Genomic DNA, 57,671 nt, shown 5'->3' on the forward strand with positions numbered 1-57,671 from the left:
CTGCATTTATATAGCCGTATTCAGAATTGAATTCATGAGGCTTAACCCCAAAAGTGACTATAGAGTTAGTTTCAGAGGCTAACTTAGACGCTTTTTGAGTAGAAGCATAAAAACTATTCAAATCACCTATAAAATGGTCTGAAGGCAGAATTAACATTGTCTCGTTTTCATTGCAGAGAAGTGCAGCAATTAATATTGCCGCTGCTGTTCCAATTTTCACTGGTTCGAAAATCACTTTATATTCTTGCAGTGCATGCAATTCCTCCATCACTAATGACTCGTACTGTATATTTGTAGCAATTATGGGCGGCATATAATCGCTTTTTAGCCTCAACAAAGTGTTGTGAAACATAGTGTTCTGACTAAATATTTTCTGAAATTGCTTTGGCTTAGATAAAGGCCAAAGTCTGCTACCACTACCACCACACAATATTACAGGGCGCATTTAGTTAAGATATTAATTAAATAATTAATATCTTATACTGAGGGCAAAATACATGCAAGTTTTTGTTGTGGAATAGTTAATAAAGAAAGTAAATGTTGATTTAAAGTAATTGCTAATGAGAGTGATCATGTGTAGCGCCTTGCCCTTGCTGTGAATTTCTTCTATTTTGTAATTCCTCAACATGACCTTTTCTTTTATCACTTAATATTTCATTACCCTTATTTTGTTCTTCCTCAGGACTCTTTAGTATTTCATTACTCTTGCTAACTTCTTTATCATCCCCTTGTTTCTTTGGCCTTCTAGCGTTAAGCTCATCCCATGTGCCCACTAGTGAATCACGATTCCCATGATCCGGCTTTAGCCTTTCTTCACCTTTAATAACATTAAAGTCACTTTTTGCTTCTTCCAAACATCCTTTCAGTTGGTGTTTCCACATGGTGTAGTAAGCATCACCATATTTTTTCTCATTTGCTACAAACAATAAAATTGGAGCCTTAAGTATGGTAGCTCCCATATCCACTAAATTTTTTACTGCCGCTGCAGGAGTGAATAAAAGATAACCAAAAGACTTTGCAATTGGGTTTTGTTTGCTTATTAAATGCTCCCCTAACTTTATAGGAAGAGAAGTCAACAATTTAGTACAAACTTTAGCCAAGCTTGTAGCAAAAACGATAGGAACAGATATAAGACTTTTATCTAGCTCTAAATTACCATTCTGATCTCTAATTTCTGAAAAATGGGTGCTTAGCTTTTTATAATCACTAGTGTATAATAATTCTCCATTTCTTCCTTTTTCATCAACAACTTCCTGAACTTTACCTTCTTTATTTTTTACCTCTTTAGTTAGCACAGAAGAGTTAGTTAATTCAAACGGATATTGAGGATCTTTAGTTTTTTCAGCTTCAAAAATTGGCACGTGTTTTTTCAAATCCATTCTCGAAAAGCCTAATGGCTCAAAATATGACTTATGCAACTCATTTATCGGAATTTGCTTACCCTGATTGTCTATATAATTGATAGTAAAATAAGATCTATCATTATCTTTATCTTTGGTAACTAAAGATAATCTGAAACTTGGTTGTTCTCCATTCTCATCTTTTTGACCATACAAAAGTTTATAGGTTGGATTTTTATCTTTATCTAGTATAGCATTTCCATGCATATCCCTGTTTTCTATGATTTTAGCAGACTGTACAATTTGATCATAATTTTTTGGATACTGGCATTTCCTTCCATCATACATCATTACCTTTCTAAGGTCTTCGACGTAAACTTGAGATTCAGGTGAAGTAAGCAGACCTTTTGCTTTAAGTGTAAGATCTATTGCTCCCTTTTTTAATGCTTCAAACATATTGTCAAACCAAAATCGCTATAATGCTATAGTTCAATAATAAAACTAGTACACTAATAATATATTAACACAGCACCGGTGATTTTACAAGAAAATATGCCTGTAGAAGATAAAGATTGTAAAAGCGAGGGTTATATAAGTAATGCTTGATAAGTACTTTATGCATGTAATTGTAAAAATCCTCAAAGGTACGCTGTGTATATAATCTTCGCATACTACCTGCATTCCAAGAACTGCGTGCCAAAAAATGCAAAACAACAATACAACAAAAAATAAAAGCTCTAGAGGGTGATTAATAAATTTTTCACTAAAAGACAAAGAGCTATCAGTATAAAATGTGCAAGAAAATGAATAGATAAACCAAGGAAACAGGAACAGTAAAATTACCGCAGAAACACGCTGAACCCACCAATGATGTACTGAATTTCCAGACTGACTCATATAAACATAAATAAAAAAGCCATAGTAGAAAGAAGTAGCGTTACTGTCAGCAGTATAGCACTCCTTGAAACGCCAGTAATTTCTAAATTAAGCCCAGCATCCCACAATAAATGACGAATACCATTAAGAAAATGATATACAAAACTTATAAAACATAAGACATAAGCTAATTTAGCAACAGGAGTGAATAGTAATGCATTTAAGTACCTTACTATAAGTAACTCAGGAAAGTAAACATGTAATATGAAATACCAAGAAAGTATCATTAATAAAAGGAATAGCAAGATACCAGTCAATCTATGCATAATAGAGAAAAAACTAGTAACTTGTACTTTATATATTTGTAAATGTGGAGAAAGAGGTCTATCACTCATAAAATCCGTTATCGGGAAATTAAAATAAAGTAGAAGTAAAGACAGCAGTATAGCAGATAACAACACCATCATTAAAAATGGTAAATTATGTGCAAAGCCTAAGGAGGTAATCCAGCTGCAGATTCCCCTACTGCTACCTTGTTACGACTTCACCCCAGTCACCGATCCCACTTTAAATAACTCCCTCCTTGCGGTTAGGTCGTTAGCTTCGAGTGAAACCAATTCCCATGGCGTGACGGGCAGTGTGTACAAGACCCGAGAACGTATTCACCGTGGCGTGCTGATCCACGATTACTAGCGATTCCAACTTCATGCACTCGAGTTGCAGAGTACAATCCGAACTGAGATGGCTTTTAAGGGATTAGCTTAGCCTCGCGACTTTGCAGCCCATTGTAGCCACCATTGTAGCACGTGTGTAGCCCACTCCATAAGGGCCATGATGACTTGACATCATCCCCACCTTCCTCCACTTTATCACTGGCAGTTTCCTTAAAGTCCCCAGCATTACCTGATGGTAACTAAGGATGAGGGTTGCGCTCGTTGCGGGACTTAACCCAACATCTCACGACACGAGCTGACGACAGCCATGCAACACCTGTGTGAAACCCGGCCGAACCGACCCTATCCCTTCGAATAGGTATAATTTCCATGTCAAGGAGTGGTAAGGTTTTTCGCGTTGCATCGAATTAAACCACATGCTCCACCGCTTGTGCGGGTCCCCGTCAATTCCTTTGAGTTTTAATCTTGCGACCGTAGTCCCCAGGCGGAATGTTTAACGCGTTAGCTGTAATACAGAAAGTAAAACTTCCCATATTTAACATTCATCGTTTACAGCGTGGACTACCAGGGTATCTAATCCTGTTTGCTCCCCACGCTTTCGCGCCTCAGCGTCAGATTTGAACCAGATAGACGCCTTCGCCACTGGTGTTCCTCCTAATATTTACGAATTTCACCTCTACACTAGGAATTCCTCTATCCTCTTTCAATCTCTAGATTAGCAGTTTTAAAAGCAATTCCAAGGTTGAGCCTTGGGATTTCACTTTTAACTTACTAATCCGCCTACGCGCCCTTTACGCCCAATAATTCCGAATAACGCTAGCCCTCTCCGTATTACCGCGGCTGCTGGCACGGAGTTAGCCAGGACTTCTTCTGTGAGTACCGTCATTATCTTCCTCACTAAAAGAGCTTTACAACCCAAAGGCCTTCTTCACTCATGCGGCATGGCTGGATCAGGCTTTCGCCCATTGTCCAATATTCCCCACTGCTGCCTCCCGTAGGAGTCTGGACCGTATCTCAGTTCCAGTGTGGCTGATCATCCTCTCAGATCAGCTATAGATCATTGCCTTGGTAGGCTATTACTCCACCAACTAGCTAATCTAATATAGGCTCATCTAATAGCAATAAATTTTTCCCCCGTAGGGCGTATACGGTATTAGTTGCCGTTTCCAACAATTATTCCGTACTACTAGGTAGATTCCTATACATTACTCACCCGTCTGCCACTAAGTTATACCATAGCAAGCTACAATATAACTCCGTTCGACTTGCATGTGTTAGGCCTGCCGCCAGCGTTCATTCTGAGCCAGGATCAAACTCTCAAATTTAGACTTCAACCTATAAAAGGTTGAGGGTACATCGGATAAATCCGACAAAAAATAATTTAGCTTAATACTGCTGTCTTTATTTCTACTTTAGAAATATTTTAATCTCCAACTATTCAAACAACTTTAAGAATATTATTATGTGATATAATCACTATGTCAATATGTTTTTGCAAATCAAAAGCATTAATGTATAAATATATAACTATTTGGAATATTACCATGAAAAAATACATCTTTCTGCTTGCACTCGCGCCAATGTTAGTTGGCATCACATTATACTTATTGCGCAACATTGATAACACAAAACAATCTATAACTGCAGGTGACAAGTTTTACGAAGTATTATTCTTAAAAAAAGATAATAAGCCGCTGCTAGAAGAAATAGATTCAAATTGGGAGTATTTAGCAAATTTTGAACGCGCATTCAATCATATCTCAGATTCAATGCCAACAGACACAGCATCTATTTATAATGATTTGGCAGATGATAAAGATGCTCCTGGTGTTTTGCGTGAGTTAGCACAATATTTAGAAGTAATGAGCTTACTTCACTCCAACGGTGAAAAAATAAATAAAGACAAAATTGATAATTTAGAATCAAGCACAGTGTATCCTTATTCAAGCCAAGAAGCTATTGCTGTAGTAAAGATACACAATAACGACGTTAAGGGTGCAACTGAAATATTGCGTTCCCTATTAAATGATAGAAAATGCCCTATCCTAATCAAAGCTAATGCACAAGAATTACTCAGGATATATGGGAGTTAACTCATTGGACTTTTTGCATAGCTTTTGGCAGCGCATCGGATGAAACGAAAAAACTTACTTGACACCCTTCGCCAGCCCCCTTATCATGATAGTGAAGCTATTGTATTTGCTTTCGCCAATCTGCAGATTAAAAGGTAAGGATTACTTAATGTATCGGCGTCTTATGTTCAATTTTTTGCAGTATATAGATACTGTATGTCTTTACAAAACTTCATCTACATCTAGATTTTTATCTAAATAAGCTGAACGCGCTTATAAAGCGTTACAAGACATCAAAAAATGCCAATACTCGACAGAGATAGTAAAAGACTAGCTAACTCGGGGATTCTTTGTCTTTTTTTCTGCTTAGTAAACTTCTTAAACATTTGCAGCGTAAGTTAGTTGCAATTAAAAGCAGCTTAATCTTGCTTGTCAAGCGTTTAAAACATAAAAAACGCCAATATTTTAAAGCGGATAATAACCCCAGGGTTTCTTTTGCCTTTTTTTTCATTTGGTAAATTTTTTAAATATTTATGGCTAAAGATTGCACGAATGTTGCAATTACAAAAACGATTTCTACTAGGGTATCACGCACTGGGATGACACCATTCTTTTTCCTGGATCCAAGTAGTCAGGGCACTGGGATGACAGCTACCCTGACAATCGTCACCCCGCTGCTTGTTAGCGGATACCGCGGCGGTATGACGTAGAAGTTATACTTTTATGCTTACCAACTTAATAAAATTCCTGGATTCCAGTGTCAGCTACTTTCATGACACCAACAGTTGATATTGGTTTGTTGCTTTGCTAGCCAACTACTAGCTATGCCTCAAGTTTCCTATTCAAAATTTTCAATATCAAATCCAATTCATTTGGATTATCATACCGTATCATAACTTTACCCTTAGAATTGTTGTCATTAATTTTGATCTTTAAACCAAGTTGAGAAGATATAGCGCCTTCTATTACTGTCATATCTTGATTTCTAGTATATCTCTGCTCTTTTTGATTGTTGTTTTGATGTAGGTCCTTTATCAGTTTTTCAGTTTGTCTAACGCTTAAGCCCTGAGAAACTATTTTTTCTGCAATACTTTCCGCATTTTCAACATTAATCAACGCTCTTGCATGACCCATAGACAATTTTTTCTCATTGATCATTGTTTTCACCCTATCAGGGAGCAACAACATCCGAATCATATTGGTTATGTGGCTGCGGCTTTTGCCTATAGCTGAAGCTAATTCCTCATGTGTATAGAAAAACTCATCTATCAGTTTTCTGTAAGCTTCACCTTCCTCTATTGGATTAATATCTTGCCTTTGTATGTTTTCAATAATGGATACTTCCAAGCATTCCTTGTCGCTCAGATCTTTTATGATAACCGGTGCACTATCAAGATTTGCAATCTTGCTTGCTCGCCAACGACGTTCTCCAGCTATTATTTCATAACCATCATCATTTGAATCTTTGCGTACCACGATAGGCTGTATAATGCCACTTTTCTTTATCGAATTTGCAAGTTCTCTTAATGACTCCTCGTCAAAATGTTTCCTCGGTTGAAATTTGCTTGGGTGCAGTAATGAAATAGGCAAATGCCCTTGTCGATCTTCTTTATTATCATAATTATCGCCTATGAGGCCGGCAAGACCTCTGCCGAGGCGTCTATCATCCTTCATACTACGCCCTCGCTTACTAGTTTCTTCTCCTTACAACTGCTCGCGTGCTTTTTTAAAATTTCCCTTGCCAAACTTATATATGCTTGTGCACCAGGACACTTAAGATCATACACAATAGCGGGTTTTCCATGAGAAGGCGCTTCTGATAACCGTACGTTACGTGGAATAACAGTCTCATACAATGGGATGATAGTTTTGTATACTTTATCATTTAAATACTGGCAAATATCGTTTTTAATCTGTTCACTGAGTTTGTTGCGCCTGTCATACATTGTTAACACTATCCCTTCTATTGCCAAAAAAGGGTTTAGGTTATTTCTTTTTATCAGCTCTACAGTTTTAACTAAATGGCTTAATCCCTCCAAAGCAAAAAATTCACACTGAAGAGGGACAATAATAGAATTAGCAGCAGTCAAAGCATTTATGGTTAGAAGCCCAAGTGATGGAGGGCAATCGATGATTATATACTCATAATTATCGCGTATCTTCTCTAATGCGCTTTTTAGCACAAATTTTCCTCGCTCAAGTTGCGATAATTCAATTTCTGCAGCTGATAAATCAACTACTGACGAAATTAGTGATAAATTTGGAATTTCCTTTATATTGAAAATTGCCGATTCTATCAATTTATTTTCGCTGCTTAGTAGTATTTTGTATATATTTTTTTCTTCCCTACTACGATAAGAAATCCCGAGCCCGGTGCTAGCATTTCCTTGAGGATCAAGATCTACCAATAAAGTGCTTTTTCCCACAGCAGCAAAGGCTGTCGATAAATTTATACTAGTTGTGGTTTTGCCAACTCCACCCTTTTGATTTACTATTGCAATAATCTTGCTCACGCCTTTTATCTTATGTATAAAATAATTCTATTGTATATATGCAAGAAACTTTTGCATTAGAAAATTTTTTTGTTGTTAACCACACTAAAATTAGACTGTCTTTTTTGCTTTGTGTAACACACTTTGAACCTTGTTTCCTAATTCATTCAGAGTGAATGGTTTTGGCAAAAAGTGAAAATCTTCTATATTGATGTCATCACTCTTTAAAAAAGCATCTTCTGCATACCCAGAAATAAAAATAACGTTGATATTTGGCCTATGGATCAATGCTTCTTTAACTATTTCTGGGCCGCTCACCTCTGGCATGATTACATCAGTGATTATAAGATCTATGTGTTGACTTTTTTTACTGATTATTTCTAGCGCCTCGCTGCCTATGCTTGCTTCTATTACATCAAATCCTTTCCTTTTTAGTGCTTTAGCAATGAATTCCCTTACTGAATCTTCATCTTCAATCAATAAAATTATACCATTACCTTTAATTTCACTTACTACCGGTCTTTCTATTTCTTCACTATCTTCCTCTCTCAGATTTTCATCTGATATGTAAACCATGGGCAAAAATATGCTAAATTTAGTTCCATGATTTACTTTGCTAGCAACATAGATGTATCCTTCAGTTTGTTTAATAATGCCATATACAGTAGAGAGGCCAAGACCTGTACCAGAGGTAATATCTTTGGTAGAAAAAAATGGGTCAAATACCTTTCCAATTGTATCACTTGTCATTCCACATCCAGTATCAATTACTTCAATCACAACATAATTTCCATGTTCGATCGTTTCCTTGTCTGGAGAAAACATATCCTGAGGTGTAGAATTTAATGAGTCAATCTTTTGATTAAAGGTTCGTATAGTTAATTCTCCGCCCTTTTCCATAGCAGCACTAGCATTGACTGCTAAGTTAAGTATAACTTGCTCTAATTGCCCTTGATCAGCCCTAACAGCACCCAAGTCTCTACCATAATAAATATTAAATTTTATATTTTCACCTATTAATCTTTTTATCATTTCATAAAGATTAGCTATAGTATTATTTACATCAATAATTTTTGGCTGCAAGGTCTGTCTTCTTGAGAAAGCAAGCAATTGTCTTACTAAATTTGATCCACGCTTTGCATTTTGCTGTATCTGTATTATATCTCCAAAAGATGGGTCACCAGCTGAGTGTTGGAGTAAAAGCAAATCGCAAAATCCTATTATCCCAGTCAATATATTGTTGAAATCATGCGCAATACCACCTGCTAACTGCCCTATAGCTTGCATCTTTTGATAATGCTCAAGCTTTATCTCTAGGTTTTTGTGTTCAGTATTGTCAATAAAATAACAAAGTATGAAGATCATTTTATTATGAAGAAACTTATTGAAATATATTTTTATGTTATTACCGCCGTTGAGCTGTACATCAAAAGACGCATTATTTATTCTATTACTCGAAAAATATTCACGTATTTTCACATGATAACTATCCAATATCAACGTAAAGATTGAATTATTATCTGACCCTGCAAGCTTTATTAGTGCCGTATTTTTCTTTACAAAGTTGCCGTTTATGTCACATTGTGCAATAGCAATTGATGAATTTGCAAAACAAGGGTGTAATTGATAATCAACAATATTTGATTCGGTTGGTGTTATAAAGCCATATATATAGCTATGGTTGTATTTATCACAAAATATAGCAGTGCTCATATAAGCCTTGAATGGAATACCACTTATAGTAAAAAACAAAATTTCATTATCGGTTGTTGTATTGTTATATTTAGATTGAGATATAAAATCACTGATTGAGCTACCTTTTTCCAGTTTTTTTAGTTCAAATATGTCTAAAAATCTTTTATTTACAGATAAAATCACCCCTTTGGCATTTGCAATGTAAGTTCCTATGCTGTGTTTTTCTATTAACTCTTCATATATCTGCTCCTTGTTTATCTGTGTTGCTTTTAATACAAAATACCCATCTGGCCTTGCTATTGGCACTAATGATAAATTTAAAATCTTATTACTATTTATAGCAATTTGGGGATTATCTGGTATCGGCTCAAAGAGCAAAAGAAAGTTAGATACTCTATTCTTCTTGTTTAAGGAAATGCATACCTGTACAGAAGAGTTATTTTTTAGTGCATGATAGAGTACTTTTTTGTCTGCTTCTGAAACATCTCCTATTTCAAGAATCTTGTCTAACGTAATGTCATCATCTATATGATCTTTAAACCTTTCGTAGAACCTTGCATCAGCATAAATAATACCTTCATCTTTATGTAAAATAAGGCAAAATTCTGTATTATGATTTAGTGCATTTGCAAATATTGCATTTTGAAATTCTATAGTATTAAGTAGGTATCTGTAGCGTTTTACATTATACATCATAAAGAGAGTTGTTAGAATGCTAACTAATAAATTAATCTCTATATTAATATGCTGACTATATATATCAAAAAAGTAGAGTATCGATATTGCTACTGGAGGTAAGAGCATAATAACTGCCATCACAACAATTGACATTCCATAATTTCTTAGTATGAAGTCAACCCTGTTCTCTTTTTTGTTATCTATGTATCTTTTATTCATTATTGTTACTTGGCATTGTTGTACATACGAAAATGTTCTATTATATTGATTTAATTATTATAGATTTATTAACGTCTTTGATAGATAATTATCATCCAAATCTAATTAAGTTCCTTAAATATCAGATATAACAATGTTAATAAGCTAGCAAAAGGATATTATGGAAAAACAAAAAACACAAGCATTTAAATGGTTCTGTGCACTAAGAGATAAGATCATAGAATCTTTCTTATTAATTGAAAAACAATCATCCGCAGAGCCAAAGATCGAAAAGAGAAAGTGGGATCGCCCAGGTGGTGGAGGTGGTGAATCTACAATTATTTTTGGTAATGTTTTTGAAAAAGTTGGAGTAAACGTTTCAAAAGTACACGGAAAATTTGCAGATTCAGCCATTAATGAAATTCCTGGTGCAAGTGAAAGTAACGGAGAGTTCTGGGCAAGCGGTATATCTTTAGTGTCTCATATGCAATCGCCCCTTATCCCTGCAGCACATATGAACACAAGGCTGATATATACTTCAAAACAATGGTTTGGTGGAGGAATGGATTTTACGCCAATATATAGAAATGAAGAAGATTGCAAGTATATTCATGAATCAATCAAAATGACATGTGATAGATTTGACACCGGATATTATCCAAAATTTAAAGAGCAATGTGACAATTATTTTTTCTTACAACACAGAAAAGAGCCACGTGGCATTGGTGGTATTTTCTATGATAATCTGAGTTCTGGTAATTGGGAAAATGATTTTGAGTTCACAAAAGCAGTAGGTGAAGCCTTTTTGGAAATTTATTCGCACGTCATACGTAAACATATGCAAAAATCTTGGACAAAAGAACAACGAGAAAATCAATTAATAAAACGTGGCAGATATGTAGAATTCAATCTGTTATACGATCGTGGCACAAGGTTTGGTTTAATGACTGACGGCAATCCAGATGCAATTATGATGTCAATGCCACCACTTGTTAAGTGGTTATAGAGAGCTGCTATTAGTAGAAAATAAATCATCATAGTTTAAAATTGTACCATGGTAGTGAGCTTTTATATAGGGGGTATAATCATGGGCATAATAGATAATTTTTTAATTAAATCTGTCAAAAACAATGACATAAAAGGTGTTAAACTGACTCTAATTCTCTATGATGCATTAAATAGTTTTAGAAAATTCTTTTCAAAGACTATGTCTCTCAAGAATACAGGATCATTTGATATAAATAATAATCAAGCTTTAAATCAGGCTTTAGGACATGCTACAGATCACAAAATAATGGAATTGCTGATTAATCGTGGAGCTGATATCCACTCAATAGATGAGAATGGAAAGAATGTTATAATTCGTGTTATTGAGAGTTTAGCAGAATCAAAAAATCTAAAATTGGATAGTGAGAAAAACTTACCAGCAGAGATAATTCTTCACCCCACAGTTTCCTTTTTACTAGGAAAAGGCGCAGAGTATTATTCTACAGATGATTTGAATGTTGAAGCTATACAACAAAAACCTCCTAGAACCTCTGAATATGAGCCAATAACTATGTACGCTGAGGTGAACAACAATGTAATACCACCTCAAAAACCTTCTAGAACTTTTGAGTATAAGCCAAAGAGCACTAATTATGATGCTTTGCCTTCAAAAGAGCCAATTTACGCTGAGGTGTATGATGCTAAGGTTAGTAACTCATTAGGGGAGAATGGTTATTTGAGTGTATCAGAAGAATCTATTTATGCTGAAATATATGATTCACATAAAAAATCCACTGAAAATTTATCATTGGAAGATAGTGGTTATTTGAGTATATCAGAAGAACCTATTTATTGCACTATAGATGATCTTTCAGAACAAAAAAGCCTACTAGCCTAAAACAGAAAGAGCCAGAACAGTCGTCAGAACCTATTTATGCTAGGGTAGATTTGTCCAAGAAAAGAGCAGAAAGAAAAGCAAAAGACATAAAAGCTAATTCTGGAACTTGCCATGGGTTAGTGCAAGATAAAGTGAATGATTGGCAAGTGAAGCTAAATGAGCTAAGTGCTAATAAGTCGATAAGTCAGCAACAGACTAATGATCAAAAAATTAAGACCAAGGCTAGCTTTAGTGTAGAAGAAATAAGGCAGAAATATGAGCGTAGAGATTCTGGCTACGATTCTGGCTATGATTCCGATACAAAAGTTGAACAACAATTAGAATTAGCTCCTAAATCTGAGATAGGTTCAGTGAGTATTGAGCATGGAGTAATAGGAGGCTGTCGATATAAGATTACTGATATATCCCTCTAACTATGTGATTCAAAATAATTGAATTGACTTTATATATGTAATCGATATAACCTAGTTAGATTCAAGTTGACTCTTTCGTCTAGTGGTTAGGACACCACCCTTTCACGGTGGTAACACGGGTTCAAATCCCGTAAGAGTCACTCAAGTAGAATATAATTAAAGTTTTGAATGGGAAAAATTAGGCTCTATGTTGAAGAAGCTTTATCACAAGGCGTGAGTTTAGCACTTAATCCACAACAAAGTCACTATATTTGCAATGTAATGCGGCTTAAGAAGTATGATAATCTCTCTCTTTTTAATGGAAAAGATGGAGAATGGTTAGGAGAAGTAGTTAATATATCGCGTAAATTGACAGAAGTTACACCCAAAGAATGCACTAAACAACAGCAATATGAGGAAAATTTATACCTGTATTGTGCCATGGTAAAAAGTGCTGCTTTGAACAACATAGTAAGACAGGCAACTGAAATGGGAGTAATCTGCATTCAATTTATTTCAACGGAACGTACAGTGGTAAAAAATATTAACCTAAGTAGAGCAAAATTACAAGCAATCGAAGCAGCGGAACAATCCGGTAGGATAAGTATACCAGAGATTTTGCCTCCTATTAACTTTTGCGAATTACCTGATTCCCAGAGTAAAAATTTTGTTTTATGTGATGAAACAGGTAAAGCTGATAAAGTGCTGAAAGGTAAGAAAAATGTTGCTATTATTGTTGGCCCTGAAGGTGCTTTTTCATCTTATGAACTTGATCTTGCCGATAAGTTTTGTCAAAAATTGAGTCTAGGAAAAAGAATTTTAAGAGTCGATACCGCTGTGGTTGCTGCACTAACTTTCACCAATTGGTGTAGCTAGATTTTTAAATATGGCTAAGATAAAGAAATCTGGTTCAGTGTTGCGCGCACAAAAACTCTGTAGACTCTCTACGAAGCCATACGCGTCAAGTTAAGAGATTGTGAGCAAATTTAGAGAGGTTAAAGTGGATACTCTAGCCCTTCTACGTTTGTCTTTTAATGAAAATCGCGACCAAGTTATAGTGAGTTTTTTAAGAAATGCTTTTAAACTATTAATTTTGGTTAATACTAAAAATAACTCTCTAACCCGCCTTTTTAGCTCAATAAATGCCTTTGTTAAGCTAAGTTCTGTATTCTTTTTCACTTCTGTGCAACCAACTATGCCGTGAAATATAAGAATTGCGCACAATTTAGCATATAGTTCACATAATACTCTGCATGGCTTTCCTTTTAGCTTATCAAGCCTGATATGGCTTTTATACAATTTAAATAATAACTCAATTTGCCACCTTACTCTGTAAATCGTTAATACTTGCTCAGCACTAATTTTATTTTCTGGAACATTAGTTATAAATATTGACCAGTTCAACAATTTTTGATTTCTTTTAGAGGATGTATATCCCTGCGATCTTGCTAATCTATTAGCTTTCCTTCTTCTGGCCATAGACTGTTCTTCAGTTAGTTTCTGACATATAATTCTTACTCTAATTTTTGCTTCTTTTCCTAACAATACCTCGTTTTCTAAAAATAACTTATCCTCTAAACATTCTAATAACTCCATTTTTTGATTTGTTTCTACATCATATATGTTGGTATCGGATTTATAACGACTTATGAAATAAGCTCCTATTTCATTGATTTGTTTAAAAGAACTTGGCACAAAATAACCGAGATCAGATATTAGCAAATCATTGCTTAATATATTACTTAAATGTTTCCTATATCCCTGGTCTGATCTTACCCCCTCCGTTAAATTAAGTTGGTCTATTATCTGATTCATGTAGTCGAAAACTAATTGTAACTTTATTCCAGACTTAGTATTGCTTTCATAGCCACTGTAGCTAGTACCATAACCTTTATACATCTCTTCCATACTGTTAGGTAGAGTAATATAGCTACTGTCCAATAATTTAACACTATTAAATTGCTGTAAGATTTTGCAATCAACTTGCAAGATATTTTTAAAGAGAATCACAGATTCATTATACATCCTTTTCATAAATTCCACTGCTTCTTCAGTAAATCTAAAATCCAAACCTTGTTTTGTTATATCTATCGAGTCCTCGTTTAGTAATTGACACATTGTTTCTACGCTACAATTATCAACTCCTATATTACCCAAGACCATGGCTTTTACGAATGATGAACCTTTTAGCTTTCTCTTTCTTTTTATAAACCTTGTTGTAATTGAGATTTTCTCTGCTTTTTCATTAAAAATTTCTTTGAGCTTTTTTGATAAGCAAGTTATTTTATTCATTGGTTCTCTCACTAAAAGTATATCTGGGAGAACTTATACCTTATTATTCTATCTCTTTCATACCTTTATTTCCTTAACTTGACGCGTATGGATGAACAGACTCTCTTTGAAAGGTTTTACTAAGAAAAACAAAGCAAGAGCTAATTTCAATAATTACTCGTTCCAGTAAACATTATCCTGAGATTTTTGAAGAACTAGAGGATAAAGAATATGAGCAATTTATTCAAAGTGAACTTTCAAAATCCGAGAATTATGTATAAAACAACCGGAAAGATGGTGAGATCAGGTAATCTATGGCTAAGACGTCATACCGCCGCGGTATCTCTTAGCCGCTAACACGTAGCGGGATGACGAGATGCCACCACGAACCGTCATACCGCGCGATTCATCCGCGGTATCTCTTAGCATAGATCCCGCTAACAAGCAGCGGGATGACGGTTGTCGTTTAGCTATAAACATTAAGAAATTTACCAAACGAAAAAAAAGGCAAAAAAAGCCCCATGATTGGCTAATTACTTACATTATACTTTCAAGTATGGCGTTTTTTTATTCTAAACACTTAATAACCGCGATTCAGCTACTTTTAAACCGCAACTAATCTAAATTATAAACGTTAAGAAATTTACTAAACAGAAAAAAAGGCAAAAGAAACCCTAGGTTAGCTAGTTATTCACTATCCATTTTTTAAGTTGGCGTTTTTTTATGTTTTAAACGCTTTATAAGCGCGTTTCAGCTTATGTAGGTAGAAATTTTATAAGACATAAGGTGCACATAGTGCAAAAAATTAAACATGATACGCCAGATACGTGAGTTTTTTTGTCATTTAATCTGTACAGAGAAGATAAATAAATAGCTTCAGTGTTTATGATAAGGGGGCTGGCGGAGTTTGTCAAGTGGTTTTTAGCCACGTTTCCCTGTTATAATGTTCGTTTGCTTGACCTAAGATCCAGGAGTATTTAAACTGAACCCTATACAGTGCTAAAAATGATAGGAAATCTAAGCGGAATAGTTGATGAAGTGCGCAGTGATCACATAATCCTGAATGTGAATGATGTTGGCTATATGGTGTATCTTTCAGCCAAAACTTTAAATGCATGTTCCATCGGAAGTAGAGTTAAATTACTTATCGAAACCTATGCAAATAACAGAGAAAATGTCGCTCAGCTATATGGTTTTATAAGCAAAGAAGAACAGCAGTGCTTGAGGTTGCTTGTCAAAGTAAGCGGCGTTAGCTATAAAACTGCAATGTCAATTTTGAGTAAATTAACTCCAGAACAGCTATTTTTGGCAATTATGAATGAAGATAAAGTAGCACTCAAGATGAGTGGACTTGGCTTGAAACTCATAAATCGAATCATCACTGAATTGAGTGGCAAAGTAAGTAAACTAGAAATAAATAACAATAACTTTAATCCAATTAATGAAGATGCCCTTTCAGCATTGATCAATCTTGGATATGAAAAAATGAAAGCTTATGATACGATAAAGAAAATACAAGACGAATCGTCAAATCTGGACACTAAGGATATTATTCGCATAGCGCTTAAGGAGCTCTTAACATTATGAAATCAATATCGTGCGGTAAAGAATATACTGAAGATGTGCGCAATATCAACATCAGGCCTGAGCAACTTGATGATTTTGTCGGGCAAAAAGACTTAATACAAAATTTAAAAGTGTTTATAAACGCTGCACAGACGAGAACTGAAGCTTTAGATCACGTCTTATTGTACGGTCCTCCAGGGCTTGGCAAAACAACTTTAGCACAAATTGTTTCTAAAGAATTAAGAGTTAGCTTTCGCGCAACTTCTGGTCCTTTACTTAGTAAAGCTGGAGATTTGGCCGCAGTGCTTACCACTTTAAATGCAAAAGATGTTCTATTTATCGACGAAATCCATAGATTAAATCGCAGCATCGAAGAAGTTTTATATACTGCTATGGAAGATTTTTGCTTGGACATATTAGTAGGTGAAGGTCCATCTACTCGCACTTTAAGGATAGATCTACCACCATTTACGCTAATTGGAGCAACAACACGGCTTGGATTACTTTCTGCGCCACTCAGAGATCGTTTTGGCATTCCTTTGCATCTTGAGTTTTATTCCTTTGAGGAGCTGGTTAATATTATAAAAAGAGGCGCAAGAGTTCTTTCTGCTGAAATTGAAGAGGGTGCTGCGCGGGAAATTGCCTGCCGTGCGCGCGGCACTCCAAGAATTGCTTTGAGGTTACTCAGAAGAATAAGGGATTTTGTTGAAGTGAAAGATGATAAAAAAATTACTTATGAAGTCGCTGATTCTGTATTACTAAAATTGGGTGTAGATAAAATGGGACTCAATAAACTTGATATGAATTATCTAAGATTTTTATTCAACACTTCAGGCCCTGTTGGAATTGACACCATATCTATTGCGCTATCCGAAGATGTTGGCAATATTGAAGAAACAGTAGAACCTTATTTAATCAAAATTAGTTTTGTAAAGCGCACACCAAGAGGGCGCGTTCTAACCGATCAAGCAAAGGAGTATTTGAGCTTTCAACATTAAACATCATAATTTATATTGACTAATTGGCGTGGTATCTATATGCTAACATTTATATATTAAAAATAATGGAGGCATATATGTTAACTAATAGCACTGAAACTGTATCTTTAATTGAAACTTCTTCTAATCTAAATATCAGTCCTTCTGATAATAATTCGATTTCGGATACTAAAAATGTACCTAAATCAACACTAGATGAGAATGTACCTAAATACGTCACTCTTAATAATGCAGAACAACACTTCTACTAATACCACTAATAAAAAGAAACCAAAACCTTATATTCATAAGGATAGTAATGGTATATGTACATATACTGCTCGGGATGAGAATAAATATGGTGGTAAGAACATTATAGGCAAAATTGCTGAACAAATTAAAGAAGAGATATCTAAAAATATAGAAAATAATGATATAGAATTTATAAAACTTAAAGAAAGCAAAAATGAAGATAATATTATTGAGCCTGCCGTAAGAATTGCGATAGGTAGTAATACAAAAGAAATAAGCATGAGTGACATTCTAAATAACGATTTGTGTAAACAATATGGCGTGAAAGCAATTACATTATTGCTACCTCAAAGTAAAGCAAGGGGGCTACGTTGCCGGGTTGATGAACATGGAACAAGAATTTATGAAGTAGCTAATGGGTCATATCAAATGACTTTAAAGTGGAATGCTCAAGGAAAAGAATGTAATATTAAAATTAATATTCATGATAATGGCTCCGTAGAACTTATTGAGGGTAATGGTGTTACTATGGAGCAATTAGCTGCACATAAAGAAGTAAAAGTAGGAAGGCAATATGAAGCAAAGCCTTTACATGAAGTGTTAGCATCACAATTGCCACAAACACAATTACAACAAAGCTCTGAAGAAGTAAAATTTTTGGAGCAGCATTCAACAAATGTAGAAGACTTGAGCGGCGCATCACAAAAGCATCAAGCTCCTGCTGCTTCAAAATAGGTAAAGTAGTGAAAATTCAGTATAAGTTGCTTGCATCTGCAAGTAACTTATACTTTTATGATGAGCAACACAATACTACCAAGAAATTTCTACGAGCGGCCAACTTTGGTTGTAGCCGGGGAGTTACTAGGAAAGATGCTGAAATTTTCTAACTTTAGTGGAATAATAACCGAAGTTGAAGCCTATATAGGAATGAGTGACCCAGCTTGTCATGCAGCTAAGGGTTATACTAACCGAACCTCAGTAATGTTTGGTATGCCGGGGTTTTCATATGTGTACTTTATATATGGAATGTATTACTGTTTAAATATTGTAACAGAAGCAGAAGGGTTCCCAGCAGCAGTGTTAATACGGGGATTAAAGCTCATTGAACCGCTTGAGGCAAATTTAGGTGGGCCAGGAATATTGTGTAAAAGATTAAATATTACAAAAGAACATAACAAACAGGACCTTACTATAAGCCACGAATTTTGTGTTTATGAATCTTACCTCAAACCAGATTATATTTGCACCCCGAGAATCGGAATTAGTAAAGGCCAAGAGAAATTTTGGCGGTTTAAGATTTTCTAAACTTAAGACCTTGCGTAGACTATTTGCCAATCGGATAATCACCAGTGAAACAAGCATCACAATATTGTGGTGTAGCATTGTTACGCTTTTCTGCTTTAACAGCCTGATATAGTCCATCAATACTCAAGAAGGCTAGGCTATCTACTCCTATAACTTCCTTAATTTCCTCTACAGATTTATTTGCAGCAATTAAATCTTTGCACTCTGGCGTATCTATTCCATAAAAACAAGAATGCTTAATTGGTGGGCTTGAAATTTTGAGGTGAATCTCTTTTACTCCTGCATCCTTTAACATAACTATTATATTTGTTAACGTACTACCACGCACTATACTATCATCTATTAAAATTATGTTTTTACCTTTCAAAATGTGCTTATTAGCATTGAATTTTAATTTTATTCTAACTTTACGTACTTCAGCGGTTGGTTGTATAAAAGTTCTTCCTATGTAATGATTACGAATTATTCCCAGTTCCATAGGTAACCCTGAATGCTTTGCATATCCAATAGCTGCAGGTATTCCAGAATCAGGTATTGGTACAACCATATCCATATTGTTTTTTGGTGGGCTCTCTTCTGCAAGTATTCTTCCTATTTCTTTTCTTATATCATATATGGACCTATTCTCCATTATGCTGTCTGGTCTTGAAAAATAAACGTATTCAAAAATACAAAAACTTGATTTTTGCTGTGGGAAAGGAAATGCTGAAGCTAGATTACCATTTCGATCAATGGTGACTAACTCACCTGGTTCTATTTCTCTAACAAACTCTGCATTTACTATATCAAGAGCACAAGTTTCAGATGCAAGAACATAAGAACCGTTTAACTTCCCTAAAACAAGAGGCCTGATTCCAGACGGATCACGTACTCCAATAACTACTTCTTGATTGATTGCCACAAAAGAATAAGCACCTTGTATTTGCTTTAATGCATATATAAAACTCTCTAAGAAGCTATCTTTTTCACCGCTTGCTGTCAGATGCACTACTACTTCTGTATCAATATCTGACTGAAAAACGCACTCTTGTTTAATTAATTGTTCGCGTATTGGAGAAATATTAATTAAATTACCATTATGTGCTATGGCAAAATCCCCAAATTTGCCACTTTTGCCAAGCATGGGCTGCACTCCAAACTTATTACCACTTGTTGAGTATCGAACGTGACCTATTGCACAATCTCCAGGTAAGGATTTCTTTATTTCATCTATATCATCAAATACGCTGCTCACTTGACCTTGAAAGTGATAAGAGTGCAGCTTATCGTTGTTACTGGTTACTACGCCAAAAGACTCTTGACCTCTATGCTGCAAAGCGTGGAGAGCAAGTATAGAGTTAAAAGCAGCACTTTGGTTGCAACTTATGCCAAATACCCCACATTCCTCACGCATTTCATCTAGCATAAAAACTATTAAGTAAAGTTTAATTTTACTTTAGCATAGGTAAAATACAAGCATTTTGTTGTTCATCTGCTTTTATTGCCAGCAATAATCCTATGCATATCAAGCTTGCAGCAGTTGTACTTCCTCCATAGGAAAGAAATGGCAGTGGATCGCCTATCACAGGCAAGAGGCCTATTGACATTCCAATGTTTACAAAAAAATGAGCGCTAAAAAAGGCGAAAATGCCGATAGATACCGACTTAGAAAAATAATTTTTCGACCTATAAGCGATAGAGAAAATTACTCCAAGTAATGAGGTATAAAGCAAAATTAAAGCCATGCTACCTAAAAAGCCCCATTCCTCACTCAGCACTGCAAAAGCAAAATCTGTACGTTTCTCCGGCAAAAATCCAAGTTGAGTTTGACTTCCGTTAACAAAGCCCTTACCAAGCAAACCTCCTGAACCAATAGCTATTTGAGATTGCTGCGCATTATAACCTATTCCAAGTGGATCCACTGATGAATCCAAAAATGACAATATCCTTTGCTTGTGATAAGGACGTAAAAAAGGCCAAATAGCCGGTACTGCAAAAATGCCAAGAGTTCCACATATTACTGAATGAGATCTTTTTATTATTGTTGTGAATATAATTGATATCCCTATAAATAACATTATCATAGCTGTGCCTAAATTAGGTTGCTTTAACACCAAGAACACGGGTAAGAAAATAATTATAAGTGCCTTAAGCAATCTTTTAAATTCCATCATTTTATACATACTCTGCTTATCAAAATAGCGAGCAAGCGCAAGTATTAAGCCTACTTTTGCAAATTCTGATGGTTGCAAACTAATTGATCCAATTCTTATCCACCTTGTTGCACCCATTATGTGTGAGCCAAAAAAATTTACTGCTAATAGTGAAATCGCTGCTGCTATATAAAAAAAGTAGGCGTACTTCAAATAAAAATCTAGCTCTATGAATGACATAGCTATAGCGAGTAGGAAAAAGAAGGAAAATATGACCAGTTGGTGAATCGCAAATGGCACCCACTTTCCTCCAGCAGAAGAGTATTGAACAACAATGCCAACGCAAAACAGCGCTATCACGTTAATGACTAATAACCAATGAATCTTCTTCAGCCTACCCACAATAAAGACCTTATAACCTTAAAGTATAGTAAAATATGAAACAAAGATAAAAATCAAAAAACCAACTTCTCAACTACTAACCGAATTGGAGTGCTATATATTCCAGTTACTACTGTTAAAGCTGCCATAAACAATAGACAGAAAAGCATAGGAAATGGCACATCATTAATTTTGCCTAGTGTCATTCTAGTGCGTGACGTTGCATCATTTTCAAAATACATTTTCTCTACCATCTTCCACATGTATATTAGTGCAAGAAAAGAACCGGCAGCAAAAGCTATCAGGGAAATCCACGCGCGAGATTCGATAATTGCTTTCATTATATACCACTTGCTTACAAAGCCATTTGTTAAAGGCACACCGATTAATGCTAAACTGAGTAGAGTGAACGCAAGTGCTGTATAAGGCATTGATTTCTTGAGTCCCGATAAATTCTCTATTTTTGTTGTATCAAATTTGTAAGAAATACATCCTGCAGCCATAAATAAAGATGTTTTTATTATGCTGTGGTTTACTATGTGAAGAATTGCTGCAAATACACCTGTTTTTGAGTTAAAACTCAGTGCTAAAATTATATAACCAATTTGGCTAATACTAGAGTGAGCAAGCAGTCTTTTTATGTCTTTTGCGGTTATTGCAAATATCGACCCAAATACAATAGCGCAAAGTGCGAGGATAATTATCACATTGTCCAGTAGCGGCTTAAACAAGAAAAAATTTTGATGAAAAACAGTATAAAAGATTCTGATGAAAACATATATCATCACTTTTGTCACTGTGCCTGAAAAGAATATGCTAATGAAACTTGGCGCCTCACTATATGCATTAACCAGCCACCTGCTTAATGGAAACAGTGCCATTTTGATTGAGAGACCAACAAAAATGAACAACGTGCCAAGTTTTATGATGTTGTTATCGTATAATGGAACTATTCTTTCAGCCATGTCAGACATATTGAGCGTTCCAGTCATTGAATACAAGAGCCCGATGCCAAATAAATAAAATGTTGCACCTATTGTTCCACTAATTAGATATTCAAATGCTGCAACCAAGGCTTTTTTATCCCTTCCCATTGAAACTAATACATAAGAAGAAAGAGATGAAATTTCCAAGAAAACGTAAAGGTTAAATATGTCGTTTGTTACTAGAATCCCGAACAGTCCGCTTAAGCACAGTAGAAATAGAGAGTAAAAACCAGTGATTTTGTTTTTGCTAATTTCTTTTTCGTTAATATAAAAGCTATAAAGCACGCTAATCAGCGCTATAAAATTCACCAAAGTTAGAATCAAGGAGTTCAACACGTCGATTCTTAACTCTATGCCGTACGGGGGAGCCCAATCCCCAAGGTGATAAGTTATAATTTCGCCTTTATATGTTTTAATGAGTAGTATTGATGAAATGATAAGAGTGATTGTTGTTGCAATAAAAGAAATAAACCAAGATACCTTGTGTTTCTTGGCAAGAAAGCAAAACATTGATGCAATTATTGGGATAATAACTTGTAAAATTGGTAATTGCATTAAATTGTTGTTAATATATCGTTAAAGTATTAGTATATATAATACTTTTTGTTTTAATACCCTTATGTTATCTAAAATTTGTAACGCAATAAAACGCCTATTACGAAGAGAAGATAAATTTGTAGGAAGAGATGAAAATGGAAATTCTTACTATGAATCAAGTAAAGGAAAAAGGTGGGTTATGTATAGCAGTGTCTCTGAGCCTACAACAGTGCCTCCGGAATGGCATATATGGCTTCACTATACTGATAATGTAGTACCAGTTAATAATAAAAAAAGAAAAGTAAAACATACTCCTAATTTAACGGGTACAAAAGGTGCATACTATCCAAACCAAAAAGTGAAAAATTACTATAAAAGCTGGAGTCCTGATAACTAAAGATGCGAAGGTCAAATATACTTGAAATAACCGCTGGATTATTTGTATTAATTTTCACTATTTTTCTGATTTTCTTTGCTATTGATAAGCTATCTTACATAAAGAAAAACTATAAGGATTGCAATAAAATATATGGTCTTTTTGCTAACGCTAACGGTATAGGAGTTGGTGATAGTGTCAAGATCTCTGGTGTGGACGTTGGAAGCATAACTGGTGTATCACTTGACAAAGCTACCTACGTAGCACGAATCGACATGTGTATAAGCAGAGACATAAAATTGCCAATTGATAGTTCAGCTCTGATCACTAGCAGTGGAGTTGTTGGTAGTAAATTTGTTAATATATTACCTGGATCAGATATTAAACTAATCTTGCACGGTGGTAAAATAGAGTATACTCAAGCTGAAGCAAATATGGGTGGAATAATGGACAAAATTATTGGTATGTTTACAAAGTGAAAATGGCAGGATTCCAAGTGTACCCATTCAGATGAAGCCTCCTGTAGTTCTAAAGTATTTAAGGAGTTTGCCTTATTTCTTGCCTTTTCTACCGCTTGCTTTGGGGTTTATAGTATAGAAAGTGCCTTAACAGTTGCAGTACATGTCTATCAATGATAAAATGAAGATTAATTTATTTTGATATTATGATTGGTTTACTGTTTGCCGTACTATTGTTCCTCTGTGGTAGTGATGCACTTGCAAAACAGGAGCCACGTTCAATAGCTGGAGATAATCACATAAAGGTAATAAATTATAACCCACAGGCTATACATAAGTATACGGGTTTTTATGGTTATCAGTCCAGTATATTGTTTGAACCAGGGGAAGTAATACAAAACCTTTCAATGGGTGATTCAACTGGTTGGCAACTCCTTCCTCAAGGTAACAGATTGTTTATTAAGCCTATAGATGATATTGCCGATACTAACGCAACTATAATTACCAATAAAAGAGTTTATTACTTTGAACTTCATGCTGAAGAAGCAACTGGACTAGATGATCCAAGATTAGCATATGAAGTAAGGTTTCTTTATCCACTATTTAGCAGTGATGAGATTTACACAACAAATAACGGTGATATCCTCGAACAAGCTAGTCATACCATTATTCCTGATATAAACGATATTGAAGTTGTAAAGAAGGGTTTAAATTTTAATTATTCCATCTCGCACGTTAAAGGCAGTCAGTCAATAATACCAATCAAGGTTTTTGATGATGGAAAATTTACATATCTACAATTCAATAAAATAAACTCTGATTTCCCGGCAGTTTTTATGGTTGATTCTGCAGGATATGAGTCTTTAGTAAATTTCCGTACAGTTGACAACTATCTGATAATCGAAAGGGTAAGTTCAGTGTTTACCTTAAGGAATGGATCGAGTACAGTTTGCCTATTTAATGAAAACATGCCTTTCAAAAAAGGTAAGTGATTACTATCTAAAGGCTATAATGCCCGAGATATGGGTGCAAAGTTTTTTCTATGATGTTCTGTAATTCCATAAAGGCCAATAGCGTTAAGGTGCTCTTTTGTCCCATATCCTTTATTTTTATACCAATTATATTCAGGATGCTTATTGTGCAATTCTTGCATAAGCCGATCTCTCGTAACTTTTGCAACGATTGAAGCTGCTGCAATTGATGTACTCAAATTATCACCATTTACTATGGATTTCACTTGCCATTTCACTTCAGGTGGTTGATTACCATCAACTAGCACATAATCTAACTCTAGGTCCAAGTCTATCAACGCACGTTTCATTGAAAGTTTTGTTGCTTGCAAGATATTGTATGAATTTATTTCTTCTACGCTTGCCATTCCTATACCAAATTTTGCAACGGATGTTATTTTTTCATATAGGACTTGCCTACATTGAGGAGTCAACTTTTTCGAGTCGTTGATTCCATCAATAATTGTATTTCTATCAATAAACACTACGGCTGCGGATATTACTGGACCAGCTAGCGGACCTCTTCCAACTTCATCCACTCCTGCTATCACTCCTGATAATTTATTTTCTAATGTAAAGTCTGGGTATTTCATAGGTTTTTATAATAAGAAAGTTATAGTAAAAACTGAACAGATAATAGAAATTATCCAAAATTTCATAACGATTACATTTTCTGACCATCCCTTCTTTTCAAAGTGATGATGTATTGGTGCCATAAGAAAAACTCTTTCTCCTTTTCCATATTTAAACTTTGTATATTTAAAATATGATATCTGAATAATCACAGATAGAGTCTCTATTACAAAGATTATTCCAATAACGGCAAAAAGCATCTCTCTTTTAATTAGGACACTAGTTAACCCTAAAGCTGCGCCTACCGACAAGCTACCAACATCACCCATAAATATTTTTGCTGGATGTGTGTTAAACCACAAGAAACTTAGAATAGCTCCTATAAATGCAATGCAGAATAAAGTAATATTCATATCTGCTTGAGTTATGTATGCAATTAGCCCCAAAAAAGCAAAGGAAGTGATGACTTGAGTTGCAGCAAGGCCATCCAAACCATCTGTGAGATTCACAGCATTAGAAGAGCCGACAATTACAAACGCAGCAAACGGAACATATAGATAGCCAAAATCTATTATTACTCCTTTAAATAGGGACGTTTTTGTAAAACCTTCAGCAGAGTATAGCTTAAGTATAAACACACCAACCAGAGCAACAATAAACTGAATAAGTATTTTGGTTTTTGCACTTAAACCTCGATAGTGATTTGTCTTCAATTTTAAATAATCATCAATAAATCCAAGTAGAGCAAAAAATAGAGTTATCAATATCAGCAGCAAAATTTCTGGTGTTAACTGAGCCCAGAGTAAAATTGGTAATAAAGAAGAAATCAGTATTATTATTCCGCCCATAGGTGGTACATTCTTTTTTGTTATTAAATGACTTTCTGGTCCACATGATCTAATTGGTTGCCCATCTTTGCTTATTTTTTTTAGAAGCTTTATAAAATAGGGAAAAAGAATAAACCCAAAAACAAATGAGGTAAAAAATATTTTTGTAGCTAAGATCATCTGCTTACTTAAATTGACTAAGTGTCATACCACCTATAGCTAATAAAGTCAACTTCTGTCATCCTATAGCCTGACCCACAACTGTACGAACATTGTGATTTGGGCCCATCAGTAGGGTGTCATCCCAGTCTGGAATCCACAACTGTACGAACGTTGTAGTTTGGACCACCAGTGGGGTGTCATCCCAGTGCCCAGACACTGGTTCTATGCAACTTAATTAAAAACGTTTGTTTTAGTGTAAGACAATTACCTTTAGCTTATCAGCTCAGTTATAAGCAAAATTTCTGGATTCCAGACTGGAATGACACCATTTGCTGTGCAATTTACCTTCAAAAATGAATGTTCGTACAGTTGTGAACCTGTGGCAGGTATTACATAAGAGCATTTCCCTCTTCTAAATTAAAACGCACTTTTGCCTCCTTTGCAGTCTATACTTTAGATGTATTTAATTTACAAATACTAATTATTTATTAATAATGGTGATATGTAAATATAGTTATAAAATAATTGTTACACTTGAATTCCTTCCTGGTTTCTGTTGTTATCAGAACATTTAAAACACTTTAAGAAAGTTGCTTAGTTAAATTAACTTAGACAAGTAAATAGCAGTTTTGCAGCCTGTTTTTATGAATGATGATAAAATGTTGTAGCCAAATGCGCTTTCAGCATTGTGCTGAATTGCAATATCTTTGTGCTCTAACTCCTCGTCGCGAAATTTACTTATAGTTTCTCTTAATTCCCCATCTTCTAAATGTGAAACTTGCTCTTTGTAGTGCTCCCCGATAACTTCTTCAACTGCAGCAGTGCAAGCCATAGCAGCTTTTTTGCCCATAATGGCAGTTGCAACGCCAAGCGACACTCCTAAAACACGCCAAACAGGCAACAAAACAGTAGGACGAACTTTTTGCTCTTTGATTTTCTCATTAAAATAGTGAAAATGCTTTTTTTCCTGCTCTTCCATTTCAATTATTTCATTGATTATAGAAGATTTCTTAAGAATAAATTTTTGACCAGAATAAATGCAAATAGCTCCATATTCTCCAGCGTGATCTACTCTAATTGCCTGTTGCAAGAACTGATTGTTGCTGTACCTTAAATTATTTAGATTTCTTTCTTTCTCCACAATACACCTTACCTGATACGAACAGAGCTACTATGAGATAAATTAGATTCCATGTTGCTAAGGAAACACCTAGAACGTAATGAGGTCTGTCACAAGATGGAGAGTAATTAGGATTTAGTAGATTATTTCTGAGCTCTTCTATACTAACGTTACCACTTGCTTGCTCTGTACAACCTAAAACATCATGAAATAAGTGGAGTTCAAGACCTATATGATAAAAAGATATTACTGCACCTATGAGGTAGCTGCAAAACATTGCATAGATTAGAATTTTGTTGTCTTTAAGCATGCACGCTACTGCAAGTAATCCGGCGATATAGTAAACTATTCGCTCGTATGTACATAACTTGCATGGCAGCATGTTGAAAAAATATTCTAGCACATATGCAAAAATTAGAGCAGCGGCACTCGACAGCAGAAAGATTGCAGGAATTCTGGAATTATTACACATAACTTTAAGTAAATTATCCCTGAAAGTATAAAGCAGAGTATTCATTTTACATAGGGATTTTTATTTTTTTTCAAAAGCAATCTAACTGGCACACCGTCTGCAAAGAAATTTTTTCTGAGATCGTTAATTAAATAGCGTTTGTAACTTTCATCAACACTTTCAGGTATGTTACATATCAAAGAAAAAGCTGGAGGTTTAGTACCAATTTGAGCGATATACTTCATTTTAACTGCTTTGCCTTTTACAAGAGGGTGAGAATGTTTTCCTACAGCATCTATGAGCCACTTATTCAGTTTTGCAGTGCTGATCTTCTTGTTCAAGGATTCACTCACTTCAAGACACTTATCTATCACATCACCGCAGCGCATGCCTTTTAACGCAGAAATTGTTATAGTTGGCACTTCCAAGAATAACCTGGTTACTTCCTGTTGTTTGACAAATTTTATTAACCTGCTTCTGTCATCCTTACCTATTAAATCCCACTTATTTAAAACAACAATAATCCCTTTCCCTCCCTTAATTGCAGCTTCACCAATTGATAAATCCTGCTGCTCAATACCAACTAGGGAGTCTAGCATTAAAACTACCACATGAGAGCGCTTGATTGATTCCATGCTTTTCTCAACAAATCTTGATTCTAAGCCATCTACAACATTCGCCTTTCTGCGGATTCCGGCAGTGTCAATTAGAGTAATTAACTCTCCATCATGATCATATGTAATATCCACAGAATCACGTGTGGTACCTGGCTCTGAACTTGTTATTAGTCTGTTTTCTGCAAGTAAACCATTTAAAAAAGTTGATTTTCCAACATTCGGACGGCCGATGATCGCGATCCTCAGCCTACTCAGTTCATTGTTAGGTAACTCAGTGTTCTCGTTAAAATTTTCAATAACACCAGCTAATGCATCATAAAGATCAACCATGCCAAGATTATGCTCGGCAGAGATATACACCGGGCCAAGAAAATCAAAAAACTGCAAATAATCAACATTTTCGGATTTATGACTCTCGCATTTATTTGCTATCAGTATCACAGGTTTATTTATTTTTCTCTTCAGCCACTTTGCAAACTCTTTATTTCGCTCATTTTGCACTTTTGCGTCAACAAGAAAGAAAATTATGTTTGAACTGGATAAAGAAAACTCTATTTGCTCAATAACTTGCAGTGAAAAACTAGTTTGGTCGTTCCATCCTCCTGTATCTATAACTTTAAACTCCAAATCGCTAATTCTCCCCATTCCCTCTCGCCTATCCCTTGTCACTCCTGGAATGTTACTCACTACTGCTGCTTTTCTTCCTACTAATCTGTTGAATAGGGTCGATTTTCCAGCATTTGGTAGGCCTACTATGGCGATTTTTAGCATAATTCAAGGGCATGTTCTATATGAAGTAAATTATAACCGAAACTTTTCAATTTAACTATTGACTTCGTAGATTATATAAGCATACTACAGTTAGAATTTTTTTATTTCGTTATGTAAAATATGAGGTAGTTATGCTAGTGTCAGAGCAAATAGAGAGTGTAGATAGAGAAGAATTAAAGCAACAAAATCATATACATAAAGATACAGAGTGTTCGGAAGAGACGACAATATATGGGCATATTAATCAACATATGGAAAAAAACATCTCAAATACATTGCATGAAATATATGATGCTCTTATGTCATATAACGAATCGGAACAGTCAATGACGTCAACTTAAGAACTTTCATTAGCAAACTCTCCTAAAGACATGATGGCGTTTAGGCTTATCTACTTTATTGCGGCTGTCCCGGTCGGATTTTAACTTTAGCGCGTATACTTAAAAAGGGCTTGAAAGTTTTTTGGCGCAATAAGTACCTGATAGAGTTTCTGTCTCATTACACTAAATAAAACTGAAAAATTTAAACGATACTCAGTAATTTGATCTGGGTTCCAAGGCCCTTGTGCATCACATATATGAAGCGATAATATATTGCACATGACCAAGTTTGCCCAAAATTCTTGTAATACAGCCTCTCCAGAAAAATTCTCTAACTCTGCTCCTACTTTGAGTCGTTTATAGCACTCCTCTATGTGCCACCTTAACACATAAGCTTTGCTCCAAAGTCTCGGTCAAAAACTCTGTTTCTCAGTTGGCTAATGTCAGCACTATAACTCTTACTTTCTGTCCTTTCATTTTATTTTTTAGCTTTTCATTTTCTAATATAAAATCAAAATCTAATTCGCCAGCGTTCCCATAGCTTACTATAATTTCTTTTTTGCAAGCAAAAAATAAAATCTACTTCCAAATCATAATGCTGCTGAATGAATTTTACTGAAGACGATCATAGATAAATAATAATTTCTCTTGATTTAATAAACGCATTTGAGTGATAACTTCGGGTAATTGCTCTGCCGCCAACGTTTGTTCACCTATATTCCAAGCTGCAAGACGAGCACTGCAAATCAATGAAGTACACAAATCAACAAACAAATTGCCAATGGTGCCTGTTGTTCCATTTGGTTCAAACTCGGATACAATTTCCCCAGAGCTGGGTAATCTCATACCAGAACCATCTGCTGCAATAAGTCTATAGCCTCTCCAACTCAGGTTCATCCTGATAGGCTGTTTGGATGCTTAAATTCTTGAGCCTGTATGGCAAATCTTATACCTTGCTTTAGAAAAAGCTTGCTTTGAGGGTACATGTCAATGGCTCCATAAGTTCACATTCTATTCCCAAACTTTTTTTAACTAACTTTAAAATCATAGAAAATACTGTCGAAAAAGCTTGTTCGTGTAAAACTCAACACAATGGATTTTCTGAAAAGTTTTCGAGTATATTATATTTTTAATTTGTAGAATAAGGTTTTTTCCTTTTTGCATATTTCACCTAAAAAGGACACATTTTAGACTTCTTTGTTGAAATAAAACAGAAACAAAAGTGCTGTCCCTTGCACTCTTTGGATAATTTAATGATAAAAAATTTAGAGAGAAATTTTATACACAATCTCTGACATTTTTCCTTAAGTTGACGCCATTGCCTGAACGGATACAACTTAATTTTTAATCTGCAGGAGTCAAGTTGAGAATGTCCAATTTTCCACTTTCTTTATAGCATAACATACTTCAGCGCCTCTTGCTCCTCTTGAAGTCCAATGGGCTCACCACTTATGTGTAAATTAATCGTTAATGTTGTACACGTTCTTTTCTTTTTCTACTCTCTCTTGCTCTTCAATACAATATATAGCAAGCGGATTAGCTTTAAGTCTTTCGACTCCTATTTCTTCTCCTGTTCCATCGCAGTAACCATAAGTGCCTAATTTTATTTTTTCTAACGCCTCCTTAATTTTTTCTTTTCTATCTTTTCGACGCTTGATTAATTCCTCGTTTCCACTATCTTCATCAGAATAGTATGTATCAATACTATTATCTTCTAGTTCTTGTTTCTCTAACTCAGCGAGTATTGATTGTAACTTTAAGCTGAAGTATTCCAGTTGTTTTACGCTCATATATTCTTCATCTTCTGAAGGAGTGTAATCTTCTGGTGACTTTATTTTTGGTAACTTTTCCATAATTGCATTATCAAAAAAATAATAAAACCTATATAATTTATGAACAAAAAATTATACTACCTCAAAGTAAACACTATAATTTATAATAAACATTTAAAAGCCTAGTATGATCGACTCAGTAAAAAAATTAGTAATAGATGATAAGAACTTTACCTATATAGTATGTATTTTTATCATAATGTTAAGTTTATCTTCATTTACACTTAAAAACAACAATAAACAAGAAGTTATGTTAACATTAACATGGATATGTGCTACATTTGTTTTGCAGATTTCTACAAATAATTTGTTTACATCTGATTATCATGATGGAATATTAGAGCAAATCTTTGTACAGCCACTCTCTTCTAGGCTTATAGTTGCTTATAAAATTTTCGCTCACTGGTTATTATTTGGGTTACCGATTTCAGTAATTTCTTCCATATTCAGCTTTGCAATTCTAGGCAATAGTATTGAACACTCAATAGCAGTTGGAGTGTCTTTATTATTTAATACGCTGATAATCACTAATATTTCAGCTACTGGAAATGCATTGATGATTGGTCAAAACAACTTAGCATCAGGAGTATCGCAAATTCTTGTTTTGCCAATGATAATGCCAACCTTTGTGTATTTTAAAATGCTAACTCAATTTGAAAATTTATCCTTGAATATTTATACACTACTAATCACCATCTTAGTTTTTGTTATTTTGATTGTTAACAGCACCATAACTACTCACATGGCACTAAAATTTGCTGTGGAACAGGATTGAAAAATCTTACTGTTATTCAGTAGACTTCTTGCATAACCTAGAAAAAAGGCAAATAGTTATTATAGATTTAGGTTTATCGACAATTTGAAAAACCTTCATTCCAGCATCCTTCCCTGTCATCCAAGTAGCCCTTCGTTGTCATCCCAGTGTCAAAAACTGGGATAACAGCTAACCTGACAACCGTCATCCCGCTACTTGTTAGCGGCTAAGAGATACCGTGACGGTATGACGGTTCGCGGTGGCATGACGATAAGCCTCATCATCCCGCTACGTGTTAGCGCCGCGGCGGTATGACGATTCGCAGCGGCATGACGAGAAAGGGGCTACTTGGATGATACCTTTTTTCTACTTAGTTTGGGTTATGCAAGAAGTCTATTCCTTCATAAGGAGAAGTAGTTAAAGGAATTTACTCTATTTCTCCCTCTTTTTTTATTATTTTTAATCTATAGTTAACGTAAAAGAGATATGCAAAAACTCTATTGATCCATAGTCTGCAAATTATTAATAACACTTACTTTAAAGAACCTCACTTTACGCTGATCTTTGAGCGCTCTTCTGTGGTATTTTGTAAGAGTATAACTTGTGAAATCGTCTTCCCTATAGATTAAAGAGTTACACTGCTTTATATGTGATGCTATCCACTCTGCATAGTCCTGATGATCGGTTGCAATGAATATTTCCCCTGTTATAAGTATTTTTTTTGCTAATAAATTTAAAAATTCCGTATTAATTAATCGTCTTTTATTGTGACTTCTTTTTGGCCATGGATCTGGAAAGAGAATAAAGAATCTTTCAACACTGTTATCAGGAAAATTTGCAATCAATTCTCTTGCATCTTCTGTCCACATTAAAATATTTTTTATGTTCTGTATTTCTATGTTTGTTAGCAAGCGAGAAACCCCCTTTAAGTAGGGCTCACATCCTATAAATAATAGATCAGGTTCATTGAGCACCTGGTAAAGCATATTTTCACCGTTGCCAAAGCCTATTTCTACCCATATTCTTTTTTGTGAATTTACAATTTTCTCTATAGATTCCTTGCTGTTTTGAATAGAATATTTTTCCAATATTTCATCAACATCAGGTTTTAGCCTGGACCTTCTGGAGAACGATCTAATCCACTTGCTATTCTTAAATAGCATATTCTTGATACATATATAATTTTCTCACTATATTTTATATAGCTTAAACAATTCTCGAAATGAGTTAATGAAAAATTACTTGTCAATAATTGTTAATATTATATAATATATGAGTTCTAATAAAGTTTAAGTTAAAGGTATGAATAATAATAATCCAGTCGTAAATCTACCGGTTACTATCAGAAAGCTATCATCAAACAAATTTATAGAAGAGATATGTCAAGGCCAATTTGAGGATCAAGATAATACCTTGTTTGAAGATTCTTTTGTTAACAAAATTAAAGAAGGAGATGTGGTAGAAGGTGTAATTACAAGAATAAACCCTAACGACGTTGTGGTTGATATTGGTTTAAAATCTGACGGGAGAATTCTGATCAAGGAACTCGGTTGTAATGATGAGGTCATTATTGGCTCGAAAATCAGAGTTTATGTGGAAAGAATTGAAGATTATCATGGTAATGTTGTTCTTAGTCGTGAAAAAGCAATTAGGGACGAAAAATGGAATAAGTTGGAAGAAGATACAGTTACAAGGGCTGAAGTAAGCGGAGTTATTAAACGCTCAATTAAATGTGGCTTTATTGTTGATCTTGGTGACGGAATAAGCGCTTTTTTACCGCTGAGTCATGTGGATTTGAAGCAAGTAAAAGATGCGAAGCACCTTATTGAAACTGAACAAAAGTTCATCGTGCTTAAAATGGATAAGAAGCAGGGCAATATTGTAGTATCAAGAAAGCTGGTGTTAGAAAAATTGCACGCTGGTGAAAAAATTAAATTTTTAGAATCTTTAAATGAAGGCGATATAATAGAAGGGAAAATAAAAAGTATCACTCATTACGGTGTATTTGTCGGTATTCATGAATCAGATGTAGTGGGAGTTATAGATGGATTGTTACATATTACAGATATCTCTTGGAGTAGGGTAAGTCATCCGTCTGCAGTTTTTACTTGTGGTCAGACTATAAAAGTTAAAATTATAAAAATAGATAAGGAAAATGCTAAAATTTCCTTGGGTGTGAAGCAGCTAGAAGATAGCCCTTGGCAAGATGCAGAGTCAAAATATCCAGTTGATAGTGTGCATAAGGGTTATGTAACAAGCATAGAAGATTATGGATTATTTGTTGAGCTTAGACCTGGAATTGAAGGTTTAGTGCACTCGTCAGAAATAACTTGGGTTAAGAGTAATTTACCAGTTAGTAGTCTCGTAACAAGGGGACAAGAAGTATATGTAAAAATTCTCAGTATTGACATTGCTAAGAGTAGGATGAGTTTAAGCATGAAAAGGTGTGTAGACAACCCTTGGCAAGTATTTATCAATAAATATCCTCCTGGTTCTATTGTTTCTGGTGAAGTGAAGAATAATACCGGCTCATATGTATCTGTTGCTTTCGGTGATTCTGAAATAGATGAGAACGTAGAAGGGACAATATATGTGAAAGATTTTAGTTGGTCTAAAAATGGTTCAGATGAGATAAAGAAGTATAATGTAGGTGATAAAATAGAAGCAAAAGTAATAAGGGCTAACGTGAATCGGGCAAGAATTTATCTTGGAATAAAACAAATAGAGTATGATCCTCTTGAAGAACTGATAAAGAAAGTTAAGGTAGGTGATAAAATACAGGTTATTGTAGGTAAGAGAGAAGATAATGGACTAGTCGTTGAAGTTGAGAACGATGTAACCCTTCTAATAGATCAAGAGCATTTACCAGAGAATAAAAAATTCTCTATATCAGAAAAAATAGAAGTTGAAGTATTGGGTGTTGAAGAATATAACATAGCATTATCTGCTAAGTGATAAGGTTTACTTATTTTGGCTTCATATAAATGGCAACAAAGTCTGATATAATAGCGAGGGTAGCAAAAAGACATCCTTTTTTAGATAAGATTGTTATAGCAGCTATAGTTGATAGATTTTTTGGGATACTTTCAAGCACATTGAAACATCATAATAGAGTTGAAATTAGGGGGTTTGGTTCTTTTTCAGTTAGAAGTTATAACTTGAAAGAAACAAGCCATTTAATGTTACAGAAGTTTACAAAGAATCAATACTTTAAAACATATTTTCGTAGCAGTAAAAAATTATCTGATTTGATAAATGAATAAAAATTTATACCATAAATAAGATGAAAGTAGGGGTTTGAGTTTATACTGTACGATAGAAATTTTTAGCACCATATGCAAGTAGTAGAAATAGTTATACGTAATAACACATATAAAATATCTTGCGAAAGTGGGAAGGGGAATCATTTATTACGCCTTGCTAATAGTTTTGACAAGTTAGTTAGTTCTGTATCTCAAAAAACTGGAGGTAAGGGTTCGGATGCATTAAATTTCTTACTTGCAGCACTAATTCTTGAGGATAAAATTTTAGAATTAACAAAGCGATTAGATGAAGTAAATCAAGAGCGCGAAAAGTATAGAAACGAGAAAAGAATAGAATATACTGAGGTACTAGATAAGGTAAATAAGATTATCACTAATCTTGAGTGCATAAAGGATTAGCTTCAATAAAGCAAGCAATTAAATTGACTATCTGACTATTCAAGCCAGGAGGGAGGTTTGTCTTACGAGTTATGTAACAATATAATTCGTAATCATCAAGATCAACTATTTTTTCGTATTCGATTAGTTCGCTTAAGGAAAATTTATCAAGATATTTCAATGCGAAATGCCCTAAAAGTATATCGGTTTCTTTGCAACCCCTATGCCAGCTTCTATATATTAATTTTCTTCTGAATAGTGAGGTATCTGTCATTACAATTAAACTTTTTTTAATTTAAAAGTTAAACTAAATACTTGTCAAGCGAGGCGCGTTTTAATATACTTAACATTTTGTTAAGATCTAAATATACAGGTGGAATTAATTTCTAATCTTATCCATCAATTTAGCGATGGAATATATTATTTTTTATCATTTTCTTTAATAATTTCTGTCATAGTATTCGTGCATGAATATGGGCATTATGTTGTTGCCAAAGCATGCAAAGTTAAAGTTGAATCTTTTTCCATAGGTTTTGGTCCTGAAATTTTTGGTTTTAACGATAAGTCTGGAACTAGATGGAAATTAAGCGTTGTTCCATTGGGTGGTTATGTTAAAATGCTAGGGGACAACAATGCAGCAAGTGTCCCAGCTGATCAACAAAATTTAATCGAAGAAGAAAAGTTGTATTCATTTCATACAAAACCGCGGCATAAAAAAGCAGCAGTAGTTTTTGCAGGGCCTTTTGCAAACATGGTGTTTGCTGTTATAGCTTTTACAATATTTTTTAGCATAGCAGGTTATTATCGCACTCCACCGGTGATTAGAAATGTAATCGAAGGTAGTGCAGCTAAGCAAGCTGGTTTGTTGCCAGGTGACACTATTACACAAATCAATGAGCATAAAATAAAATACTTTGAAGATATTTCACGTGTGATAATGTCGAATCCTAAAACAAGAATGGAGATTGAGTATAGCAGAAATAATGAGAAGCACAGGACCAGTTTAACTCCATTAATAATCAAGGACAAAGACGTTTTTGGCAACACAATAGAAAGAGAAACTATAGGGATTATTTCAGTCAATACATTAAAGCAGTCGTCTTTTCTTGGGGCTGTGAGCTTATCAGTAAGTGAAACTTACCACACTATGTGCTTAACGATCAAAGCTCTCTTTCACATTATTGTTGGTAAAAGGAGTATCAATGAAATAGGTGGGCCAATAAAAATCGCAAAATATTCAGGACAATCAGCTAAAAAGGGATTTATTATGGTTCTATATTTTATGGCAATCATTTCAGCTAATTTAGCTGCAATTAACTTGCTGCCAATACCACTGCTAGATGGTGGGCATTTATTTCATTATATCATAGAAGCGGTTATACGTAGGGATTTAAGCTTGAAATGTCAAAAATATGCAGCTATTTTTGGTGCTTTAGTGTTGTTTTTGCTTATGGCAACTGGAATGTCAAATGATATTAGGGATCTTTTTTGAAATAAAATATGAAAAAGCTATTTTATATACTGGTAGTGGTTTTTATTTCTTTTCCTGCCCTGCTTGTTGCTTTAGGAACTGCGGAAAAAGTGCAGGTGAAAGATGTCAAATGTATTGGTAATGAGAGGGTAAGCAACCAGACAATAGGGTTCTATATAAAACTAAAATCTGGTGATTATATAAACGACGATGATATAGACTCAATTATAAAAGATCTATATAAAACAAAGTTATTTGCTAGTGTTAATGCTTACATAGATGATAAAAAAAATTTAGTAATAAAAATTCAAGAAAATCCACTGATTAACAAGGTAGTGTTAAAAGGCAATAAGTTATTTAACAGCAAAGAGCTGCTAAGTAATGTGATTCAATCAAAGTCGCTAACTATTTTAACTGAAACAAAATTGCAAAACGATTTAGTGAATTTAGTCACTACTTATAGAAATAACGGTAAGATTGGTGTTAAAATTGAATATGACCTGAATAAGCTTGATGGCAATAGGGTCAATCTAATTTTTAAAATAAAAGAAGGCAAAACCTCTAAAATTAAGGATATAAGATTTATAGGCAATAAAAACTTTTCTGAAAATGAGCTAGAGCAAGTTATCAAAAGACATAGTAATGACATATTTAGTAAGTTATTTAGAGCTATTTTTAAAGGCGGAAATCATTATTCACCGCAATATCTATTGATTAACACAGAATTGCTCGATCATTTTTATTCATCTAAAGGATATATTCAAAATAATATTCAACCAATTGTTGAGGTTGATAATAACAATCAAACAGAGTTAACTTTTTTGATTGACGAAGGACAGCAGTATTTATTTGGAAATAATGAGGTTAATATTGAAACTGAAATTCAGGATTTGAGCCTAAAAGAAGAAATATTGGATTTTATAACAGAGGAAAACGATAAGATATTTAATAGAGTTAAAATTAATAATACAGTAGAAAAAATAAACAAATATTTAAATGAGAAAGGATATATATTTGCAAAAGTTAATCCAGAGTATGCACAACGTGACAATGTTGTAGATGTAACCTACAGAGTGCTGCCGGGTAAAAAGATTTATATAAATCAAATTACAATTGATGGTAACGATCGCACTTTAGATAAAGTGATCAGAAGTAAGCTAAGTGTAGCAGAAGGTGATGCGTACAATATATCTGAGATTCAAAAGTCACGTAAAAAACTAATGAGTAGTGATTTTTTTGAAACAGTGAAAGTAAATAGTTATGCAGTTAATGATAATGCAGTAAATCTTGACTTAAGTGTTAAAGAAAAAAACACTACTTCGTTGTATTTGGGAGGAGGTGTGTCTCTTCCTGGTGGAGCATTGATTAAAATTGACCTCAAAGACCGTAATTTATTTGGTACTGGAAAAGAGCTCTCTTTTGCTCTTGAAAAAAGTCAATACGTATTTTCTACTGATTTAGAGTTTGTTGAAAATAATTTTAACGATTCTGATACGTCACTAGGCATGGGTGTATTTTATGAAAAACAAGATAAACCAAACACTACTTTTGATAGTTGCGATATGGGATTTTTTACAAAGTTATCATATAAAGTCACAGAGAACTTAACTAATTCCCTTCGCTATTCTTATAAGTATAATCATATACACATGGATAATAAGGGTGGACAAGACACCGATATCTCTGAAATAATACTGGACCGAAAAGGTAAACATCAGATTTCATCAGTGGGATACACGTTGGCATATAATAAACTGGATAATCTATATGCTCCAAAAGAAGGGTATTTACTGCGCTTAAGTCAGGATATTTCAGGATTGGGAGGAAACGTGAATTTCCTAAAATCTGAATTCTTATCTTTTTATACGCACCCTATATTAAGCAAAATTGACGATGATATAACGCTACGCTTTAAGATGGCGGCAGGTCATATTTTTTCTTATACTGATGAAAATCTAAACATTGGCCAGCACTTTTTTAAAGGGGGTAATGAGATTAGAGGGTTTGACCTTTCCGGTATTGGACCAAGAGCAGAAGACAAAAATAAAAGCTCATTAGGAGGCAAAACTTATTTTAATCTAACACAGCAAGTGGATTTTCCTCTACCAAAACTATATGACTATGCTGGTATCAAAGGCTCACTATTTGTTGACTATGCAACACTTTTTGGCTTAGATGATAAAAATAAGAAGTATGAAGGGAAATACTACGATAGCAAGCTTGTGAGAGTGTCACCAGGTTTTGGCTTTTCAATGCTTTCTCCTTTTGGTAGACTTAGATTGGATTTCGGGTTTCCTTTAGTAAAGGAATCTTATGATATAATACCATCACCAAATGTTAAATTTTCTATTGAAGCGGGGATTTGAATGAAATATATACAGTTATTTATATCAGTTATTGCCTTAATTATTTCCTTATTTGTGGGGTATAAGTTTGTAGGATATCAACCTCAGAACACAAAAGCTGCAATTATCGATAGTGACAAAGTCATCAATGAATCTCTTGCTCTGCAAAATATACAACAACAAATAAAGGAGCAGAATTCTAGATTACAACAAGAATTTGAAAGTGAGTTAGAAAAACTTAAGCCATCAAAAGAAGAATTTGAACTTTTGTCAGAAGAAGCAAAAAAAGAAAAGACAGAACAGTTTAATAAGCACACTGTAAATACTAGAGATAATTACGCTAAAAAAATGTTACATTTAGAAGAAAGCTATAGAGACGCAGTAGAGAGTGTTTTTAACAAGATAAAAGAAGTCGCTAAAAAAACGGCAGAAAAAAACAACATAGATTTGGTACTATTTATTTCAAAAAAGAACCAAGTTTTATACTCCATGGATGAAGTTGATTTATCAGATGTGGTATTAAACAATATAAACAAGAAAATACCTGAATTTGCTTTGAAAGGCATTGAGTAGGCTTATGCAATTTAATATCAGTGATATTATAAAAATATTACCACATTCTTGTCCGTTTCTCTTAGTAGATAGAGTTATAGAGTGTGATCCTGGTAAAAGTATAAAAGCAATCAAAAATGTGACTTTCAATGAGCCATTTTTTATTGGCCACTTCCCTGGTCATCCAATAATGCCAGGAGTCTTGATAATTGAATCTCTAGCTCAGGCATCTGCTATATGTGTTCTAGGTAAAGAAACAATAGAAAATAAAGTTGTTTACTTGAGATCCATTGAAAATGCAAAATTCAGAAAGCTAGTTACTCCAGGGGACACATTGATTCTTCAAGCTAACATTCAAAGTGTGTGTTTAGGTGTACACAAATTTAGGTGTATTGCATCTGTTAGCGAAGAAAAAGTTGCAGAAGCAACAATCTCAGCAGTATTGCAAAATAAATAAAATCTTCATCTGTAAGAAACAGCATGTACACTGTATAGTATAGCAATGAAGCTGAATTTCAACATCTCATTTTCTAATCTATATACTCGCAATGGATTAATAAAATTAGATGAGACATTTTTGAATTATATCAAATCATGTGATGAGAGCTTGTTTTGTTCATTAATTGAAGCAAGAGAAAAAGCAGCTTCTTCTTCGATGTCATCCCAGTGTCACCCCCCGTCATCCCAGTGCTTGACACTGGGATCTAGAAAACAAGAAGGACGGTCAGCTACTTGGATGACAGATAGTCAGTTAATAGTAGACCTCTCATATTTACTTGATGAATTTATTGCAAAACTTTTCAATGTTGAAAAAGAAATAGAGGAGCTAAAGAAAAAGCACAACGACTTTGCTGTAATATATAAGTGCAAAAGATTATTTGTCCAACGCTATGCATTGAAGAAATACACTAATGTGGCGAATATAGATATTACTAACAAACTAAGTCATTTTCTCACTTTGCCAACAACAGAAAAAAATTTTGCTGAGCAGGTGATGCATTGGTTTGAAGATAAAGAAAATCACAAAGAAGAAATAGAACTTGCAGCACAATATGCAGTGTGGAGAGTAAAAAATAAACAGAGTATATTATTCAGTATTCATAAAAAAATCGACCACGAAAACCTCATACCATTTTCTAAAAAAGAAGTGGACAAAGTTGAAGTGCTGTATTCAAATGAAGTAAAAAGACGATACGGTTTTGATCTAACAAGCAAAAAGGTGAGTTTGAATAAAGCACTAGATAATGCTCACTACTGCATATTTTGTCATAAGCAAAGTAAGGACAGCTGCTCAAAGGGGCTAATTAATAACGACAATACTTTCAAAAAGTCTCCACTTAGAGTTGAACTGCACGGCTGCCCACTAGAGCAGAAAATATCAGAAATGAATCTGGTGAAAAGCGAAGGGTACAGCATAGCAAGTCTTGCAATTGTGATGATAGATAACCCATTATGCGCGGCTACTGGACACAGAATATGCAATGACTGCATGAATTCGTGCATATATCAAAAACAAGAACCCGTAAATGTGCCAGCAATTGAAACAAGGATTCTGGATGATGTGCTCAGTTTACCGTACGGATTTGAAATATATTCTCTGCTCAGCCGTTGGAATCCTTTAAATTTTCAGCGTTCATTGCCAAGAGGAAACACTGGAAAAAACGTTCTAGTTGTAGGCCTTGGTCCTGCTGGTTTTAATTTAGCTCATCATTTATTGAATGATGGGCATAACGTTATCACCATTGATGGACTAAAGATTGAACCTTTGATCGATAATTTCCAGCTAATTAAAGATTTCAAACACGAAAAATTGAGTGAACGCACGGCAGGAGGGTTTGGTGGGGTGGCAGAATATGGTATTACTTCTCGGTGGGATAAGAATTACTTAAAGATTATTAGATTACTGCTGGAAAGACGTGAGCATTTTGCACTTTATGGAGGCATTCGTTTTGGTGGCACGATTAATGTTGATGACGCGTTCAACTCGGGTTTTGATCACATCGCCCTAGCACTTGGCTCTGGCAAGCCACGAATGATCAAAATAAAGAATATACTAGCTCGTGGAGTACGTATGGCATCTGACTTTCTTATGTCGTTACAACTGACTGGTGCTCTTAAATTTGATTCTATAGCAAATCTGCAAGTTCGTATGCCGATAGTTGTCATAGGTGCGGGGCTTACTGCGATTGACACTGCCACTGAAGCTTTAGCGTATTATCCAATTCAAGTAGAAAAATTTCTTCTTCGTTATGAGATATTAGTTGATAAGTATGGAAAGGACTGTGTTGAAAAAGATTGGACAGAAGAAGAACACAAAATTGCAAATGAGCTCATATCGCACGCAAAGTTGATCCAAGCAGAGCAAGAGTTAGCAAAAAAAGAGAATAGAGAAATAAAAATATTAGAGTTGATGCAGAGCCTCGGGGGAGTGAAAGTTATATATAGAAAAGAGCTAAAAGATTCACCGAGTTATCGATTAAATAGCGAAGAGGTGCAAAATGCACTGTCAGAAGGAATTTACTTTATTGAAAACTTAGAGCCAGTTGAAGTTGTGACGGATAAATATAACCATGCTGAATCAATAAAACTGATAGACACAAAATCCGGCGAAATCAAACGTATAAAAGCACGTTCTATTTTTATAGCAGCAGGTACTGAGCCAAATACGGTTATTGCAACAGAAGATGAAAAGCATTTTAAATTAAGTAATGGGTATTTTACTCAATTGAATTCATTGGGAAAAGAAATAGACCCAATATTTTCTCCTAAAATGCAAAATAAAGACAGAATATTAGTATACAAGCAAGGCAATAAAACAATTAGCTTTTTTGGTGACCTTCATCCTTCGTATAGCGGCAGCGTCGTGAAAGCTATGGCAAGTGCTAAGAACGGCTACCCTATTATTTCTCAGCTTTTGAGTGGAGTTAATAGCTTCGTTTCTGTCATTCCAGTGTGTGATGTTGTGGGCCAGAAAAAAAATGCGTGGTCAAGTGTTGAAGACCTGGCTAATAAAGAATTATTTAATAGAATCAAAGAGCAATTCACTGCAAAAGTCATAAAAGTTCAATATTTAACAGATAAAGTGATAGAAATAGTGATTAAAGCACCTCTTGCGGCAAAGAATTTTAAACCTGGACAATTTTTTAGGTTGCAAAATTTTGAAACCAATAGCAGAAAAACTAACCTTGCTATGGAAGGTATAGCTGTGACTGGCACTGAAGTAGACAAAAAAAAAGGAATTATTTCCACTATTGTGCTGGAAATCGGCGGCTCCACTAATTTATGCAGACACTTAAGAGAAGGCGAGCAAATAATTCTTATGGGCCCAACTGGCAGACCTACTGAGGTTTACTAAGTCTCAATATTAAAGTGATGCCAAATTTTATTTCAAAAAGTAAATAATTTACTAACGCTCGTGCACAAATTAAAAATAAATTATGCACGAGTGTAGCGTTATGAATTAGGAGTGCTATATTAAAGCTTACCTCACTATTAAAGCTATCGGTCAGATTAAAAACCTAATCTGACCGGTTTCTCTATAACCCTCTAAACTCTGATATAATTATATGATAATTAGTTTAATTAGTGGTTAATATGCAAATTGATTTTATTCATATATTGAGATAGCATAAACCATATTGGTTTTAATTATTGTGCAACTTTATAAATCGTCACTGTTACTTCTACTGACTGTATTAATAGTTATAGTCCTAAAATTACCTGAAAATTTGAGCATTGCAGTAAATTGGTCTCTCCCAATTCTAGATTTTGATTTATCTTTTCGTACCATACTAATATCTTTTTTATCAGTTGCATTTTTAGCTGTTCTACCAGCACAAAATTTGACTTTTTCAGAGATGCTATCTTTTGCTGCTTACACTATTAGTTCACTTTATGCAGTTTTATCTGAACATATGATATTGGTTATAATATTCTGTGAATTAATGACCATCAGTGCATTTTTTATTATCGCAGCTAGCTGTAGAGATAGTGGACCTGCAATAAGGTACGCTTGTGTACACTTTTTCGTTGGAGTTATATTAATAGCAGGATTGGCACTTCAAAGCACTAACCTGATAATTTTGGGTTTATTGATAAACTGCGCTTGTTTTCCTTTTTCATTTTGGGTTGTTGATGCATATCCTGCTGCATCGCTACATGGCACCACATATCTCTCTTTATTTACCACTAAAGTCTCTTTTTTAGTGATGCTTTTACACACTTATAACCTATGGCAAGATTGTACTGAAATATTAGCGCTTGTAGGCGCCATCACTGCAATTTACAGCATTATATTTGCTTCTCTTGAGCAAAATATTCGCAGATTTTTATGCTATAACGTTGTAGGACAAATGGGCTTGCTGATTATTGCAGGAAGTTTGCTCAGTCCTTCGGAAAAAGCAATACCAATTTTGATACTGCATATAATCTTCTCTCTTGTTTATCAATCATTATTGTTTGTGGTCAGTAATTCGATTATTTCACAAACAAAAACAATTAGTTTTAATGGAGTGGGTAAACTGATGTCAGTGGAAGGCATGTGTGCTATAATCGCAATACTTACAATGGCTGCATTTCCTGGAACCGTTGGATTTATCAGTAAATCATATATCACAGCTGAAATTGAAATGAACACTGTTGCCTTAAAAGGGTATAAAAATTTATATAAGCTTCTAAATTTGCTGCTTCATTTAAGCGTGGGGCTAAAGTTTCTTTATTACTTATTTATTGCAAAAAGTAAGTCAAAACCTTTAGCAGAGAGAGGAGGCAAAATGACTATGATTATTTTAGCATTTATATGCGTAATCGCTGGCAATCCTTACTTACCTATTTACAATAAACCTTCGATTTTCGATTTTGTGTACAACACAAAAAATATTTTGTCGCAATTTAATTTGTTACTATGTACCACTTTATTGTTTATTCCTTTACGCAAGTTATTTTACCCGAGAGTAAATTTTAAAATGGATGTTGATTGGATTTTTAGAACTTTCATATCCTATATTGTCTTGTTGTTCAATCAGTTAGTCTCTAAAACTAGAGAAATGTTTGCCAGCGTAGTGCAAAACTTGACTAATCCACTTACTGGTTTATACTTTAATAATATTACTAAACTTAAAGAAGTGCTGGGTTATAACTCAGTGAGTTTTGTTTCAGCTTCTTCTCTCTTTTTAATGAGTATTCTACTAATGCTATTATGTTTAAATCGTTAACTGAAAGTTTAAATTCTGTATTTAGTAAACTGAGAGGAAAGTCAATCATTTCTGAAGATGATTTTAATCTTGCCATGCGTGAAATACGCATAGCCTTAATTGAAGCTGACGTTTCACTTGAAGTTGCAAAAAAATTCATCAACGACATTAAAGATAAAGTGATTGGGGAAAAAGTCATAAAAAGTGTTTCTCCAGCACAAATGATAATTAAAATTGTACAGGATAATTTAGTTGCAGTTCTCGGATCAGAGAAAAGTGACTTAAATCTAGCAGTTAAACCCCCTGCTGTGATTATGATGGTGGGCTTACAAGGTGCAGGTAAAACAACTACCTCAGGAAAGCTTGCTTTAAAACTAAAAAAGCAAAAGAAAAAAGTGATGCTTGCCTCTTTAGACATTTATAGGCCTGCTGCCCAGAAACAACTTGAAGTGCTAGGTAAACAAATAGATGTGCAAACTTTACCTGTAGTAATAGATGAGAAGCCCATTACAATTACAAAAAGGGCACTGGCAGCAGCAAAGAACGATAATTATGATGTATTAATACTAGACACTGCAGGCAGGCTTCATATTGACAATAATATGATGAATGAGTTGAAAGCCGTAAAGGAAATAGCTTCACCTGCAGAAGTTATTTTAGTAGCCGACGCAATGATAGGCCAGGATGGGGTCAACATTGCCAAATCATTCAATGAGGTAATAGGTGTAACCGGCATTATTCTTACCCGTGTTGATGGTGATGCACGTGGTGGTGCTGCTCTTTCTATGAAAATGATCGCCGATTGTCCAATTAAATTTATTGCTTGTGGTGAAAAATTAAGTGACCTCGATGATTTTTATCCAGATAGAATTGCAAAAAGAATACTTAGCATGGGTGATGTTGTCTCATTGGTTGAAAAAGCTGCTGAGATTGTTGGTCAGGAAGAAATTGATAAGTTACAAAAGAAAGTGAAAAAAGGTAAATTCGACCTAAACGACCTAGTGGGAATGTTAAAAACTCTGAGTAAAATGGATGGCATTAGCAACATAATGAAATTCATTCCTAGTTCATTTACAAAAAAGCTAAGTAGCAGTGTGCCGGATGACAATAAAGTGAAAAAATATATAGCCATCATAAACTCAATGACTGAAAAAGAAAGGCAAAATCCAGATATTTTAAATGGCAAAAGAAGACTTAGAATTTCTAAGGGGTCCGGAACAACTGTAACTGACATTAATCTTCTAATTAAGCAGTATAATCAAATGAGCTCTATGGTAAATAAGTTCAGTAAAGTTGACCATAGTAAACTCAAAGAATCTGATTTGATGGATATGCTAAGCAGAAAGTAAGTCAGCAGGTAGTGGAATGAGACAAATCATCAGTAAACCTTTAGCTATATCAAAAGCGGCTTAGGTCTCGCAAAAAAATTTACAGCTTCTTGCTAGCCAAGAAATTTATTATTAATTTTAAGAAATACTATAGCTGACCCAAGCAACATGTCATACCGCGATTCATTTCATAACTGTACGAACATTGTAGTGTGGGCCACCAGTGGGGTGTCATCCGAGTAGCTTGACTACTTGGATCCAGAAAAAAGAATGGTGTCATGAAAGTAGCCTCCTTCTCCTGTCATCCCAGCGCCCAGAGGTGTCATCCTTTTTTTTGGATTCCAGACTGGAATGACAGCAGTCCTACGTCATGCCACCGCGAACCGCCATACCGCGATTCATTCGCGGTATCTCTAGATCCCGCTAACAAGCAGCGGGATGACGAATTACTTAACCATCATCTACACCGTCATACCGCGATTCATTCGCGGTATCTCTAGATCCCGCTAACAACTTACTATTACCCACAAATATAAATGTTTGTTGCATAGCTCTTAATGGCATAACTTTTGCTTGAAATAACTGTTTATATGGTGCAATTTACAGCTTTTAGTTGCTAAAATTATAACTCTTAGTTTAATAATTTTAATCTAATAAGCTTTCAGGTTAATAAAATTAAATTATTTGAGTAAATACAATACTATGTTTTTATTTGTGGGTAATAGTAAGCGCTAACAAGCAGCGGGATGACGAATTACTTAACCATCATCTACACCGTCATACCGCGATTCATTCGCGGTATCTCAAAGCATAGATCCCGCTAAAACCTTACTATTACCCACAAGTATAAAATTCATGAGCAAGTTTCCATCCTTCTGCTAAATCAAAGAGACGTTTCCATCCCTTCCACAAAGCTATAGGGCCTGGTTCTAAGTCATTTTTGCGAGCTAAAAACCCTCCTAACTTGGCCACCCACCTCACAATTTCTCTTATAGGTGGTGGTGTCTCAGGATAGTTTTTTGTCTTAAGCATTTTGGTATATAAAACCTTCCATTCGTCGTCAGTCAGTATGAAAGTGCAAGAAAGATTTGGATTTGTTCTAGCTACTAGTGTGATAAAAAATATTCTCCATGCAATTATACTCATTATTGTAAGAAAGCGGATTAATCTATCTGCTGCTTGGAGCCTACATTCTTCAACTTTAAGACCAGATTTCAAAATTTTATGAAAAACCTCTATTCTCCATCTTAAGCAATACCATTGTATTTTTTCTACTGCTTCTTCAAAATTATTAATATTTATATTTGTCAACAAAATCCAGTTCACAGGCTCTTCGCCAAATGGGGGGTATTTTTCTATAGCATAGACAGCATTTAAACTTAAATTAGGAAGTTTTTGGGTTTTACGTCTAGCGTTATTTTTTGATGCATTCATCACAAAGTTGCTAAACTTTACTTCTAAAACTGTTGTTCTTTGAGGTTTATCATTGCGAGCAGGAATATTCACTTGTATTTCTCCTTGACAAGACATGCGATTCATCAGATCCCACAACCTTTCACCACCTTTTTCAGAATAAGTCGACTTCTTATTTATTGTTCTGTTTTGATTTCCTCTTACTACAAAAAGAGATTGATTAGTGGAAGCAACTTCAAATAAATCATACATATCTGCTTCTCTGTCACAGACGGTAACTACCTTGATATCCTTTAATCCAGGATGATTAGTAGAATATTTAAGTGATTCTATCCACCGTATGCTTTCTTTCTCTTCTATGGGAACAGCAGTATTATGGCTTCTTCTTTTCAACTCTTTTAGGTCTTCAGCTAAGGAGGGTCTAGTACTAATTTTTTGATCCAATAATCCTATAGGCAGTCCTTCTGTTGTAACTGCAAACGTTGTATGCATCACTAATCCATGTGTTTTAAAATTAGTTGTTTTAGATGTTAATCTTGCTGCTATAATCCCTAATCCTTCGGTCTTTTTATGATTTTTATATGAGATATAACTCGTGTCTTGGATAGCTAAGATAGTTGAGTATTCTTTAGCTCTTTCAACAGTTTTAATTATATGACTTTCTAATATCTTTCTCTCAGAAATGGCATCGTTTTGGAAAAATCTATAAGCTGCTTTACTTTGATGCCAATCTTCACAAGCTTGATTTATTGAACGCTCAGGCGATTCAGCAAAACTATTAACTATTTTTAGAAGCCTTTTACTTAATCTTATATCACCAAAATTAACAATTCCAAATTCACTTTCTGCCCATTCGCCAGTTGAAGTATTTATAGTTCTTTTCATCATATATTCCATTTTTAGACCATAGATCCATTTATAATAGAAAGTTGAATTAGTAAAATATCAGCTTTTTTACTATTTATATACTTATGGGTAATAGTAAGCGCTAAAACGTAGCGGGATGACGAGGTCATGCCACCGCGCGAACCGTCATACCGTCACGGTATCTCTAGATCCCGCTAACACGTAGGGGAATGACGAGGTCATGCCGCCGCAAACCGTCATACCGCCGCGGTATCTCTTAGCCGCTAACACGTAGCGGGATGACGGTTGTTGTTTAGCTATAAATATTAAGAAATTTACCAAACGAAAAAAAAGGCAAAAGAAGCCCTGGGGTTATTATCCGCTTTAAAATATTGGCGTTTTTTATGTTTTAAACGCTTGACAAGCAAGATTTAGCTGCTTTTAATTGCAACTAACCTACGCTGCAAATGTTTAAGAAATTTACTAAGCAGAAAAAAAGACAAAGAATCCCCGAGTTAGCTAGTCTTTTACTATCTCTGTCGAGTATTGGCATTTTTTGATGTCTTGTAACGCTTTATAAGCGCGTTCAGCTTATTTAGATAAAAATCTAGATGTAGATGAAGTTTTGTAAAGACATACAGTATCTATATACTGCAAAAAATTGAACATAAGACGCCGATACATTAAGTAATCCTTACCTTTTAATCTGCAGATTGGCGAAAGCAAATACAATAGCTTCAGTTTCATGATATGTATAACAATGTTACAAAAAATAATATCATAGAATTCAAGAAGATAATTCCTAGAGGGTTACTCATCTATAAAAGGCCGAATTTTGTTAGCTATTTAGATGTAAAAGGTAAGCTAAATTTTTATAAGGAAAAAACAGTAATTAACTAAAAGAGAGCGCTGGACGAGGCAACTTAATTGGTTTGCTATTTCAACCACCATAACTCAATCAACAAATTTTGAAAAAAAACACCGTGTTTTAAGAACCTTATTTATCGACATATAAAATTTTTTCTTGCCTCTTTTCAAAGAATAAAACATCTTAAATTAAGAATATTGATAATTCTTTATAGGGAGTATTATGCACGTAGGAAATTCTAATAGTCAGCAGGTAAGTCAGAATTTGCTACCTTCTTCAACTCATTCCTCTGATGAGGAGTACTGTGATGCTAGTGATAAGGTTGAGAGATCTTCTATATCTTGTGAAAGTGATTCTGACCTGGAGTCTATTCCTACTGTATCACATTTTAAGCAGCATACCTGGAAAGGTAGTCAGCATAAAGAAGTTGATAATATTCATCAAAGCAATCTTGATCAAAGCAAAGAAGGAATAAGAAAAATATTTAACCAAGATAAAAAACAATACATAAAGGAAAAGTTAGAAGATGGTAAATTAGTATGCTCAGGTAAACTTTCTTACGGTAGTATAGATATCAAAATACATGGTTCAGGAAGCTTATTTACTTCTAACCAAGATAATTTTGTTGCGAGGATAAGAGTTCACAATCAAGAAAGGTTAGATTTTACTAAATCTTTCATAGATGTTAAGAGAAAACTTTCTGAAAAGCTTGTAATAACCGAGATTTTAAAAGATGAATTGTTAGATAAAAGAAATACTGCTTATGGGCAGTTTAAACAACTTTTGCATGGTAGAAGTGATAAGACTGCAGATAATCTTGAGTATGCAGAGGATCTTTTACAGCTTTCCATCACACTAGAAAAATATAAGAAACTAAAAGATTTAGATACTTCAATATTAACTGATATAGCTAACAATAACTACATCTCAACTGAACTTAAAGATGTTATTCAAGGCTTGTTAAATATAGAAAAAGCTTTGCGTGAGAGAAACAAGAATTTTCCTAGACTCGATGATTCTGCTCAGCCCAGCATAAAGAATTTATTAGGAGAATTACAAAGAATTCGTAACGAGTTAATAGAGTGTCATAGAAAGTCCTTACGTGATAAATGTTCTTCCTACAGTTCCTCACTAGCCTATTTAATGATTTCTAATATAGATGCACTGCTTGAACAACAAGCACTTCATGTAAGTAACAAAGACATAAATTTATTTTCTGACCTTGCTAATGCAATGGATGAGCAACTTTTCTCAGAATTTTTAGATAATTTGCAGGATTCTTTTTTTAGAAAGGTAAATGAAATAATGAAGTACAATTCGTTGAAGGATTTTGCGCCTTTAACTCATCCTATTTATTTTTATCTTTGTAAGAGCTTTCAGGAGTTAATTTTAGAGATTAGTAGTAAAATAGACATTCCTGTTAATGATTTGCTTAAAAAAAATGAACAAGGAAAATGGTGCTTGATAAAAACTATAAATTGGCCATCAACTTCCTCTTTAAACCACTCTCTTGAGCAGCAATATCGCTTTATCTTTACACTAATGAAACATTTTGAGCCAGGTTATTATTCTAACGAAAGGAAATTTGAGAATGATAAAACATTATGGCAATTTATCAAGAGCTTGTTTGTTAGCAGTGACGAGTTGTCAGCTATACCTGAAGAGCGCTTAGTATGGATTTATATTCTTAACAATGCTATTGCCAATCCACTTTCCAAAGAAGAATTAAAGTTATTTGAACCTCTCATACAAGGCTATACTGATTTTATTAAAAACACAGAAAGTGATCATGATGAGTCATTTCGAATAGCAACACATAATGTTATAAGGTTTATAGCACAAACAAGTCCTTATCTCTCAAAAGAAGTTTCAGAAATTGATCGAGATATTTTAACAAAACAAATAAAATCTATTAAGAAGGCGTTTTTAGATGAACAATCTAGTGATTTTAGAGACTTGGTAGATGTATATAACGAGTATTGGAAGAATAGAAAATTTATTTTAGAAAAAATTCCTGATAAGTTTCCTTATGGGGAGTTCAAGCAAAACATGGAAGCAATACGTAACACACTACTTGATATTGCAAGTACTGCACTTGATAAAAAAGCAAAATCACAAGGGTTCATTAAGTACTTTAGATCGTTTAATGAATTTTTAGAGGATTTAAATAGTATAGAATTCAGTTGGTTTATTAAAGGAACTAATAATGACTTAACTGAAGTAGAAGTAGCCAATAAAGATAAAAATTCATATAAGGTTTTAGATCCTGAAAATTTCATCAAAAAATATAAGGATAATATCCCTAATCACTACTTAATTGAAATCACTCAAGATCTATTAAATAGTGTAAGTAATTTACTTGAGCAAAAAAAATGGTCTGATGACGATAATTTGAGTGCAGCAAGTGAGTTACTGTCAGCAATTAAGAAATCTTTTCTTTATCTAAAGGAGCAACCTAACTACGTGTCTTTCGATATATTCAAAGAAGAAAGTACAAAGCCGTTTATTTCTGTAGTAGGGAATAGCATATCTTATGAGGATTTTAAAAAACGAATTGGTATCATAGGGGAATCTTTTTGGTATTTAAGAAAACAAGATGAGATTGATATAGACAAAGCTTTAGAGCTATATAGAAAAGAAAACAATAATAGCACAGTAGAAACACTAAGAGATTGCTATAACAGATACTTAAAAGAATTTAACTCCTATATACAAGAGACTTCTGACAAAAATTACCAAGATAAAATTAAATTTATTACTGAAAAGGTACGGGAGCAATCAAAACAAATTAAAATTGATGAATGGAACACAAAATTCAAGAGAGAAACTTTACCTGATCTTCTTGCTGGATTAGCTGCTGTGTGGTCTATACAAGAATCAAAGGATATTGCAAGTACAGGAAAAAGCTTAAAGCCACATTGTATTCAAATATTATGCATTTTGCGATTGTTAAGTGTTGATAAAGACTCTAAAGGTGTTGATAAGCATCTTGCGCAAGTCTTAACAGGGCAAGGGAAATCGCTTGTACTAGGTTTACTCTCTTCACTATTAGTATTGACAGGTCATAAGGTCAGAACTGTTTGTTATAGTGAATACTTAGCAGCTCGAGATCAACAAGATTTTAACGGCTTTTTTAAGGAGTTTGGTATTGGTGACAAGATAACTTATGGTACATTTGAGAAGATGGCAAATGAAGTGATAAAGCCTGAGGTAAATGGCAAGAAACAAGATTTAAGAGAATTAGTTGAAGGTCTTATTTTAAATCACAGTGCGGAGCAATCTGAACAGATAAAGCAAGAGGATATTAGTAATACTACTCTTTTAATAGATGAAGTGGATGTTTTCTTTTCTGATCAATTCTATGGGAATACTTATGGTGCATGTAACACTATAGGTATTCCAGGACTAGCTAGTATTCAAGAAGAAATATGGGAAATGGCCAGCAAAAATTATGAAAAAAGTACTATTTTGAAAGAGGTAGAAGAATTCATTAAGAAAAAGATAGGAGAAAGAAATCAAGATTTTAAAGAATTTAATAAATTTTTATTTAAACCTGGAAAATACTATCTTTTGAAAGAAAAAGATAATGTGGTTATTAAAAAAGAATATACTAATCGGTCTCTCTATCAAGAACATCTAGAGGAAATGATTGATGCTGCAATACGTGTTACAAAAGGAAGTGATAAAGACTGGTACATTAACAACTATAAAATTAACGATAAAGGAATCATAAGTTATAGAAGAGACGATGGATTTTATTCCACTTTCACTTATTGCAGCTATTACAACGTATTTAATTACTTTAGGTTAAAGAAAAAAGACTTTGATTGTAAAAATTATGGGTATTTGAATATAGACTGTGGCAAAGTGTCTTATGCAGAATTGCCTAAGGAATATCCTCTTATCTTAGGAGTAAGTGGTACCTTGACTACGCTAGATGAGCATGAAAAAAAAGCGGTAAGAAAATCTTATAACATCAGAGAAAATTCCATCATGCCATCTTTTTTTGGTGATTCTCATTTGAAATTTAATTCAAGTGAAAATTTTACATCTCAGAATTCAGAAGAAGAATGGCTCAGTAAAATTTTTAATCGTGCAAACTCTAAGGTTGGTTCAGGACAATCAGTGTTAATATTTTTTGATACAGATGTAGAAATAAGAAAGTTTAAAGAAAAATTCTTCGGTAAATTTGATCGCTTACACATATTAACAGAAAATACGGAAGAGCATACCAAAGAAAAGTATATCGATGAGGCAGGTATTGCAAAAACAGTAACGCTAGCAACAAGAGGTATGGGTCGTGGTGTTGATTTTAAGTCTAGTGTTGCTGTAGAAAATAGCGGCGGGGTGCATGTTATACAGACATTCTTTTCACTTGATATAAAAGAAGAAACACAGATTAAGGGTAGAACTGCACGTAAAGATAATAAGGGTAGTTATGAGTTGATACTCTGTAAAGAACATTTGGTAAATGCTGGGTTTCTAAAAGAAGAAGAAAAAGAAATTACTATAAATTATGAAAGCTTGAATAAATCCAGAGAACAAAAAGTAAAAGAAAAAGGCTCAAAAAATGAGAAAAGAATTAGAGAGTCAGAAAGTAATCATAAGACAACGATGGATTTTCTTGAATCTTTTTTTCAAAAAGAATGTAGCACTAATATAGATCAGCCATCTGTGGAACCAGCAGTAAGTAGACAACAAAATAGGTAGGAGTTATATATGTTTAATGTTCAAAATCAACAGATTAGTGACAGTGGAAAAAATGTAAGCTCTTTACTGAATATTGAGCAAGCTATTGAATGTTTAAATTCTTTGGGGAGTTGGGTAGGAAATGAGCCTTGGCTAGCAAACGTGTCAGAAGAATTAAATAAACGGTATAGAGAGCTAAGGAAGGACATAAGAGAAAATACTAATTCTTGGTCTTATTCGCAGTATTGTAAACGCTTAGCTTACCACTATTTTAACCTTGCGTGCTATTATAATGATGAATTATTCAATAAGTATAAGATTGATTTAGACAGTATTCAAAGATATCTAGAAAAATGTTTAGAGAAGCTTGCTGAATTTTCTAGCGAAGACTATTCAGGCGAGACAAAAGGATTAAAGAATAATGCTGAAAAATTTTTGGCAGAAGTAAATGAAATATACAAGCAGCAGAACAATCTGCTAACAAAATATGGCACTTCTAGTAAAATCGAAAAGTACACAAAATTATGTGTTGTTTTAGGTCATATCAACCATATTTCTTTGCACCAATGCTCTAATGAGAATAAGCAGCAGGTTCAAAATATTCATCTGTTAAGAGTAATTAACATGCTAGAAGATGCAATTACTGTACCTGAGTACAAAAATACTTTCATTACTGCAGAGCAGTCTGACTATTTAGGTCAAGTGTATCAATTGGCTGGCCAACTTGCACTGAGTATACGATATAAGAGAACTAGTGACAATCTCAAAAAAACTGTAAATGCAACGAAGGAACATAGTGATAAGAAACAGGAGATAAAAGATATTATTAGCAAAGAAGTTAAAGAGTATAGAAGTAATTTAGTACAAGTTAAAGATTATATAGAAGAAAGGCTTCATAGATCGCTTAGCACTATTGACAATGCTTATATTGAGAGAAAATATATAAAATATTGCGCAAGGCTTTGGCTACAAGAAACAACAAATTTACTAAAAGAACTGACTGAAAGTAAAAGCCGTGCTGTTATTCAAGAAATTTTTAATTCACTAGATGATATAAAGGGTTTAAGCCAGATTCCTAATCCTTTAAACCAACTTGAGTGTTACATCCTTTTAATGAAGCACTATGAATTGGTTAGGAAAGAGGATGAAAAAATTTTCATAAGTCGGTTTAAAAAAGAGTGCTTGGAACAAATAGTTGCCTATAGTGATTCTGCTGAAAAAGAATTAGTTTTTCTAGAAACTTTTGTTGACTTTTTAAGTTCCTCTAAAAATCTTCAATCAATTATTGCTGAACTGGAATTAGGAGACTTTTGTCGTGGTGATTTATCGTTTGATGAATTGATCAATAATATTATGAAGCTTGAAGTAGATACTTATGGTGAAAATCTTACAGTTTTGCAAGAAGCAACAGAGGGCTTGGAGGAAGAAGCTCTTTTTTTAATAGACAAGTTTAAGGAAATTATAGGTGCTTATATAAAACCAGTAGAAATACAAAAGAGAAGAATAGATAATCGATTGGTTGTTGAAGTAAAAGGGAAGAACATTGTTGTCAGTGAAACTTTACGGCAATTAGAAAATGCACTTTTAGAAAATCCAAATATAGAGGAAGTACGTTTTGTCGGCGCTGATATTATACATATTGATACAAACCTTAAGAGTAAAGTTTGGCAGGGAAGGAATGTAGTTATTTTAACCAAAGCAATAAAAGTTTATGATCAAGTAACCTGGGATGTATCTGGAAAAGATAACGATCATACCTATTCCGATAATGCAGGTACTGGAAAAGATGGTCATGGCAAACAAGGAGCAGATGGTTATCCTGGGGAAAGTGGTGGCAATGTTTTAATTTTAACGGAAAAGATAGAAGGCCAAGAAAACTTTACCATTATTTCACATGGTGGCAAGGGTAGTAAAGGTCAAGATGGTGGAAATGGAGAAAGTGGAGAGGATGGAAAGAGCATTACGGAGGCAGAATTTAAAGAAAAATTTCCTCCGGCTGCTAAATTTACCCACGTGGACAGAGCAAATAATATATTAAAAACTGTTAATAACATTAAAAAAGATTCACAAGTCATAATATCTGAGTGGTATGAAAGCAAAAGGGACGCATTCTCTTTTAAACGTGATGTGACTTTTAATGAAGAAATTATTGAAGAAGTTATAAAAGATTCTAAAGAAACAAAAGAACGTCATGGTAGAAGTTATGGAAGGGGGGGCAGAGAGAAATGCCCTTTTGAGGGAAATATTTTCATAAATGCAATGACGAATCAAGAAAACGAGATTATCTTTTCTTTTGAACGTGGAGGTAAGACTACAAATTGCCAAGCTTTTCTGCTTTACAAAGGATCATTAGGGCAACCTGGAGGACATGGTGGAGAATATGGATTAGGTGGTCAAGGTGGATATGCTGGAGAAATAACAGTAAAAAACCCAGAAAGCAGCCAGGAATTCAATACTATAAAAGAAGTTAAGCAAGGGAAAGAAGGAGAAAAAGGACAGGGAGGCTTATATGGTAATCATGGAGAAAATGGCTGGGATATGGGTTATATGGACTATTCGGTTTCAAAGTTTTTTACAGAAGAATGGCCTAAATTTCCTGGTGTAAAAGAAAAAAGTAAAGTTGAGTTAAAATACTATAGTGATAATTCATCAAAACGTATACGATGTCCCTATAAAGAACGTAAAGGTGAAGGGGATATATATGCTGAACTGAAACCTTTTAAGATTGAGCATAAAAAGCAAAAAAGGTATGAAGAAAGGAAGAGTACTAGACAGAATAGTGAGCGACAACATCACGCACAAGCTGTAAGGAAAAAAAACATTTCACAAAGCAGCATTTTAGCTAATTATTCTCATCATCTTAGTTCTATGGAAAAAAATACACTGCAGAACTTACGATCTGATTTAGAAAATACTAAACAACAAGCCTTACAAGCGATCAATGAAAATCAAGAACAGCAGGAAAAGCAAACTACAGAATTAGGAATTAAGCGTCATTCTCCTTACCAGAATAAAAGTAAGCATTATAATGATATCTCTACTACAACACCTAGGTCCAACAGAGAGATCGTTGATGTTGAAGATTTGATTAGTGAGCTAAAAAATAACCTAGATAACTGGTCTAAATTAAAAGATATAGAACTGAGTCTTTCTCAACTTGATCAGTTGTTTTCAAATTTTGAAGCTCTAAAAAATCGACCTACTACGGCACAAGGTTTACTGGATAATACGAAAAATAGTAAGTTACGGGATATAGAAAATCTTTTGATTGATAAATATCGACTTGCTACATTGCAAGAAATTGCAAAGCAATTACCACATTATCAAAAAGTGACAGATAATGTAG

47 protein-coding genes, 1 tRNA gene, 1 rRNA gene and 1 pseudogene (2 of these 50 running past the window's edge) are annotated in these 57,671 nt (G+C 34.2%); 28 read left to right on the plus strand and 22 right to left on the minus strand.

All coding sequences use genetic code 11. The annotated features are described in order from the left end of the window. From OPR50_RS01965 to OPR50_RS01985, 5 genes are all read right to left on the minus strand, one after another. Nucleotides 1-445, minus strand: the start of a protein-coding gene (locus OPR50_RS01965) for a sugar phosphate nucleotidyltransferase (RefSeq protein ID WP_006280310.1). It extends 845 nt beyond the left edge of the window; the window shows 445 of its 1,290 coding nt (coding positions 1-445); its start codon is at nt 443-445; the stop codon falls past the left edge of the window. Nucleotides 446-557: 112 nt separating this feature from the next. Beyond that, the gene (locus OPR50_RS01970) at nt 558-1,796 is read right to left on the minus strand and encodes a hypothetical protein (protein WP_264339673.1); all 1,239 of its coding nucleotides are present in this window, start codon (nt 1,794-1,796) and stop codon (nt 558-560) included. Between the two features lie 84 nt (nt 1,797-1,880). After that, on the minus strand, nt 1,881-2,237 hold the full coding sequence (gene sdhD / locus OPR50_RS01975) for a succinate dehydrogenase, hydrophobic membrane anchor protein (RefSeq protein WP_010963113.1): 357 nt from the start codon (nt 2,235-2,237) through the stop codon (nt 1,881-1,883). Further along, on the minus strand, nt 2,234-2,611 hold the full coding sequence (sdhC, locus tag OPR50_RS01980; RefSeq protein WP_007548462.1) for a succinate dehydrogenase, cytochrome b556 subunit: 378 nt from the start codon (nt 2,609-2,611) through the stop codon (nt 2,234-2,236). Before sdhC ends, sdhD begins: the two co-directional genes overlap by 4 nt. A gap of 99 nt (nt 2,612-2,710) precedes the next feature. Continuing rightward, nucleotides 2,711-4,215: ribosomal RNA gene (locus tag OPR50_RS01985) — 16S ribosomal RNA — on the minus strand. A gap of 153 nt (nt 4,216-4,368) precedes the next feature. Between OPR50_RS01985 and OPR50_RS01990 the strand changes: the two genes are divergently transcribed. After that, nucleotides 4,369-4,983, plus strand: coding sequence for a hypothetical protein (locus tag OPR50_RS01990; RefSeq protein ID WP_264339671.1), 615 nt, complete (start codon nt 4,369-4,371; stop codon nt 4,981-4,983). 801 nt (nt 4,984-5,784) lie between these two features. Here OPR50_RS01990 and OPR50_RS01995 read toward each other — a convergent pair. From OPR50_RS01995 to OPR50_RS02005, 3 genes are all read right to left on the minus strand, one after another. Then, nucleotides 5,785-6,636, minus strand: a complete 852-nt coding sequence (locus OPR50_RS01995) for a ParB/RepB/Spo0J family partition protein (protein ID WP_264339670.1) — start codon at nt 6,634-6,636, stop codon at nt 5,785-5,787. Further along, nucleotides 6,633-7,475 (minus strand): ParA family protein, encoded by an 843-nt coding sequence (locus OPR50_RS02000; protein WP_006280226.1) that lies wholly within the window; start codon nt 7,473-7,475, stop codon nt 6,633-6,635. Before OPR50_RS02000 ends, OPR50_RS01995 begins: the two co-directional genes overlap by 4 nt. A 90-nt stretch (nt 7,476-7,565) precedes the next feature. Beyond that, entirely contained in the window at nt 7,566-10,046 is a 2,481-nt protein-coding gene (locus OPR50_RS02005; protein ID WP_265024196.1) for a response regulator, read from the minus strand. A gap of 160 nt (nt 10,047-10,206) precedes the next feature. Here OPR50_RS02005 and hemF point away from each other — a divergent pair, with 160 nt between their 5' ends. The 5 genes from hemF (at nt 10,207) to OPR50_RS02030 (ending at nt 13,178) form a co-directional block, all read left to right on the plus strand. Then, on the plus strand, nt 10,207-11,031 hold the full coding sequence (gene hemF / locus OPR50_RS02010; RefSeq protein ID WP_155969192.1) for an oxygen-dependent coproporphyrinogen oxidase: 825 nt from the start codon (nt 10,207-10,209) through the stop codon (nt 11,029-11,031). 81 nt (nt 11,032-11,112) lie between these two features. After that, nucleotides 11,113-11,910, plus strand: coding sequence for a hypothetical protein (locus tag OPR50_RS02015; RefSeq protein WP_244663027.1), 798 nt, complete (start codon nt 11,113-11,115; stop codon nt 11,908-11,910). A gap of 50 nt (nt 11,911-11,960) precedes the next feature. Next, on the plus strand, nt 11,961-12,323 hold the full coding sequence (locus OPR50_RS02020; protein WP_264339705.1) for a hypothetical protein: 363 nt from the start codon (nt 11,961-11,963) through the stop codon (nt 12,321-12,323). A gap of 68 nt (nt 12,324-12,391) precedes the next feature. Continuing rightward, nucleotides 12,392-12,463, plus strand: a tRNA-Glu gene (locus OPR50_RS02025). A gap of 28 nt (nt 12,464-12,491) precedes the next feature. After that, nucleotides 12,492-13,178, plus strand: a complete 687-nt coding sequence (locus OPR50_RS02030) for a 16S rRNA (uracil(1498)-N(3))-methyltransferase (protein ID WP_265024197.1) — start codon at nt 12,492-12,494, stop codon at nt 13,176-13,178. Nucleotides 13,179-13,268: 90 nt separating this feature from the next. On the opposite strand, the gene OPR50_RS02035 is transcribed toward OPR50_RS02030, so the two are convergent. After that, nucleotides 13,269-14,594 carry an IS4 family transposase gene (locus OPR50_RS02035; protein WP_265023871.1) on the minus strand — a complete coding sequence of 442 codons (1,326 nt, stop codon included), beginning with the start codon at nt 14,592-14,594 and terminating at the stop codon, nt 13,269-13,271. A gap of 984 nt (nt 14,595-15,578) precedes the next feature. Between OPR50_RS02035 and ruvA the strand changes: the two genes are divergently transcribed. From ruvA to OPR50_RS02060, 5 genes are read left to right on the plus strand one after another with little or no spacing between them, the layout of a single operon-like run. After that, nucleotides 15,579-16,160, plus strand: coding sequence for a Holliday junction branch migration protein RuvA (ruvA, locus tag OPR50_RS02040; protein ID WP_264339603.1), 582 nt, complete (start codon nt 15,579-15,581; stop codon nt 16,158-16,160). Beyond that, nucleotides 16,157-17,137, plus strand: coding sequence for a Holliday junction branch migration DNA helicase RuvB (ruvB, locus tag OPR50_RS02045; protein WP_182309817.1), 981 nt, complete (start codon nt 16,157-16,159; stop codon nt 17,135-17,137). Before ruvA ends, ruvB begins: the two co-directional genes overlap by 4 nt. 23 nt (nt 17,138-17,160) lie before the next feature. Then, entirely contained in the window at nt 17,161-17,388 is a 228-nt protein-coding gene (locus tag OPR50_RS02050) for a hypothetical protein (protein WP_264339540.1), read from the plus strand. Beyond that, entirely contained in the window at nt 17,366-18,103 is a 738-nt protein-coding gene (locus OPR50_RS02055; RefSeq protein ID WP_182282721.1) for a hypothetical protein, read from the plus strand. The genes OPR50_RS02050 and OPR50_RS02055 overlap by 23 nt, the downstream gene beginning before the upstream one ends. Before the next feature lie 60 nt (nt 18,104-18,163). Next, entirely contained in the window at nt 18,164-18,673 is a 510-nt protein-coding gene (locus OPR50_RS02060) for a DNA-3-methyladenine glycosylase (RefSeq protein ID WP_264339539.1), read from the plus strand. A gap of 19 nt (nt 18,674-18,692) precedes the next feature. On the opposite strand, the gene purF is transcribed toward OPR50_RS02060, so the two are convergent. From purF to OPR50_RS02075, 3 genes are read right to left on the minus strand one after another with little or no spacing between them, the layout of a single operon-like run. Further along, the gene (purF, locus tag OPR50_RS02065; protein ID WP_065094852.1) at nt 18,693-20,078 is read right to left on the minus strand and encodes an amidophosphoribosyltransferase; all 1,386 of its coding nucleotides are present in this window, start codon (nt 20,076-20,078) and stop codon (nt 18,693-18,695) included. A 25-nt stretch (nt 20,079-20,103) separates the two neighbouring features. Then, entirely contained in the window at nt 20,104-21,207 is a 1,104-nt protein-coding gene (rodA, locus tag OPR50_RS02070) for a rod shape-determining protein RodA (RefSeq protein ID WP_151807632.1), read from the minus strand. Between the two features lie 53 nt (nt 21,208-21,260). Continuing rightward, on the minus strand, nt 21,261-22,727 hold the full coding sequence (locus OPR50_RS02075) for a proton-conducting transporter transmembrane domain-containing protein (protein ID WP_155969254.1): 1,467 nt from the start codon (nt 22,725-22,727) through the stop codon (nt 21,261-21,263). A gap of 64 nt (nt 22,728-22,791) precedes the next feature. Between OPR50_RS02075 and OPR50_RS02080 the strand changes: the two genes are divergently transcribed. The 3 genes from OPR50_RS02080 to virB9 all read left to right on the plus strand — a co-directional run bounded on the left by OPR50_RS02080 (nt 22,792) and on the right by virB9 (nt 24,535). Beyond that, complete coding sequence (locus OPR50_RS02080) at nt 22,792-23,106, plus strand: NADH-ubiquinone oxidoreductase subunit NDUFA12 family protein (RefSeq protein ID WP_182309790.1); 315 nt, start codon at nt 22,792-22,794, stop codon at nt 23,104-23,106. 2 nt (nt 23,107-23,108) lie between these two features. Beyond that, on the plus strand, nt 23,109-23,564 hold the full coding sequence (gene mlaD, locus OPR50_RS02085) for an outer membrane lipid asymmetry maintenance protein MlaD (protein WP_264339538.1): 456 nt from the start codon (nt 23,109-23,111) through the stop codon (nt 23,562-23,564). Between the two features lie 185 nt (nt 23,565-23,749). Beyond that, on the plus strand, nt 23,750-24,535 hold the full coding sequence (gene virB9, locus OPR50_RS02090) for a P-type conjugative transfer protein VirB9 (RefSeq protein WP_064125428.1): 786 nt from the start codon (nt 23,750-23,752) through the stop codon (nt 24,533-24,535). A gap of 14 nt (nt 24,536-24,549) precedes the next feature. Here the strand turns inward: virB9 and OPR50_RS02095 are convergent, their stop codons facing one another. The 7 genes and pseudogenes from OPR50_RS02095 to OPR50_RS02125 form a co-directional block, all read right to left on the minus strand. Next, the gene (locus tag OPR50_RS02095; RefSeq protein ID WP_010082329.1) at nt 24,550-25,146 is read right to left on the minus strand and encodes a ribonuclease HII; all 597 of its coding nucleotides are present in this window, start codon (nt 25,144-25,146) and stop codon (nt 24,550-24,552) included. A 6-nt stretch (nt 25,147-25,152) separates the two neighbouring features. Beyond that, complete coding sequence (gene mraY / locus OPR50_RS02100; RefSeq protein ID WP_182309786.1) at nt 25,153-26,133, minus strand: phospho-N-acetylmuramoyl-pentapeptide-transferase; 981 nt, start codon at nt 26,131-26,133, stop codon at nt 25,153-25,155. A gap of 580 nt (nt 26,134-26,713) precedes the next feature. Then, nucleotides 26,714-27,256 (minus strand): demethoxyubiquinone hydroxylase family protein, encoded by a 543-nt coding sequence (locus OPR50_RS02105; RefSeq protein ID WP_006279362.1) that lies wholly within the window; start codon nt 27,254-27,256, stop codon nt 26,714-26,716. Next, a complete protein-coding gene (locus tag OPR50_RS02110; RefSeq protein ID WP_015589379.1) occupies nt 27,231-27,752 on the minus strand; it encodes a disulfide bond formation protein B in 522 nt (173 codons plus the stop codon). Before OPR50_RS02110 ends, OPR50_RS02105 begins: the two co-directional genes overlap by 26 nt. Continuing rightward, entirely contained in the window at nt 27,749-29,074 is a 1,326-nt protein-coding gene (der, locus tag OPR50_RS02115; RefSeq protein ID WP_012673406.1) for a ribosome biogenesis GTPase Der, read from the minus strand. Before der ends, OPR50_RS02110 begins: the two co-directional genes overlap by 4 nt. A gap of 350 nt (nt 29,075-29,424) precedes the next feature. Beyond that, a pseudogene (locus tag OPR50_RS02120) lies at nt 29,425-30,558 on the minus strand (transposase). A gap of 296 nt (nt 30,559-30,854) precedes the next feature. After that, complete coding sequence (locus tag OPR50_RS02125) at nt 30,855-31,247, minus strand: TraR/DksA family transcriptional regulator (protein ID WP_010963040.1); 393 nt, start codon at nt 31,245-31,247, stop codon at nt 30,855-30,857. A 106-nt stretch (nt 31,248-31,353) separates the two neighbouring features. Here OPR50_RS02125 and OPR50_RS02130 point away from each other — a divergent pair, with 106 nt between their 5' ends. Further along, nucleotides 31,354-32,001, plus strand: coding sequence for a heme exporter protein CcmB (locus OPR50_RS02130; protein WP_010963039.1), 648 nt, complete (start codon nt 31,354-31,356; stop codon nt 31,999-32,001). A gap of 476 nt (nt 32,002-32,477) precedes the next feature. Here the strand turns inward: OPR50_RS02130 and trmB are convergent, their stop codons facing one another. Further along, nucleotides 32,478-33,143 (minus strand): tRNA (guanosine(46)-N7)-methyltransferase TrmB, encoded by a 666-nt coding sequence (gene trmB, locus OPR50_RS02135; protein ID WP_012673367.1) that lies wholly within the window; start codon nt 33,141-33,143, stop codon nt 32,478-32,480. A gap of 139 nt (nt 33,144-33,282) precedes the next feature. On the opposite strand from trmB, the gene OPR50_RS02140 reads away from it, so the two are divergent. The 3 genes from OPR50_RS02140 (at nt 33,283) to OPR50_RS02150 (ending at nt 35,642) form a co-directional block, all read left to right on the plus strand. Beyond that, on the plus strand, nt 33,283-34,935 hold the full coding sequence (locus OPR50_RS02140; protein ID WP_012673366.1) for a 30S ribosomal protein S1: 1,653 nt from the start codon (nt 33,283-33,285) through the stop codon (nt 34,933-34,935). Nucleotides 34,936-34,964: 29 nt separating this feature from the next. Beyond that, entirely contained in the window at nt 34,965-35,243 is a 279-nt protein-coding gene (locus tag OPR50_RS02145) for an HU family DNA-binding protein (protein WP_010963035.1), read from the plus strand. Between the two features lie 72 nt (nt 35,244-35,315). Further along, nucleotides 35,316-35,642, plus strand: a complete 327-nt coding sequence (locus OPR50_RS02150; RefSeq protein WP_010082086.1) for a cell division protein ZapA — start codon at nt 35,316-35,318, stop codon at nt 35,640-35,642. Here OPR50_RS02150 and OPR50_RS02155 read toward each other — a convergent pair. Continuing rightward, complete coding sequence (locus OPR50_RS02155; RefSeq protein WP_265024198.1) at nt 35,617-35,895, minus strand: FAD assembly factor SdhE; 279 nt, start codon at nt 35,893-35,895, stop codon at nt 35,617-35,619. The genes OPR50_RS02150 and OPR50_RS02155 overlap by 26 nt on opposite strands. Before the next feature lie 99 nt (nt 35,896-35,994). On the opposite strand from OPR50_RS02155, the gene rseP reads away from it, so the two are divergent. From rseP to ffh, 7 genes are all read left to right on the plus strand, one after another. Further along, nucleotides 35,995-37,113 (plus strand): RIP metalloprotease RseP, encoded by a 1,119-nt coding sequence (rseP, locus tag OPR50_RS02160; protein ID WP_265024199.1) that lies wholly within the window; start codon nt 35,995-35,997, stop codon nt 37,111-37,113. An 8-nt stretch (nt 37,114-37,121) separates the two neighbouring features. Continuing rightward, on the plus strand, nt 37,122-39,458 hold the full coding sequence (gene bamA, locus OPR50_RS02165; RefSeq protein ID WP_253303390.1) for an outer membrane protein assembly factor BamA: 2,337 nt from the start codon (nt 37,122-37,124) through the stop codon (nt 39,456-39,458). Beyond that, nucleotides 39,459-40,010, plus strand: coding sequence for an OmpH family outer membrane protein (locus OPR50_RS02170; RefSeq protein ID WP_077188197.1), 552 nt, complete (start codon nt 39,459-39,461; stop codon nt 40,008-40,010). Nucleotides 40,011-40,014: 4 nt separating this feature from the next. Further along, a complete protein-coding gene (gene fabZ, locus OPR50_RS02175; protein ID WP_265024201.1) occupies nt 40,015-40,446 on the plus strand; it encodes a 3-hydroxyacyl-ACP dehydratase FabZ in 432 nt (143 codons plus the stop codon). A gap of 45 nt (nt 40,447-40,491) precedes the next feature. Continuing rightward, the gene (locus OPR50_RS02180; protein ID WP_265024202.1) at nt 40,492-43,344 is read left to right on the plus strand and encodes an FAD-dependent oxidoreductase; all 2,853 of its coding nucleotides are present in this window, start codon (nt 40,492-40,494) and stop codon (nt 43,342-43,344) included. A 298-nt stretch (nt 43,345-43,642) separates the two neighbouring features. After that, the gene (locus OPR50_RS02185; RefSeq protein WP_155969468.1) at nt 43,643-45,202 is read left to right on the plus strand and encodes a proton-conducting transporter transmembrane domain-containing protein; all 1,560 of its coding nucleotides are present in this window, start codon (nt 43,643-43,645) and stop codon (nt 45,200-45,202) included. Then, nucleotides 45,187-46,530, plus strand: coding sequence for a signal recognition particle protein (gene ffh / locus OPR50_RS02190; RefSeq protein WP_265024203.1), 1,344 nt, complete (start codon nt 45,187-45,189; stop codon nt 46,528-46,530). The genes OPR50_RS02185 and ffh overlap by 16 nt, the downstream gene beginning before the upstream one ends. Before the next feature lie 813 nt (nt 46,531-47,343). Here ffh and OPR50_RS02195 read toward each other — a convergent pair. Next, nucleotides 47,344-48,810 (minus strand): IS4 family transposase, encoded by a 1,467-nt coding sequence (locus OPR50_RS02195; protein ID WP_264339584.1) that lies wholly within the window; start codon nt 48,808-48,810, stop codon nt 47,344-47,346. A 708-nt stretch (nt 48,811-49,518) separates the two neighbouring features. Here OPR50_RS02195 and OPR50_RS02200 point away from each other — a divergent pair. The 3 genes from OPR50_RS02200 to OPR50_RS02210 all read left to right on the plus strand — a co-directional run. Further along, complete coding sequence (locus OPR50_RS02200; RefSeq protein WP_218937024.1) at nt 49,519-49,668, plus strand: hypothetical protein; 150 nt, start codon at nt 49,519-49,521, stop codon at nt 49,666-49,668. A 190-nt stretch (nt 49,669-49,858) separates the two neighbouring features. Then, complete coding sequence (locus OPR50_RS02205) at nt 49,859-54,346, plus strand: hypothetical protein (RefSeq protein WP_019236968.1); 4,488 nt, start codon at nt 49,859-49,861, stop codon at nt 54,344-54,346. A 9-nt stretch (nt 54,347-54,355) separates the two neighbouring features. Then, a protein-coding gene (locus OPR50_RS02210; protein WP_265024204.1) for a DEAD/DEAH box helicase crosses the window boundary here: on the plus strand, nt 54,356-57,671 show its 5' portion. 8,546 nt of this gene lie beyond the right edge of the window; 3,316 of the gene's 11,862 nt are visible here — the first part of the coding sequence; the start codon lies at nt 54,356-54,358; its stop codon lies off the right edge, out of view.

This window comes from Wolbachia endosymbiont (group A) of Epagoge grotiana, from assembly GCF_947251775.1.
Classification (GTDB): Bacteria; Pseudomonadota; Alphaproteobacteria; order Rickettsiales; family Anaplasmataceae; genus Wolbachia; species Wolbachia pipientis.

Excerpts from the sequence above, each read along its gene's own strand:
- OPR50_RS01970 (WP_264339673.1), bottom strand. The coding sequence starts at position 1,796 with ATGTTTGAAGCATTAAAAAAGGGAGCAATAGATCTTACACTTAAAGCA.
- sdhD (WP_010963113.1), bottom strand. The coding sequence starts at position 2,237 with ATGAGTCAGTCTGGAAATTCAGTACATCATTGGTGGGTTCAGCGTGTT.
- sdhC (WP_007548462.1), bottom strand. The coding sequence starts at position 2,611 with ATGAGTGATAGACCTCTTTCTCCACATTTACAAATATATAAAGTACAA.
- OPR50_RS01990 (WP_264339671.1), top strand. The coding sequence starts at position 4,369 with ATGTCAATATGTTTTTGCAAATCAAAAGCATTAATGTATAAATATATA.
- OPR50_RS01995 (WP_264339670.1), bottom strand. The coding sequence starts at position 6,636 with ATGAAGGATGATAGACGCCTCGGCAGAGGTCTTGCCGGCCTCATAGGC.
- OPR50_RS02005 (WP_265024196.1), bottom strand. The coding sequence starts at position 10,046 with ATGAATAAAAGATACATAGATAACAAAAAAGAGAACAGGGTTGACTTC.
- hemF (WP_155969192.1), top strand. The coding sequence starts at position 10,207 with ATGGAAAAACAAAAAACACAAGCATTTAAATGGTTCTGTGCACTAAGA.
- OPR50_RS02015 (WP_244663027.1), top strand. The coding sequence starts at position 11,113 with ATGGGCATAATAGATAATTTTTTAATTAAATCTGTCAAAAACAATGAC.
- OPR50_RS02030 (WP_265024197.1), top strand. The coding sequence starts at position 12,492 with ATGGGAAAAATTAGGCTCTATGTTGAAGAAGCTTTATCACAAGGCGTG.
- OPR50_RS02035 (WP_265023871.1), bottom strand. The coding sequence starts at position 14,594 with ATGAATAAAATAACTTGCTTATCAAAAAAGCTCAAAGAAATTTTTAAT.
- ruvA (WP_264339603.1), top strand. The coding sequence starts at position 15,579 with ATGATAGGAAATCTAAGCGGAATAGTTGATGAAGTGCGCAGTGATCAC.
- ruvB (WP_182309817.1), top strand. The coding sequence starts at position 16,157 with ATGAAATCAATATCGTGCGGTAAAGAATATACTGAAGATGTGCGCAAT.
- OPR50_RS02055 (WP_182282721.1), top strand. The coding sequence starts at position 17,366 with ATGCAGAACAACACTTCTACTAATACCACTAATAAAAAGAAACCAAAA.
- OPR50_RS02060 (WP_264339539.1), top strand. The coding sequence starts at position 18,164 with ATGAGCAACACAATACTACCAAGAAATTTCTACGAGCGGCCAACTTTG.
- purF (WP_065094852.1), bottom strand. The coding sequence starts at position 20,078 with ATGCTAGATGAAATGCGTGAGGAATGTGGGGTATTTGGCATAAGTTGC.
- OPR50_RS02075 (WP_155969254.1), bottom strand. The coding sequence starts at position 22,727 with ATGCAATTACCAATTTTACAAGTTATTATCCCAATAATTGCATCAATG.
- OPR50_RS02080 (WP_182309790.1), top strand. The coding sequence starts at position 22,792 with ATGTTATCTAAAATTTGTAACGCAATAAAACGCCTATTACGAAGAGAA.
- mlaD (WP_264339538.1), top strand. The coding sequence starts at position 23,109 with ATGCGAAGGTCAAATATACTTGAAATAACCGCTGGATTATTTGTATTA.
- virB9 (WP_064125428.1), top strand. The coding sequence starts at position 23,750 with ATGATTGGTTTACTGTTTGCCGTACTATTGTTCCTCTGTGGTAGTGAT.
- OPR50_RS02095 (WP_010082329.1), bottom strand. The coding sequence starts at position 25,146 with ATGAAATACCCAGACTTTACATTAGAAAATAAATTATCAGGAGTGATA.
- mraY (WP_182309786.1), bottom strand. The coding sequence starts at position 26,133 with ATGATCTTAGCTACAAAAATATTTTTTACCTCATTTGTTTTTGGGTTT.
- OPR50_RS02110 (WP_015589379.1), bottom strand. The coding sequence starts at position 27,752 with ATGAATACTCTGCTTTATACTTTCAGGGATAATTTACTTAAAGTTATG.
- der (WP_012673406.1), bottom strand. The coding sequence starts at position 29,074 with ATGCTAAAAATCGCCATAGTAGGCCTACCAAATGCTGGAAAATCGACC.
- OPR50_RS02125 (WP_010963040.1), bottom strand. The coding sequence starts at position 31,247 with ATGGAAAAGTTACCAAAAATAAAGTCACCAGAAGATTACACTCCTTCA.
- OPR50_RS02130 (WP_010963039.1), top strand. The coding sequence starts at position 31,354 with ATGATCGACTCAGTAAAAAAATTAGTAATAGATGATAAGAACTTTACC.
- trmB (WP_012673367.1), bottom strand. The coding sequence starts at position 33,143 with ATGCTATTTAAGAATAGCAAGTGGATTAGATCGTTCTCCAGAAGGTCC.
- OPR50_RS02140 (WP_012673366.1), top strand. The coding sequence starts at position 33,283 with ATGAATAATAATAATCCAGTCGTAAATCTACCGGTTACTATCAGAAAG.
- OPR50_RS02145 (WP_010963035.1), top strand. The coding sequence starts at position 34,965 with ATGGCAACAAAGTCTGATATAATAGCGAGGGTAGCAAAAAGACATCCT.
- OPR50_RS02150 (WP_010082086.1), top strand. The coding sequence starts at position 35,316 with ATGCAAGTAGTAGAAATAGTTATACGTAATAACACATATAAAATATCT.
- OPR50_RS02155 (WP_265024198.1), bottom strand. The coding sequence starts at position 35,895 with ATGACAGATACCTCACTATTCAGAAGAAAATTAATATATAGAAGCTGG.
- bamA (WP_253303390.1), top strand. The coding sequence starts at position 37,122 with ATGAAAAAGCTATTTTATATACTGGTAGTGGTTTTTATTTCTTTTCCT.
- OPR50_RS02170 (WP_077188197.1), top strand. The coding sequence starts at position 39,459 with ATGAAATATATACAGTTATTTATATCAGTTATTGCCTTAATTATTTCC.
- fabZ (WP_265024201.1), top strand. The coding sequence starts at position 40,015 with ATGCAATTTAATATCAGTGATATTATAAAAATATTACCACATTCTTGT.
- OPR50_RS02180 (WP_265024202.1), top strand. The coding sequence starts at position 40,492 with ATGAAGCTGAATTTCAACATCTCATTTTCTAATCTATATACTCGCAAT.
- ffh (WP_265024203.1), top strand. The coding sequence starts at position 45,187 with ATGTTTAAATCGTTAACTGAAAGTTTAAATTCTGTATTTAGTAAACTG.
- OPR50_RS02195 (WP_264339584.1), bottom strand. The coding sequence starts at position 48,810 with ATGATGAAAAGAACTATAAATACTTCAACTGGCGAATGGGCAGAAAGT.
- OPR50_RS02200 (WP_218937024.1), top strand. The coding sequence starts at position 49,519 with ATGTATAACAATGTTACAAAAAATAATATCATAGAATTCAAGAAGATA.
- OPR50_RS02205 (WP_019236968.1), top strand. The coding sequence starts at position 49,859 with ATGCACGTAGGAAATTCTAATAGTCAGCAGGTAAGTCAGAATTTGCTA.